This is a genomic window from Shimia sp. (assembly GCF_049116215.1).
Lineage (GTDB): Bacteria > Pseudomonadota > Alphaproteobacteria > Rhodobacterales > Rhodobacteraceae > Shimia.
The window spans coordinates 1-57,404 of the sequence record NZ_JAGDZB010000001.1 but is presented as its reverse complement, the minus strand read 5'-3'; the positions used below and the strand labels follow the sequence as shown (position 1 = coordinate 57,404).

Genomic DNA, 57,404 nt, shown 5'->3' with positions numbered 1-57,404 from the left:
ACCCGTGGCTTGGTTTGGCGCAATCTGGATGATGCGCGCACGGGCATGTTGCCGTTTGTGTTTGAAGATGGCTTTGGCTTTGAGGCCTGGGTGCAATATGCGCTCGATGTGCCGATGTATTTTGTCTATCGCGACGGGAAATACGTCAATGCGCTGGGCATGTCGTTCCGCGACTTCCTCAAAGGTGAGTTGCCTGCGCTGCCCGGTGAAAAGCCGACGCTGAGCGACTGGGCGGATCATTTGACCACCGCCTTCCCTGAGGCACGGATCAAGAAGTTTATGGAGATGCGCGGCGCGGATGGTGGTCCGTGGCGGCGTCTCTGTGCGTTGCCGGCGTTCTGGGTGGGGCTGATGTATGATCAATCCTCGCTGGATGCGGCCTGGGATCTGGTAAAAGGTTGGGATGCGGAAACGCGGGAAGCTCTGCGTGTGGCGGCCAGTGAAAACGGGCTTCAGGCGCAGGTAGGCACCATCAATATGCATGATCTGGCACGCGAAGTGCTGGCGATCTCCGAAGCAGGATTGGTGGCGCGTGGCATGGCTGGTGCTGGTGGATTGGTGCCCAATGAGACCCATTTCCTGAATGCACTGAAAGAGAGCGTGGAGAGCGGCCAAGTGCCAGCGGATGAATTGCTGGCGCGCTACCACGGCGACTGGAACGGCGATCTGAGCCAGATCTACAGCGAATTCAGCTACTGATATTGGCGAAAGGGACGCCGCGGGCTTAGAGCAGGTGGCGTTCCGTGTGGCAGCCCTCAGGGAAGTACTTAAGGCTGTCCTCTGGCAAGTTGAGCACTGCCAATGCCTCTGGGTATCCGGGAAGAACGTGCAAACGAATTGGGATCTCTTTTGCAGCGATCATGCCTTCGTACATGAGGATTGCCGGTTCTGACACTTTGGTGCTGCCCACCAGACAAATGTCCGTTCCGATGTCCACGCCGCCATGAGTGGATTTGGAACGGCTGGTGAACTCATGAACTTCATCATAGCCAATCTCAAATGACGTCACCTGAAAAAAGTCGCTGACTTCAGCCATGCCGGGCTTGTATTCAGGCCGTTGATAGCAGGCTTGGGTCTCTTCAAAGAGTTCCTTTGGCGTGACCTGTCCTGAATATATTATGTGGACGAGGTTGAGCTCAGGAATGATCGTTAGGCTGACGGGCATCGCTTTCCTTTTGATTAGTTTGCGATGCATCTTTTCTCAGAGCAACCCTATGTTGCAGTGTTTGGCTAAGATTTTGCAACCAGTGCCTCCACCGCAGCGGCGGTGCGTCGGGTGTTGTCGTAAATGCCCAGCGCCAGATAAAGCATGCCCCCCATGATCAAGACGTAGATCCCGCCAAATACCCATACCGCGAGACCTGCCAACAGGCCGCCTTGAGGATTGAACATGGCGCCAAAGCCGCTCAGCACAACACCAACCACCATGAGGAGGAGGATGACGGTGACAATTTTTTCCAGAGAGTTGATAAAGAAATCGCGCATAAAACTGTTCCTTGTTTGATGAATGGGAACAGCATGAGTGGATCATTTGCATCTGGCAACAGGCAGTGACAGTTTAAAGCAAATGGCTTTCCTGTCGACAGAAGGCAGGAAGGTGTTGAAGGCCATCTTCTGGGAGGTTCAATAGGGCCAGAACTTCGGGGTAGCCCGGCGCAATGTCGACATGGAAAGGGGCGTTGCTGGCGGCGGAGAGGTTTTCATACATCGCCATGGCTGCGGCGGTGGCCTGGGTCTCGCCAACCAGAACGATTTGAATGGGCTCTGTCACATCGCGGTAAGTTTCCAAGGTTTGTTTGGCGTAGGCCATCATCTCGTCAAAACCGATGTCCACTTCGGTGACTTGAGACAGATCGTTCACCGCGGGCATGCCCATGACAAAGGCGGGGTTCTGGTGGCGTTTGGTTTGTTCGTCAAAAAGATCCCGGATGGTCACCCGGCCGGTATAGACATTATGCACAATGTTGAGCTCTGGAATGACGGAAACGCTGATCGGCAATTCAAAATCCTTTTCAGCAGTTTGCGGTGCATTGGATACTATTTCAAGTGACCCCCAAAACGAGATCGCCAGCAGCCAATTTGCGTGGCGACCGGACACGACCAGACAGTATTAAATGGACTGTTGCGCAAGCAAATGGGCTTCGACTTGACAGTCCTCAGGGAAGTGACGGAGGCTTTCAGAGGGCAGGTCCAAGAGCGCCAAAACTTCAGGATATCCAGCCACTTGCTTAAGCACATAGGGCGCCGAAATTGCACTGGCCAATCCGACATAGAGATCGATGCCAGCCTGCATTTGGTGCGGCGTGCCAACCACCAGCAGTGGGATTTCACGCGCAATTTCGGTTTGCCGTTCTCTGGATTTTGCAATGAAATTGCGCATCTCGCCAAACCCGATGTCATATCCCGAGACACGTGAGACGTCGGCAACTTCGGCCATGTCCACGCGGTAGAGCGGGTGCGCGTAGCTGTTGATCAGTAGATCGTTGACCGTGATGTTTCCCGAATAAATGTAGTGGACGAGCCCAAGCTGGGGAATGACTTCAAATCTGACCGGCATCAAAAATTTCCTTTGGCGCCAACGTAAAATTCTGTGTGGCCGCACCAGACATGATTGAAAAATTAAAGGGCAGTCGTCAACCTTGCCGTGTTATGAGGACCGGCGGGAGAGTAAGTGGGCCTCGGCTTGGCAATCTTCGGGGAAGAGTTTGATGGTGCCTCGGGGAAGATCCAGAATGGCCAGGATGTCAGGGAACCCCTGTAAGATTTCCACACTCGCCAAGCCGTCTTCCACATCTGAGAGGGAGCGGAACATTTCCGCAAGCCAAGTGCTTTGTTCATTGCTACACACGATGAAGATAAACACCGCTTCGCCCCGTTCTTTGTGGCGTTTTTGGATGTTGGCGGTGAAGGCTTTCATTTCGTCAAAACCCACGTCAAAATCGTCCAAGTTGCGCATGTCCAAAATCATGTGCATGCCCGGATAAAAGTCCGGATTGCCATGTAACGTTTGGGACGAGGCGGCAAATTCGTCCAAGGTGACGCTCCCGGTGAAACGGCTGTAGACAAGCGGTGCGGGGCTTAGAATTTGGACTTCAATTGGCATGGTCTCTCCAAGATGAGGGCAACACCTCAATGGGTCAAGTATCTCGTGCGCTTTGGTTTTCCTTTGCGAGATGTCTGGACGGATTGGCAAAAGACGGGAGAGGTCTGCGCTGTGCAGCGGGTTAAGAGCTGAGGCGGTTCAGCAGGTGAGACTCGGTTTGGCAATCCTCTGGAAACAGGGACAGGGTTTCTGCTGGGAGATCAAGAAGAGCAAGCACTTCGGGAAAGCCGTGCAGGATTTCAACGCTGGCCATGCCGGGTTCCAGATCTGCCAAGGCGCGGAACATTTCGGCCAACCAACGGCCTTGCTCACTGCTGCAGACAATAAAGATATGCACCGGCTCGCCACGATCACGATGACGGTTTTGAGTGAGGGCCGCAAACTCTTTCATCTGATCAAAACCGATATCAAAATCGGTGACATCCAACATGTCGACCACAGTGTGAGTGCCGGGAACAAAGGCTGGATCTGCGTGAAGCGCCAAGGAAGACGCGGTAAGTTCGCCCATGGTGACGTGACCCGAAAACCGACGGTAGGCCAGGGGCGCAGGCGTCAAAATTTGGTTTACGATTGGCATGGCAAATCCTTTGCGTCACGCCGTTGCTGTCTTACCCTAGGTTTACATTCGGTCATTGGAATGTAAATGCGTTTTGTGACATTGCGCCGCGCAATCTACGTGGGGTAATCTCGGCAGTCCTGATGGCCTCGCTGTGGTCAGGGATGTAGCAAATGCGCCTCGCTGCGGCAGGCCTCAGGCAACAGATCTATACTGTCTGGAGGCAAATCAAGCACCGCCAGGGCCTCAGGATATCCGTGAAGCACAAATAGACTTTCGGTGTTGCCAATCATGTCTGAGAGTTCGCGGTACATCATGACAACTGCGTCACTGCGTTTTTCGTTGGCCAGAAAACAATGCTTGGGCATAAAACCGCGTTTTTGGTAGTTCGCTTGAGCTTCTTTGGCAAACTCCATCATCTCAGCAAAGCCAATGTCGACAGACTCCGCGCCCATCAGATCATCGATCTCTGCCATTGTGTTGTTGTAATCTGGATGGGCGTATGCCTGCAGCACCGCTGAGCGAAGCTCGGCCATGGTCACCTTGCCAGAGTAGATCCGTAGAACAAGAGATAGATCGGGAAGTACACTGGTGGTGATTGGCATACAGCTCTCCCAGAAAGTCATACATGCGTGGTGTCGCATGCCTTCGGGATAGAGTGAGAATCTTGCGCAAAGGCGTCAAGGCTGTTTTCTTACCAAAGTCCCCATCTGGGCTTCCCATCAACAGCGTCAATACCTCTGGATTGTGGTGGCGTCAGTGCACCTCCATTAGGGTTGTGCCATCTGTGAGCGCGTTGATGCGCGAGACGATGGTGGCGGCGTCCAACCCGTGGTGGCGAAAGAGGTCGCCGATGGTGCCAGTCTGGCCAAAGTGCTCCACGCCAAGCGGCAGGGTTTGGTGGCCTTGCACTGCGCCGAGCCAGCTGAGCGTAGCCGGGTGGCCGTCGATCACCGTCAGCAGGCGGCAATGGGGCGGCAGCTCGGACAAAAGCCGCTCGATGTGGCTTTGGGCTGACATTTGCCCCCGGGCACGGGCGCGTTGGGCGGCGGTCCAGCCGGCGTTGAGGCGGTCTGCAGAAGTCACCGCCAGAACGCCAATGTCACGCCGATCGTTGGCGATTTGGCCGGCTGCCTTGATCGCTTCGGGAGCCACGGCACCTTGATAGGCGATCACCACTTCGCAGTTTGGGCCGGGTTTGCGCAGCCAGTAGGCGCCGTCGATGGCGCCTTGTTTGAAGGCGTCATCAACGCGTTTGCCGGGTTGCTCGATTGGATTTGTGGTCAGGCGCAAATAGACCGAGCCGCCGGTTTCGTCGCGCAGCCAGGTGCGCTCGTCCGGGTCGCCTTCGCCGTCGCGTTGCAGGTAGTCAAAGGCCCACTCCATGATCACAGCCAACTCATCGGCAAAGGCGGGTTCAAAGGAGGCGAGGCCGTCTTGCGACATGCCGATCAGCGGGGAGGCGATGGATTGGTGCGCGCCGCCTTCGGGGGCAAGCGTCACGCCGGAGGGGGTGCCAACCAACAGAAAGCGGGCGTCCTGATAGCAAGCATAGTTGAGCGCATCGAGGCCGCGGGACACAAAAGGGTCGTAGACGGTGCCAATGGGGATCAGGCGTTTGCCAAAGAGCGAATGGGATAGGCCTGCGGCCCCGAGCAGAAGCATCAGGTTCATCTCAGCAATGCCAAGTTCGATGTGCTGGCCTTCGGGGGTGAACTCCCATTTGGCGGTTGAGGGGATGCGGTGCTCGATGAAAGCGTCGGCTTGGGCTTTGCGGGCAAAGAGTTTGCGCCGGTTGACCCAGGGGCCGAGGTTTGTGGTGCCGGTCACGTCGGGAGAGGTGGTCACGATGCGTGACGCCAACGCGCTGTCGCCTTTGGAGAGATCATCGAGGACCTTGCCAAAGGCCATTTGTGTGGAGGTCTCGCGGTCGCTGGCCAGATCGATCTCAGGCACGGTCAGTTTGGCGTCAGTGAAACGGCGCGGGCCTTGGGCGAAGAAGGGCACTTTGGAGAGGAAATCACGCAGGGCAGCGGGATCGTCCACAGTGGCCATGGGGTCCCACTCGTTGCCTTCCGCAACGCCCATATGTTTCTGCCAAGTGGCTATTTGCGTCTTATTCATCAGACCGCCGTGGTTGTCTTTGTGGCCTGCAATCGGCGTGCCCCAGCCTTTGATGGTGTAGGCGAGGAAGCAGGTTGGGCGGTCGTGGTCGATGGCGGCAAAAGTCTCGGCCATGGTTTCCACGCAGTTGCCGCCGAGGTTTTCCATCAGTTCGGCGAGTTCGTCGTCGCTGCGCCGCTCCAGCAGTGCTGTGACGTCGCCTTGGTCGCCAAGGTCGTCCATCAGGTGTTTGCGCCAGACCGCGCCGCCCATGAAGGTCAGGGCGGAGTAGTCTTGGTTGGGGCAGCTGTCGATCCAGTCGCGCAGCTTGTCTCCACCCGGCTCTGCAAAGGCCGCGCGTTGCAGCGCGCCGTATTTCACGCGGACCACATCCCAGCCAAACGCGTCAAAGATTTTTTCGACGCGCTCAAACAGGCCTTCGCGAACGATGCCGTCTAAGGATTGGCGGTTGTAGTCGATGATCCACCAGGTGTTGCGCAGGTCGTTTTTCCAGCCCTCTTGGAGGGCTTCATAGACGTTGCCTTCGTCCAGTTCCGCGTCGCCAACCAGCGCCACCATGCGGCCTTGCGGCGCGTCTGCGCCCCAGTCTTTGGCGGTGATGTAGCCTTGGATCAGCGAGGCGAACGAGGTGATTGCGACACCAAGGCCAACCGAGCCGGTAGAGAAGTCCACATCGTCGATGTCTTTGGTGCGGCTGGGGTAGCTTTGCACGCCGCCAAAGCCGCGGAAGTTTTCCATTTTCTCGCGTGTCTGATTGCCCATCAGATACTGCATCGCGTGAAAGATTGGCGAGGCGTGGGGTTTCACAGCAACGCGGTCTTCGGGCTTTAGAGTGGCAAAGTAGAGCGCGGTCATGATCGAGACCATGGAGGCGGATGACGCCTGGTGGCCGCCGATCTTGATGCCGTCTTCTTTGGGGCGGATGTGATTTGCGTTGTGGATCATCCAATGGGACAGCCACAGCAGGCGTTGTTCGATGATCTTAAGGTGCTGGGTGTCGGTCATTGTCTGGCTCCGGTGGGCAATCGAGGAGAGTGGCCTTGGCGTAAGTGTAGCACGCCAAGGCCGTGGGGCTCATTCCGCGGCGATACGGGTGGGCAGGGCGTCGAGCGCTTGGGCGAGGTCGGCAAGGATGTCCTCAACCTCTTCGAGGCCCACAGACAGGCGCACGAGGCCTTCGGTGATGTTGTGCGCGGCGCGCTCCTCTGGCGTGTAGGTGGAGTGGGTCATGGAGGCCGGATGCTGGATCAGGCTTTCTGCGTCGCCCAAGGATACCGCCCGCTGGATGAGATTGAGGTTGTTCATCAGCGCGATGCCTGCGTCGTGGCCTTCGACCAGTTCAAAGGCAATCATCGCGCCGGGCTTGTCCATCTGACGCTCTGCCAGCTCATGTTGTGGGAAGCTTTTCAGGCCCGGGAAAGATACGGAGGCAATGGCCGGATGGCTTTCGAGCCACTCCGCAACCGTGTTGGCGGAAGCGACGTGCCGGTCCAGACGCAGGGCGAGGGTTTTCAGGCCGCGCAGGATCAGCATGGCGTTGAACGGCGCCATGACCGCGCCGGTCATGTCTTTCATGCCCACCAGACGGATGTCGGCAATTTGCTCGGCGGTGCCCACCACGAGTCCTGCTACGACATCGCCGTGCCCCCCGAGGTACTTGGTGGCGGAGTGCAGAACGATGTCGGCGCCCAATTCGATGGGGCGGGTCAGGTATGGCGTGGCGTAGGTGTTGTCGACCACTACAGTGGCGCCCACGCGGTGCGCAATTTTGGATGCGGCGGAGATGTCGACCAGACGCATATTGGGGTTGGCCGGCGTTTCGAAGTAGACAACCCGCGTTTTGTCGGAGACCGCTTTGTGTAGATTTTCGATGTCGGTCATGTCGACGTGGGTGATGGTCACGCCCCATTTGGCCAGACCGTGCTGCATGAAGGCAAAGGTGCAGCCGTAGAGTGTTTTGTCGACGATGAGCTCGTCACCGGGGGAGAGCAGGGTCCAGAGCGTGGCGGTGATGCCGCCCATACCGGAGGCCAAGGCAAGACCGGCTTCGGCGCCTTCCAGAGTGGCGATGCGTTGTTCCAGCAGATCGCAAGTTGGGTTGGAGATGCGGGAATAGATGTGGCCCACGCGGTCACCGGCAAACATCTCACCACCCGCCTGCGCGGTCTCAAAGGTGAAAGTGGAGGTCAGGTGCAAAGGTGGGGTCAGCGCGCCTTCGTTGTCTTGTGGATCGTAGGCGTGGTGGATGGCGCGGGTGGCGAAGCCTTGCGGCGCGTTGCGTTTGGTCATGGGAGAGTCCTCGCGTGAAACTGTTGGGGTCAGTTTGGGAGAGGTTGTCGGGCAGGTGATTGCGAAAAATAGCGCGAATGGATAGAATGTTGGCATAATCTGCCAAGGAGTCGCGAAATGGATGCCAAGGATCGTCAGATCATTCGGGCTTTGCAGGCCAATGGGCGCATGACCAATCAGGATTTGGCGGAGGCGGTGAATTTGTCCCCGAGCCCCTGTCTAAGACGGTTGCGTAATTTGGAGACGTCTGGGGCAATCACTGGCTACGGTGCAGAGGTGGACGCGAAGGCTTACGGGTTGCCGGTGACGGTGTTTGTGCGGGTGAAGCTGGAGCGGCACAACGAAGAGGATGTGCAACGGTTTGAGCGCGCGGTAATGTTGATCGAAGAGGTGCTGGAGTGCCACGTCCTGACCGGCGCAACCGATTATCAGCTGCGCGTGGTGGTGGCGGATCTGGAGGCTTATGAAGAGTTCATCCGCCTGCGCATCCATCCGATTGGCGGGATTGCCAGCATCGACACAACTTTTGCCTATGGAACGGTGAAAAAGACCGGTGTGTTTCCGGCTTTATAGATCACCATTGAGCGCGGTTATCACGCCACGCAGCTCCGCCAGACCTTTGGTGCGGCCAATAAGCGGATAGCCGGGCAGGGTGTCGCTGTGCAGATCATGTAAGATGTGCTGGCCGTGGTCCGGTCGCATCGGGATTTCCCAGTCAGAGCGGCCTTCGGCTTTGCGACGGGCTTCTTCCTTGAGCAAGGCGCGGATGGCGATCACCATGTCGGTGTTGCCTTCGAGATGCATGGACTCGTGGAAGCTGAGTTTGTCGCCATCTGAGGGGCCTTGGCGCAGGGTGTTGCGCAGATGGGCAAAATGGATGCGGGGGCCAAGGCGGGTGATGAAGTCCGCAACGTCGAAGGTCGGGTTTACGCCAAGAGAGCCTGTACAAAGCGTGGCGCCATTGGCGGGGCTGTCGATGGCGGAAAGGATGGTTTCATAGTCTTCCGTAGAAGACATGACACGCGGCAGGCCCAAAAGAGGGAACGGCGGGTCATCCGGGTGGCAACACAGGCGCATGCCGTGTTCTTCCGCCACGGGCACCACTTCGGACAGGAAGTCGATCAAGTTGGCACGCAGCTGGGCGGTGTCGATATGTTTATACAGGTCCAGAAGGGCAAGGACGTCGTTGAGGGTCCAGCTGTCGTTTGCGCCAGGTAGGCCGGAGACAATGGTGTTGACCAGGCGCGCTTGAGCGGTGTCATCCATGGCGTTGAAGCGGGCGGAGGCGGCTTGGCGAATGGCGGGGCTGTGATCATCTTCAGCTGACGGGCGGGCCAGTAAGAAGAGGTCAAACACCGCAAAGTCCACCACGTCAAAAGCCATCGCGGTGCCGCCGTGGGACATGCGCGCCGCAAGATTGGTGCGGGTCCAGTCGAGCACTGGCATGAAGTTGTAACAGACGGTCTGGATGCCGCAGCCCGCAAGATTGTGCAGGCTCTCTTTGTAAGCTGTGATATGTGCGCGGTAGCCGGTGCCTTTGGTTTTGATGACTTCGGAGACCGGCAGGCTTTCGACCACGTCCCAGTTCAGCCCTGTGGGTTGTGGGGTGGGTTTGGCGATTTCGGCCTGCCGTTGTCGAATGTCGCTTTTGGTCCAGGGGGTGCCCGGTGGAATGTGATGCAGGGAGGTGACCACGCCTTGAACGCCCACCTGTGGCAGGTCGTAAATGTCGATGGGGTCAGCTGGACCAAACCAGCGCCAAGTTTGCTTCACAAGCGGCTCCTTTGTCAGCTCGCGCAGAGCGCGGCCATCGATGTGGTGTGAAGGTGCAACCTAGAGGCGGTTCCGGCAAGGAAAAATTTCACGCAATTGCAAATGCTTGCCCCCAGGTGATGTATTATTGTTGCCGCAGGGTCAGCTTCGCGGAAGCAGAGCCCCGGCGCGCCGTAAAAAGGGGCGGCGGCAGGTCCAGTTTAAGATGGTTGCGCGGTGGCTTGAAGGCTCTCGCCGCTGTTCGTGCTGGGAATTTAGACGGCATTTTATGTTTGTTTTCAGGAGTATGGCGGGCGTGGCAGTTTTGGGTTTTGGTGTCGGGAATACGTGGATCAACAATCTGTGGTTGTGTGGCGGTGGCCCGCGCTTGTGAAGTGTGTGTGTTTTCATGGGCTTGTCAAAGATGTGAGAGGGGTGCGGCTTTTTGATGGATATCATGCGCACGGAATGGATGTGTTGCGGGCTGATGATTTTGACCCGTTGGCTGCGGCAAGGCGGAGAAGTGATGAAGCGCAAGGCGCACGCGTTAGCGGAACATCAATCTCTCTGTGTGCCATTGGCAAGGAATGACTTGGACCTGCCTGAGGCGTGTGACGTGCCTTGTGTGGTCCGCGTGGAGCGCCTGTTGAGGGGTTCTGCCAGCACAGAGAGACGTTAGACCTATGAGCCAGCCACTGACTTCCCTATCCGGGCACACCACTCCAATCCTGACCCTGCCGGATGCGGCGCAGGACATTTACGATGGTGTACGTGACATGCCGATCATTTCGCCACATGGCCATTGTGATCCAAGCTGGTTTGCCGAGAACCAAGCCTTTGCTGATCCTGTGGAGCTGCTGATCATTCCGGATCACTATATTTTCCGGATGTTGTACAGTCAGGGGGTGCCATTAGAAGATCTTGGTATCGGCGTGCCACCCGAAAAGCGGGATGCGCGGGCGATCTTTCGCATTTTTGCCAGTCATTGGCACAAGTTCCGCGGCACGCCGAGTGACGCATGGTTCGCCACCACCATGGCGCGGACCTTTGGCATCACAGCGACCTTAAACAGCGAAAACGCAGATGTGTTTTATGACAAGATTGACGCGGAGCTGAAAGCAGCCCGGTTGCGTCCCCAATCGCTTCTGTCGGAGTTCAATATTGAGGTTCTGGCGACAACTGACAATGCGCTTTCGAACCTGGATCACCATAAAACGGCGCGGAAGCAAAAACTCAGCGGCAAGATCATTCCGACCTTCCAGCCTGACAGCATTCTGGATCCGAAACATCCCGATTTCAAAAAAGACATCGTGAAGCTGGCCGAGGTGACCGGAGAAGATACGGAGAGCTTTACCGGCTATCTGGAAGCGCTGCGCGATCGGCGCGCCTACTTTATGGCTTATGGGGCCACGGCAACCGATCATGCGGTTGCGGAGTTGATGACCTGCCACCTCACCGAAAAGCGGGCGGCGGCGTTGTATGCCAAGGCGCGCAGCGGCACGATGACCCCCAAGGAGGCGCAGGTGTTCTACGGGCATATGCTGACCGAAATGGCACAAATGTCTGCGGAAGACGGCTTGGTCATGCAGATACATGCCGGCAGCAAGCGCAACACCAACAAGACGGTGTATGACAAATTTGGCGCTCATAAAGGGGCGGATATGCCTGTGCGTGTGGATTGGGTGGATGGCATGAATGCGCTGCTCAATCGTGTGGGCAATGAGCGGGACATGAACATCTTGCTGTTTACCCTGGATGAGAGCGCCTATGCGCGCGAGCTGGCACCGATGGCAGGCCATTGGCCAGCCCTGCGGCTGGGGCCTCCGTGGTGGTTCCATGACAGTGCCAATGGAATTGCGCGTTATCTGGATCAGGTGGTGGAGACCGCGGGATATTGGAACCTGGCGGGTTTCAATGACGACACCCAGGCCTTGTTGTCCATTCCGGCGCGGCACGACATGTGGCGGCGTGGTGTGAGCCTGCACCTTGCTGGTCAACGCGGACGTGGGATCCTGGGGCGCAATGATGTGGACGAGATTGCCTGCCTGTTGTGTCGGGACCTCGCGATTGATGCCTATAAGTTGGGGAAAGTTGTTTAGGGCGGTTGTTTGATCGAAAAACAATACCAATTTGCGCGACGCAAAAGCCCCGTAACCGGTCCGGTTGCGGGGCTTTTCGTTGGTCTTACGTAAAAAAATAATGGCGAAAGTGCCACGATCTCAGCCTTGAGCGCGGGAATTGTTGCTTTTTTTACGAGATTGAAACATGCGCGTGAGGAGGGCGGCGGAAAGTTGCCGGTGTGTCGGCCAGCATGTGTTTGCGTCGAAAATAGCGAATAATTAGAAGGAAAAACGAGCGCTTAGCCAGGTTTGGTAGCGGGGGGGGATTTGTTGAAGCGCTCGGTAATCCGAGGCAGCTTTGAGGCGGGGGGATCGCCTGAGCGACGGGGTTTGCAGACAAATACGTCGACAAAAACAAGGCCAAGAGGGCTGGCTGTATTTGATGATGAAATCGATGACTTTGCTTTTATTTTATTGACTTTCTCTTTGTTTTTAGGCTTTTATTTCCGCATCGCCTAGGGGCGTTAAAACTAATTTTTGGGCAAATATTCACCATGTTTAATCTCGTTTGCGCTCAGCTGGAGCTCGGCAGCAAAGTTCAGTTTTTCAGTTGGCCCAAGGATTCATAGGGCGTCCGCACTAAAAATAGGCGTGACGGCGTTAGAAGATCGGTAACCACTTTCGTAAATATAGTTCCCTCAAGAGCGCCCAGTACGGGTGCTTTCCTTGGCATTGTTGCAGAGCGTGCCTGTGGGATTGGTGGAATGCCCCTGTATTCGGGGAAACTCCATCTGTATTAAGAGCGGAAGCTTTGGTGCGAATAACAGGAAGTTGAAGACCAGAATGGTTTTGAAGGCGAAGCTAGAAAAAATGCGGTGGGGCCGGGCGATTGTCGCGGCCGTTGCCGTTTTGGCTATTGCGGGCTGTTCTACCTTGCCGGGCCAAGGCACCAGCAAGGCGATGATCACCATGACAGACGAGGTGGCGAACAATGAAAACGTCACCCGTAACTTTGCGCTAGTGCCCGTCACGCCGGATGTGATTGGCAAAATTGGTGTGCCTATGAAGGCGGGATTTGCAGGCAGTCTCAGTTCACGCAGCACATCCAGCGCTGGAACAAAGATTCGCGTGGGTGACCGGTTGACGGTGCGGATTTGGGAAAGCTCTCCGGAAGGGTTGTTTTCCACCGTTGAGCAGAAGTCGTCTGCGATCCCGGTGATCGTGAGCAATGATGGCAACATCAATATTCCCTATGTTGGCAATTTGCCGGTGGCTGGGCTGACGGTGGATCAGGTGCGTACGCATGTTGCGGATGGTCTGCGCGGCAAGGCAGTTGATCCTGAGGTGTCGGTCATTCTGGAAAAAGGCGGTGCGCAAAGCGTGACCGTGGTCGGCGATGCGCGCTCCCCGGGACGGTTTGACATTCCTGCCAGCGGCCTGCGCCTGTTGGATGCCGTGGCCATGGCGAGCGGTGCGACAAAGCCGACCCATGACATGGAAGTGAGTCTTGTGCGCGGCAGTTCGGTTGCGCGCGCGCGTTTGGATGAGGTGATCTCTACAGCCAGCGCCAACGTGTGGTTGCAGCCCCGTGACACAGTGCAGTTGCTGCACAAGCCTCGGACGTTCTCGGCATTTGGTGCGGTAGCAAAACCGTCGCAGTACCCGTTTGGGACCGAAGCAGTCACATTGGCTGAAGCGATCAGTAAAGTGGGTGGTCTGGATGACAAAACCGCCGATGACAGCGGCGTGTTTCTGTTCCGGTTTGAAAACCAGGCACGGGTTCAGAGCACCGGTGTGACGCTGCCAGACCGTAAGTTCACCGATGGCATTCCGACAATCTACTGGGTCGATCTGAACTCCCCGGAGGCGATCTTTATGACCCAAGCGTTTAACATGCGAGATAAAGACGTGCTGTTTGTCGCAAACGCACCGTCTACCGATCTTGCCAAATTTGTTGCCATTGTCGCGGCAACACTAGCGATAGCGAGCTGACCGAATGAGTTTACATAGACTAACCCGCCCCCATCCCGAACCGCAGGTGTCTTTCCTGTTGTTGTCCGGTGGTATCGGGTCGCGTTCAAACCACCATGAGCCAAAGCAATTTTATAAGCTGGCGGGCCATCCGATGATCGCGCATTCGATCATTGCTGCGGTGCGTACGCCCAATGTTGCAGAGATCGTGGTGAATGCACCGGAAGGGTTTGAGGAACGGACCCGTGAGATCATGGAAGCCTATTGTGCGGGCCTGCCGTACAAGATTGTTCCAGCCGGGGCGACGCGCCAGGAAAGCTGTGAGGCTTTGGTGGCTGCGGCGGAGAAGGACGTTGTTGTCCTGCATGAAGCGGCCCGCCCCTTTATCAGCGTTGATATGCTGGCCGATCTGATTGAGAACGACGCGGAAAACGCCGGCTACTGTTTTGCGATTTCCTTTTCGATGTGCCGCATCGACACCGAGACCCGTTTGGTCAAACGCGGCGTGTCTCGTGAGAAGGTATTCGACATTCAGCTGCCGCAGAAATTTGCGCGGGCGACACTGCTTGCCGCGCATGAGAAGGCTCGCAAGAAGGGCAAGAACTACAACGAAGATTCGGTAATGGTGGTCAAAATGACCAAGCAGCCGGTTCTCTCTCTGGAGGGTTCCAGCCGCAACCGGAAAGTAACAACACCTGAAGATTTCATTATCGCAGAAGGCATGATGAAGGATTTCCACAGCAAAGGAAAAGTGACTCCCCATGACTAAAACTGTTTTAATTAGCGGTGCCTCCAAAGGCATCGGACTTGCGACGGCTCGCCGTTTCGCGCGTGGTATGGATGATGTGAATTGCATTGTCATGGTGGCACGGAAGTCTGATGCGTTTGACAGCGCTGTGGCTGAAGTCCGCGCGATTTCCGGCAACCGCCAGATTTTCCAGGTCGAAGCGGATCTGTCCGATCCTGAAGCGGTCAAAGACGTGTTTGATCGGTTGGATGCCGAAAACGTCGCGGTGAACTTCATCGTGAACAACGCCGGTTTCACCAAGCCAGCTTCGATCAACGAAACCAACATGGCTGACTTTAGCTGACTATGCGTGTGAACGTATACGCCCCGTTCCGCTTTGTGCAGGAAGCTCTGCTGCGCAACCACCCGCTTGAGAAAATCGTTAACATCGCGTCTACTGCGGGCATCAACGGCCGCTCCGGTTGGCTGTCGTATTCGACCTCCAAAGCGGCTGTGATCAACATGTCTGAAGTGATGCGTGACGAGCTGGCGCCTTATGGTGTGGACGTTGTCTGCCTGTCGCCAGGCCGGTGTGCGACCGATTTGCGCAAAACCCTTGCGCCTGATGAAGATCCGACAACGATCATGCAGCCAGAACAGGTTGCGGATGTGATCGCCATGATGTCTTCGCCAACCGGCAAAATGCTGTTGAGCGAAAACCTGGTGGTACGCACCTAATCCGATGTTGGAAGTGCGGGACACGAGTAGTTTGGTGACGCGAAAAGAGCCTACAGGCGATCAACATGGTGATCGCACCGAGGCTGCGCCTCAGGATCGCAGTGCGCCCGTCGCGCTGCGGGATGTGGAGGCTGTGCCGGATCAGGCTGTCTATTTGGACAGCCCGGTGCTTTCTGCCGTCAACCAGATACGTCCCTTTTTTGAAAGCGGTGCTTACGGCAAGTCCGACACGCCGCTCTTGCTGCGCCATCGCGCTCTGATCCGGATGCAACGGCTGTTCAGCCGTCTGCCAGCCGATCTGGATGTGCGACCAGTCAAAGGGGCAAATGGAGCACGATTCCCACTGCGTCCGGGTGGGGTCCTGTTTTACCCGTTTAACTCGCAATCCAACTTGCAAACAGTGGCCAACCGGTCGTTCCGACACGTTCTTACGCTACATGGGGAGAGCAATAAGGGCGCGTCGGTACGACCGGCGTCACGCATGTATGACTATGTATCCATCGCCGGTCCGCTGGCGCGGGATCGCTATCTGGACGCGGGAATTTTTACCGCGGCAGATGTGGATCAGGGCCGTCTGGTGATGATGGGTGACACGTTTGTTCAATCCATGCCCTGGATCAAACCGGCGCGGATCACAGACACCGCGCCCGTGATTTTTTATTCGCCGACCTGGGAAGGCTACGGCAGTGAAGTGGACAATTACAGTTCGGTCTCCGGCCTGCGTGGGTTTATGGCTGTTCTGAAAGCGGCGCGGGCGCTAGACCTGCACCGCGTTGTGGTCAAACCACACCCTTATTTGGGCATGTTGCGCCCGGCGATGGTTCGGGAATTCATTTCCGGGATCCGCTTGCTACGCCGCTCTGGATTGCAAGTATCGGTGGCTTTGCGACACGCCAGCTTGCAACTGCGTTTTGGTTGTCACACCCAGCTGAGCCGTCTCACCACCATTGAGGAAGACGACAGTTCGCCGGTGGCTGTGGCTCTGGCGCTGTGTGATATTTCCGGCATGGAGGCCATTTTCCTTAAGCAGCGCATCCGCCATATGGTGTTGGCGCGGGAAAGTGATGTGCCCAGAGGGCTTGAGACAATCTATGATCACAAGTCGATCATGTCACACCAGGATCCGGAAACAGCGGTGATGGACTATCTCGATGGCGCAGAGGACACAGATGCGGCCCACCGGAAAATGGTGTTTGGCTGGCAAAATCCAGAGTTGGAGGGGATGTCGGCCAGTTCCGCACGTCGCTGGATTATTGAGTATGTGCGCCGGGATCCGTTCTGGTCTCAGACAAAATCAGTGTGAGCGACACGCAGCCGTTCAAACGGTAGAGTGTCATGAATGTTTGGTAATCTTGTTACGGCCGTTTCTCACATTATCTCAAACAAAGCGTGACGTAACCGTTGCGCGCGCACCTCTCACTGCTCCGCTGTGGTATGGTGTGAAAGATAAAAAGCCGGTGCCAAAAGGCGCTTGAAAGGTAAGTTATGGCAGAAGTCAAAGCGTTAAAGGCGGTCGAAGAGGCAGACGGTCCAAGCGGTGTGATGCAGGCACCGCCGAAGTCTTCGCCGTTGAAGAACAAACGGTGGGGATTGATCCTGTCTTTCCTGTTTTTGTTTGTGACCCCTGTTGCGCTCGGCGGGGCCTATTTTGGCGCAATCGCTTCTGATCGTTATGCGGCTGGGGCCAATTTTGTGATCCGTGGCCTGGAGGGCGGCGGCGCACCGGACTTTGTGACGTCGTTTACCGGGCTTTCCCCAAGCGGCAGTACCACCTCTGACAGCTATGTTGTGCGCAATTTCCTGGAGAGCGCAGATTTGCTCCGCCAATTGGATGCGGACCTCGATCTGCGCGGCCATTACTCACAAGAGTTCATTGATCCCATTGCACGCTTCAACCCTGAGGGCACCTTTGAAGAGTTGGTGGAGTATTGGCAGTGGCGGATCAATACGACCTATGACAGCACGACCGGAATTGTGACCTTTGAAGTTCAGGCCTTTGATGCCGTGATGGCAGAGCGTCTGGCGCAGCTGGCTTTGGCTGCTGCGGACCGGCTGGTCAATGAGCTGTCAGAAACGGCACGTCGCGACTCGGTGCAATTTGCGGCGAGAGAAGTTGAGCGTGCGGAAGAACGCGTACGCAATGTGCGGTTGCAATTGGTGGAATTCCGTGCCGAACGCGGTGCTGTGGATCCGATGGTCAACGCGCAGCTGGATGCGGAGTTGATGGCGTCTCTGGAAACCAAACTTGTCGATATTCAGGCGCGGATCAATGCGCTGTCAGGCTCTGTAGACGCCGACTCGCCTATGTTGATGCAGCTCAACCGTCAGGCCTCTGCGCTGGAAGACCAAATTCGCCAACGTCGGGCGTTGATCGGTCATTCCGGCGGGCCGGACAGTCTTGAAAACACAGCGGAAGCATTGGCCGCCTATGAGGGCCTCTTGATCGAGCAGAACTTTGCCCAGCAGAGTTATGCGTCCGCGATGGTATCGTTGGAGACCGCACGCATAGATGCGGACCGGCAGCAACGCTATCTTGGCGTTTTTGCGCGCCCCTTTGTGCCTAACGAGCCGGCCTACCCAGTGCGTGTGCGCGATTTTTTCCTGGTGGTGATTGCAGCCTTTGCCCTTTGGGCGATTTCCACGCTGATCGCCTATACGATCCGGGATCACATGCGCTGAGGTCTGGCTGATGTTCTATGCCATTTGGCTGCAAATTCGGGTCATCGCGGCGTTGACCTTGCGGGAAACGCGCATGACCTTCGGTACCTCTCACTCGGGGTATTTTTGGGCTGTGTTCCAACCGATATTTTCAGTGTCATTCCTGATGACGCTGTTTTATCTAATCGGCCGGCAATCCCCGTTTGGGCCGTCTCTGGCGTTGTTTTTTGCCACGGCGGTTTTGACGTTGGAGCTTTATAACAAGCTCTCGGTGTCGTTGATGCGGGCGTTTACCTCCAACAAATCGTTGTTGTCCTACCCTATGATCAAGGAACCGGACACGCTGTTTGCGCGGCTGTCTTTGATTGCCTGTACCTTCATTGTCATCAATGTGGTTTTTTACAGCGGGCTGATTGTTGTGGGATTGGGGCAGTTTCCGGCCAACCCAGAGAAGCTGGTGTATGCGTTTTTGACCACATGTTTGTTTGGCTTCGGCATCGGGTCAATCAACGCGATCCTGTACCAGAAAAACCAAGCATGGCAGCATATCGAAAAGATTTTTGCCCGCCCGTTGTTCTTCCTGTCCGGGGTGTTTTACATCCCGTCCAGCATGCCGCCTGAAGCGGTTGCCGTGCTGAAGTGGAATCCGATCCTGCACATTGTGGAATGGACGCGGGAGGGGTTTTACTCAAACTATCGCAGTGATGTGCTCGATATTACGTATCCTTTGGGCTTGGGCGCGACGCTTGTGATTGTTGCGTTGTTTGCCGAACGTATCACCCGCAAGCAGAGGGTCTGAGCATGATCGCTTTTGAAAATCTGACAAAGATCTACAATGTCAAAAACGTCCGGAAAGTCATTCTGGATGATGCGTCTTACCGGTTCGCCGATCGCAAGAACGTGGCGCTCATGGGGCACAATGGGGCTGGCAAATCGACCATGATGCGCATGATTGCCGGGATCGAACTGCCGACCTCGGGCCGGGTGCGGCGGACCGAAAAGGTGAGCTGGCCGATGGGGTTTGCGCGCGGCTTTAACGGGATGATGACCGGTGTGGAAAATGTGCGGTTTGTGTCTCGGGTTTATGGCTGTCACACGGAGACAATTTTGGAGCAGGTGCAGGAGTTTGCCGAGCTCGGAAAATCGTTGAACCTGCCGATTCAAACCTATTCGAGCGGGATGAAAGCCCGATTGGCTTTTGGTCTCTCTTTGGCGATCAGTTTTGAGTGTTATCTGATTGATGAAATCACGGCTGTTGGCGACCGGCGTTTTAAGAAAAAGAGCGAAAAGGCGCTAAAAGATAAAATCAAAGATGCGCGGGTGGTGATGATTTCGCACTCGGAAAAGACCATCAAAGATTACTGTGATTGCGGCGTGTTTGCCTATGGCAGCAAGCTGTATCACTACGATGATGTGAATGAGTTGCTGAAAGACTATAGGAAGTTTTGTTGATGATCCGCTTGGGTGCTGTTTTAGGCCTGCTGATTGCGGCCTTTGGGTTTGGGGGCGCTGCGGTAAAAGCGGAGCAAAGCTGTGGCGATGCGCAGGGCAATCTGCGGGTGATGACGTTTAACATCCGCACCGCGCTTGGCACCAAGAATCCCGGCGCCAACCCGCTGCATGAGTTGTTGGGGGACCATGACGTTGGCCCGATTGTGGCGGCGATTGCGGCTGCAGATCCGGATGTGGTGGCGTTGCAGGAGGTCCTGGGCTGGGGACAGACCAGTCGGATTGCGCGTGCTCTGGGAATGGAGAGCACGTTTGCCTTTCATCCGAGCCCGATGCCGTGGTGGGGCAATGCCGTGCTGAGCAAATGCCCGATGGCAGAGACAAAACGTGTGGTGACCAGCCGGGGCAAGGGCAATGGCAAGGCCATGCCTGTCGCGCAGATTGAGGTTGGCGGCCGTGCGCTGTTTGCGACCTCAATCCACCGAGATCGCGAAGACAACACCGGTATTCAACTGCAGCGCATGATGGCGCCGTTTGCAAAAACCAGTTCGCCCGTTCTGTTGATGGGGGATTTCAACTTCAAACCCAGTGACAAACGGCATGGCGTTGTGTCTTCTGCCTATGAGGACAGCGCATTGGTGGCACAATCGGGCGCGGAGTATGTGCTGGAACGCGGGACCTATCCGGTGATTGCAGGCACAGAGAAGCACCGTCGGATTGACTATGTCTTCTTGTCCAAAGGGGACTTTCTCGTCTCCAATGTGCAGGTGATTGAAGGTGTGCATGCGGAAGCCTCTGATCATCTGGGCTATGTCGCGGATGTGGTTCTGACCTCAGAGACAGACTAAGCGCGCCCGGATTTTGTTGTGGGCGCGGCGGTTGGTCCGCGTTACGCGGAGAAATTTGATCAAATTTCAGGGAAGCCCTTGCAGGACGTCACGCCACGTGATTGCATCTGGCGTCAGCATCGATGGTTTTTGGCACTACGCCATTGCCATCGATGGTGGGAGAGATGCAGCATTCTCATAAGGCGGGGCGCTTAGGTGACTGAGATTTGGGGACACATGCCAGACGGCGGCGCGGTTCATCGCGTGACGCTGACGGGCGGCGGGTTGACCGCACATGTGCTGACAGTTGGCGCGGTGTTGCAGGATCTGCGCTTGGAGGGGCATGACGCGCCTTTGGTGTTGGGGTTCCCAGAGTTTGCGCCCTACGTGACGGAGTCGCCGTATTTCGGTGCCACGGTTGGGCGGTTTGCTAACCGTATTCGCGACGGGCATCTGGAGCTGGACGGGCAGAGCTATCAACTGGATACCAACGATGGTGGTCGGCATACGTTGCATGGCGGGGCTGAAGGGCTGGGTGGTCATCTGTGGGAGATTGAGGCGGTCACCGAGGATCATGTGACGCTTAGGGCGGTGCTGCCAGACGGGCATATGGGGTTTCCCGGGACATTGACGTGTTTGGTGACATTTGCGCTTTTGGAGGGCGGTACGCTGGACATTCAGATGCTGGCCGAAACGGATCGGACTACGCTTTGTAGTCTGGCGCATCACAGTTATTTTGTGCTCGACGATGCGGAGACTGTTTCAGGGCATCTTTTGCAGGTCGCGGCTGAGCGCTACACACCTGTAGATAATACTCTGATCCCGACCGGTGAAGTGGCATCGGTGGCGGGGACGCGTTTTGATTTTTGTGAGGCTGCGCCGGTGGGGCAGGCGTCTCCGTTGGATCACAATTTCTGCCTGTCCGACGCGCGACAATCTCTGCGACCCGTGGCAACCCTGCAAAGCACGATTTCTGGCGTGCAGATGACGTGTTCGACCACGGAGCCGGGTTTACAGGTTTATGATGGCGCAGGGGTCAATACGGCGACGGCTGGGCTAACGGGCCAGCCAATGGGCGCAAGCGCGGGCATTGCGCTGGAGCCGCAGGTTTGGCCGGATGCGCATCATCACAAGAATTTTCCGCAGGCCGTGTTGCGGCCGGGCGAGCGTTATCACCAACACACACAATTTGTCTTTTCGAGAGGTCAGACATGAGCAACTTCAACGGACTGCTGCTGGAATCCAACTTGATTGGCGGCCAGTGGGTCGGGGCCGACAATGGCGCGACAACGGAAATCACCAACCCGGCCACAGGCGCGGTATTGGGCACGGTGCCAGAGGCGGGCGGTGCCGAGACACAGCGCGCGATTGCGGCGGCGAGCGAAGCCTTTAAAACTTGGTCCAAGACCAACCTGATGGAGCGCGTGACCCTGCTGCACAAGCTGCATGATGCGTTGATGGACAATCAGGAAGATCTGGCGCAGTTGTTGACCGCTGAGCAAGGCAAGCCGCTGTTTGAAGCGCGCGGTGAGATTGGCATTGGCGCGGCCTATGTGCGCTGGTTTGCTGAGGAAATCCGCCGCTCTAAAGGCGAGATCATTCCGTCTCCGACCAATGACAAACGTCTGATGGTGACCCACCATCCAGTGGGTGTGGTTGGCATGGTCACACCGTGGAATTTCCCTAGTTCGATGTTGGCGCGTAAAATTGCGCCCGCGTTGGCCGCTGGCTGTACCATTGTGGCCAAGCCAGCGCCGCAGACGCCCTATAGTGGTCTGGTCTGGGGCAAGCTGTGTCAGGATGTGGGCTTCCCGGATGGGGTGGTGAACATTGTCACCGGTGATGCGCCCTCGATTGGTGGCGCGATCATGGAGAACCATGACGTGCGCAAGGTGACCTTCACCGGCTCCACCAATGTCGGCAAGCTGCTGATCCGTCAGTCGGCGGATCAGGTGAAGAAGGTTTCTATGGAACTGGGCGGCAATGCGCCGTTTATTGTGTTTGACGACGCCGATCTGGACGCGGCTGTCGATGGCGCGATGATCGCGAAGTTCCGCAACATGGGGCAGACCTGTGTTTGCACCAACCGCTTCTACGTGCAGGCCGGTATCCATGACGCCTTTGTTGCCAAGCTAAAAGAGGCGGTCGCGGCTATGAAAGTCGGCGATGGCATAGAGGATGGCGTGGTGCAAGGCCCGCTGATTGACGAGAACGCTGTGAAAAAGGTCGAGGGCATGGTGGCGGATGCCAAGGCCAAGGGCGGCACCGTGGAGCTGGGCGGCAACCGCCATGCGCTGGGTCAGACCTTCTTTGAGCCCACCGTGATCACTGGCGCGACGTCCGAGATGTCTTTCTCGACCGACGAAATCTTTGGCCCATTGGCGGCGGTTTACAAGTTTGAGGACGAAGAGGATGCTGTGGCGGCGGCCAATGCCACGGACTACGGCCTTGCGGCCTATGCCTACACCAAAGACCTCGCGCGGGCGTTCCGCATGAATGAGAACCTGGAGTATGGCATGGTTGGCATCAATTCCGGTTTGATCACCACCGTGGAAGCGCCGTTTGGCGGCGTGAAAGAAAGCGGTATGGGCAAAGAGGGCGGCAGCCAGGGTTTGGAAGACTACATGATCACCAAATACACCTGTCTGGCCGGGCTGTAAGTCTGAGCTAAATCACTATTGAGACTGTTGGGCCTGAGCGGTGTGGATCGCTAAGGCCTTTTCTATGCAAACTGGCCCCATCCGTTGGCACATTCTGGCTGTACTGACGCGCAAGTGTATGCCCAAAGTCGCGATAGGTGATGCGCTCACGAGAGGGCATCTGGCCAGGGATGGGAGGACAGATGGCGACAGAGATGGATCATCAGATCGTTAGGGATCTGAAGGCGGCGGGGATTGATTACATCACCTCGGTGCCGTGCAAGCAGCTGGCAGGGGTGATCGAGGTGTTGGAGGAGACATCTGAGATCATGCACATGCCGTCCAATAAAGAAGACGAGGGCATGGGGCTCTGTGCCGGGGCCTATATGGGAGGCATGAAGCCAGCAATTGTGATGCAGAACACTGCGCTGGGGGTGGTGGTGAACACGTTGGCGACGTTGATCCAGTTCTACCAGATCCCACTGCCGATGTTGATTTCCTATCGCGGTGAAGTGGGGGAGCCGGTGGCCTGTCAGGTGGAGATGGCGCTGCACACCAAGGCAATCCTGAACCAGCTGCACATCCCGACCTACCATTTTCACAAACCGGAAGACGCCGCAGAACTGCCCGGCATTCTGGAGTATGCGCAGATGGCGTCCAAACCGGTGGCCATCCTGTGTGATGCATCTTTCTGGAGGGCTTCAGCATGATCCGCAACGATGTGTTCAAAACGCTTATTCCGGTGATCAGCGAGCATCTGGTGGTGTGCAACATTGGTGCGCCAAGCCAGGAACTGCATGCGCTGGATGACCGCGCGTCAAATTTCTACATGCTGGGGACTATGGGGCTGGCGTCCTCGATTGGCCTAGGTTTGGCGGCCGCACAAGATAAGCCGGTAATTGCGATTGACGGGGATGGCTCTGTGTTGACCAACCTTGGCACGTTGGCGACCATTGGCAACAACCCGCAGGGCAGCTTCACGCTGCTGATCATCGACAATGGGTCTTATGGCTCAACCGGGGATCAGCCAACTTATGCTGGCATGAAAACCGATCTGGCGGCGGTGGCGAAAGCGTGTGGCGCCGAGACTGTGCTGACCGTTTCTGCGGAAGACACGGCGGAGGCGGTGAAAGCGGCGATTGCCAGCGATGAGATGACAATCATTGTCAGCAAGTGCGAAAGCGGCAATGTGAAGGTGCCGGTGATCAAGACCAATCCCATTGTGATCCGGGAACGCTTTATGGAAGAAGTCCGGCGCTAAGCCTTTTTAACCGCTGAACAAATATTCAGTTTGGGCGCCTAAATTGGCGCCCTTTCTCGTTTTTTCACGTAGCGCGCGCGGGTTATGCTCAAAAAACTGGCAGGTTTTACCTTGATATTCGCGGCGTTGGCGTCAATCATCCCCGCACCAACTTTATCAGGGGAGTGAAATTGATGAAGTTCAAAACAATGATGCTGGCCACCGCCGCTATTGCAGCGATGCCAATGCTGGCACAAGCCGAAACCGTCCGTTGGGCCCGCGCAGGTGATGCGCTGACTCTGGATCCGCATGCACAGAACGAGGGACCAACCTCCGCGCTTGCGCACCAGATCATGGAGCCTCTGGTGATGCGTGACATGACCGGTGCCATGGTGCCGGCGCTGGCCACCGAATGGGGCCCGTCCGCAGACAACCCAAATGTTTGGGTGTTCAAGCTGCGTGAAGGTGTGACCTTCCACGATGGCGCTGCGTTCAACTCTGAGGACGTAAAGTTCTCGCTCGACCGCGCGATGACCGAAGACTCCGACTACAAAGAGCTTCTGGCATCCGTGAAAGAAGTGCGCGCCACCGGCGAGTATGAGATTGAGATTGAGACCAACGGTCCAAACCCGATAATGGCCAACAACCTGACCAACATGTTCATCATGGACAAGGATTGGGCAGAGGCCAACAACGCGGTCAAAGTGCAGGACTATGAAGGTGGCGAGAACACCTTTGCGGCCAAAAATGCCAATGGTACCGGTCCATACAAGCTGGTGTCCCGCGAGCCGGACGTGAAAACCGTGCTGTCTGCCTATGATGGCTATTGGGGAAAAAATGAGTTCCCAATGCAGGTCACCGAAGTGATCTACACACCAATTCAGAACGCAGCGACCCGTGTTGCGGCGCTGCTGTCCGGTGAAGTGGACTTCATTCAGGACGTGCCTGTGCAAGACCTTGGCCGTGTGAGCGGCACCGATGGTCTGGACGTGCGTACCGCACCTCAGAACCGCGTGATCTTCTTTGGTATGAACCAAGCGGCCGAAGACATTGCCAACGACGACGTGGACGGCATCAACCCGATGTCTGATGTGCGTGTCCGTAAAGCGATGTCCATGGCGATTGACCGCGCGGCGATCCAGAAAGTTGTGATGCGTGGCCAGTCTGCGCCTGCGGGCATGATCTCTCCTCCGTTTGTAAACGGCTGGAACGAGGCCATGGACAGCTCTTCCATGACTGACATCGAAAAGGCCAAAGGCCTGATGGCGGAAGCGGGTTTTGCGGATGGTTTTGGCATCACGCTGAACTGCCCGAACGACCGTTACATCAACGACGAGAAGATCTGTCAGGCGGCTGTTGGCATGCTGGCGAAAATCGGCGTGAAGGTGAACCTGGACGCCAAGCCTAAGGCACAGCACTTCCCACTGCTGAGCAATCTGGAAACAGATTTCTACATGCTGGGTTGGGGTGTTCCGACTTATGACTCCGAGTACATCTTCAACTTCCTCGCCCACACCAAAGGTGAGAAGTATGGTTCCTGGAACGCCACCCGCTTTGGTGATGCCGACCTGGATGCGAAGATCGAAGCGCTGGCCGGCGAAACCGATCTGGAGAAGCGTAACGGCATGATCAATGAGATCTGGACCGTTGTTCAGGACGAGCAGCTGTACATCCCGATCCACCACCAGGTGCTGAACTGGGGCATGGCCTCCAAGGTTGACACCATCGTGGCACCAGATGACACCGCCAAGTTCAAGTACTTCAAGCTGAACTAAGTTTGACAGTCTGACAAAAAGAAGCCCCCGCAGTTTTTGACTGCGGGGGCTTTTTCGTTTGTCGGGTTAGGTCTGTGACCAAAGCGCCTTGGCGGCCTCAGCAATGCTGTCGCGTGACGGCATGGTGGCGGCGTAAGCTGGGCCGGTGGCGATAAAGCTGTCGTGTGCCGCGATGCGGGCGTGGGGCAGGGTGGTCTGTTCCTGTAGCAGCGCCATCAGCGCCTCAGACTGGCTGCCGGTTGTGCGGCATTCATCCACGATCAGGACTTTTTCAGCGCCTTTCAGGGCAGATAGAATGCCTTCGGTAGGCAAGGGTGCCAGCCAGCGCATGTCGATGACGCGGGTGTCGATGCCTTGCGTCTTAAGGTCGGCGGCGGCCTGTGTGCTGAGATAACGCCCGTTGCCGTAGGTCAGGATCGCGAGTGGGCCGTCGCCGTCTACACCAACTTCGCCAAGGGCGATGGATCGATCCGGCGACGGATAGGTGGCCATCCAGCCGCTGTCTTTTTCCTCGATCAGGTCGCGCATTGGGTAGAGCGCGATGGGTTCCACCATGACCACCACGCGCTGTTCTTCGCGTGCCAGACGCACACATTCGCGCATCATTTTCGCAGCATCGTCGCCACGGGAGGGGCAGGCGATGATCACGCCGGGGATGTCGCGCAGCACGGCCAGCGAGTTGTCGTTGTGGAAGTGGCCACCAAAGCCTTTCTGATAGCCCAGCCCCGCGATGCGCAGCACCATCGGGTTGGTAAACTGACCATTAGAGAAGAAGGGCAGGGTGGCGGCTTCGCCACGCAGCTGGTCCTCGGCGTTGTGCAGATAAGCTAGGAACTGGATTTCCGGCATGGGCACAAAGCCGTTGTGCCCCATGCCGATGGCGAGACCAAGGATCGATTGCTCATCCAGCAGCGTGTCGATCATGCGATCGGCCCCAAAGCGGTCTTTGAGTTTTTGGGTGACGCCATAAACGCCGCCCTTGGTGCCGATGTCTTCGCCCATCATCACAATCTCGCCGTGTTCCAGCATCAGATCGGTGAGCGCCCAGTTGAGCAGGCGCGACATCGGTTGCGGGTTGTCCATCTGTTTGAGGTCGGAGCCAAAGGCTTTGGCGCGGGCTTCGTCACTTGGGCCATTGGTTGGCGGGCACGTGCGGGCGGGGGGGATGAGCGAGGCCATGACCTCGTCGGCGCTCTTCAGGCGTGGTTTCTTGACGGCTTTTGCTGCCAGCTCGGCACAGCGGTCTTCGCAGTCTTGATAGACCGTCAGCGCCTGATCCGGCGTCATCACGCCAGCCTGATCCAACAGGCGCACCGAATGCAGCAGAGGATCGTCTGCTTCCCAGCCCTCAAAAGTGGCTTTGGGCAGGTAAGCTTGTTGCATGTCCGAGCCGGCATGGCCGTAGAGGCGAACAACGGAGATGTGCAGGAAGGCTGGTTTGCGTTGGGTGCGCACGTAGTGCGCCGCCTCTTGGGCCACTTTGTAAGCGTCGTAGATGTTGAGGCCGTCCGCGGAGAAGTATTTCAATCCCGGTCGGTTTTCATAACTGGCTTTGATCCAGCCGCCGGGGGTGCGGGTTGAGATGCCAATACCGTTGTCCTCACAGACAAACAGCAGCGGCATCGGTGCAGATTGGTAGGCGGTCCAACAGGCGGTGTTGATCGCGCCTTGCGCGGTGGAGTGGTTGGCGGAGGCATCGCCAAAGGAGCACATAATGATGCTGTCATCCGCGAGGCATTTGTGTTCTGGCGCACGACGTTTTCCGAGGCCCAAAGAGTAGGCAGCTCCGACAGCTTTGGGCAGGTGGGAGGCGATGGTGGAGGTCTGCGGGGGAATGTTCAGCGCTTTGGAGCCTAGCACCTTGTGGCGGCCACCGGACATCGGATCCTCTTTGGCGGTGCAGAAGCTGAGCAACATGTCCCAGGCGGCATCTACGCCTTCGACCTGCAAAGACCGCATGGTTTGGAAGGCGCCATCGCGGTAGTGCAGGAACGCCATGTCATCGGGGCGCAGGGCGGCAGCAACCGCGGCCATGCCTTCGTGGCCGGAGGAACCAATAGTGTAGTATCCGTTGCCTTCGGACTGCATTTTGCGCGAGCGGCGGTCGAGGTTGCGGCTGAGGCATTGGGCGGCAAAAACCTCTTTGGCCAACTTTGCCGGAAGGGCGTCATTGGGGGCGGTGCCTGCCGGAAACTTTCCCGAAGCAATGCGCGCGCGAAATGCGTCATCAACCACGTTTGCTCTGTCCATCTTTGCCTCCCATGATGGTGCTGCAATTGCGTAGCACTTGTTCTGAGAGAACAGCAATCCAAGCGACCCCGCGTCAATGTCGTTTTGGATCAAAAGATTCCATGGGGGTGAAAAGGCGGGCTTATTGCTGTCGCGAAACAACCCATTTCTGCCCCAATCTCAGCCGTGCTCCGGCCCCATTTACCTTTCATTAACCAAGTCAACGACTTGCGGGAAGTGACCCGCGGGCACCGCGACAGCGGAAGACGTGTGAGGAGTGGGCTATGAGGCATGAGTTGCGCCTTGGAGATTTTGAACCGGTACAGCCGCAGGCGGACCATAACGGCCAACCGGATGTTGCGCCGGATGTGCGCGTGGAGAACAGGCGCTTGATGCGTGAAGCCAAGCGCCGGATGGCCAAGCTCTCTGCCAACGCCAAGCCACGTGAAGAGGCCTCCCCGCTGTCTCAAGCGAAGCGTGACCCTGCGCCGTCGTTGAGGTCCGAAAAGGACGTACGTCACGCCATACTGGACGAGGAAGCAAAACAGCGCTGGCCAAGGCCGCGGCTGCTTGCGTTGATTGTGGTGATCACACTGGCGGCCGTGGTGCCCTCTGTCACAATGCGTCTGTTGATCTGGATGGTGGTTCTGCTGTTGTTGACGGCAGTGTTGCTGGGCCCCGAACGGGCGCGGGATGCGGTTTATGCGACTCTGCACCATCTGTCGCGCATGTGGGGGCGGGAGATTGGCATCATGCGCCGTCTGCTGGATCAGATCCCGCACTAACGAAAGTTAGCTGCGCTGCGGCGCCATTGTTTTTCCATAATTTGACCTTTGGAATGCCTTGCTGCCCTGCAAGGCTACTGAGTTACATCGCGCGTTGCGATGGGGGTGTTTGGGTAAAAATCGGGTTGAGATATGCAAGAGACTGCCACCGCGCCGGAGCGGCTTAAACCGCCGCAGTACGGCCAAGACATCATAGAACCGGGTGAGCCTTTCACCGACGCGACGCTGGACACCATCCGCGCCTTGCTGGCCGAATCTGATCCGGTGCCGCAGCCAAAGCCGCTCGAAGAGACGGTGCTGTTTGCCGGTCGGCGTGGCAAGCGCGATAAGAATCGCGACACAACGCAGCCTGAGGTTCACAGCCATGATCCTGTTGTGGCGCCACAAGAGCCATCGCGCTTTCCGGAGTTGGCGGCGCCCGAGGAGGACCCATTTGAGATCGAGCGGTCCTGGCGCACGATTGAGGTCACCGAGGGCAGCGCAGGTCGCAGCCTGCGGCGGTTCCTGATGTCACCCCGATTGGTGGCTGTGGTCTTTTTGGCCGGCGTTGTGGCCTGGCAACCCTGGTTTATTCCGATGCTCGCCTTGATGATTGTCTCATCGTTGTTGCTGGTTGGGGCGTTGATTGGTCAGGATCGCATGGCCCGTATTGTGCTTTACATGCTGAAGCGGTTTGTCTGGGCGGATCCCTCTTTTGGGCGGGTGTTACAGAAGCTCTTGCCGCAGCGTTGGCATCCGGTGCTGTATCGTCCGACAACCAAAGGCGCTGCCTTTGATGGGCCGATTGATCCGGGGTTTGCAGCCCGTTTGAAACGCATCAAATCCTGATCTCAATGCAGACAGTTGTGATTGCTTTGGTCTTGGGCCTTGAATTTGGCGCAAGGCCCAAGTATGTCGACCTCTGATCAAGGCAGAGAAGAAGCGTCATGGCGAAAACCAATCCGATCACATTCATTCAGCAGGTCCGCGCGGAAGTATCCAAAGTGGTCTGGCCGACCCGTCGCGAGGTTGTGCTGACAACCGTGATGGTGTTCATCCTGGCGGCACTGACAGCTGCGTTCTTCTCGCTGGTGGATATTCTGATCCGCTCCGGCTTGCAGGGCATTCTGGCGCTGTTTGGCTAAGCTGCACGCGGCGGTTGTCTCTTGAAATCAAGGGGCAACGGCGCTACGCACTGCTTTAGAAGATACGGGGCGTGTGGCGATTCGAGTTGCACGCCGATTTTTTGTTTCTGACGGTCTGTTTTAAGACTGTGACGATAAACGACACTCCGGCACGACGCCGACAATGACGGGAAAACGAACACATGGCGAAACGGTGGTATTCGGTTAGCGTCCTTTCGAACTTCGAAAAGAAGGTCGCCGAGACTATTCGCACATCGGTCGAAGAGCAGGGGCTTGAGGACCAGATTGACGAAGTGCTGGTGCCAACCGAAGAAGTGATTGAGGTGCGTCGCGGCAAAAAAGTGACCTCTGAGCGCCGCTTTATGCCTGGCTACGTGCTGGTGCACATGGAAATGAGCGACCACGGTTATCACCTGATCAACTCGATCAACCGCGTCACTGGCTTCTTGGGCCCACAAGGCCGTCCAATGCCGATGCGTGATGCGGAAGTTCAGGGCATCCTGGGTCGTGTTGAAGAAGGCGAAGCGGCAACGCCAAAGCTGCTGATCAGCTTCGAGATTGGCGAGAAAGTCAAAGTCAACGAAGGTCCGTTCGAAGATTTCGACGGTATGGTCGAGGAAGTCGACGACGAGAACCAGCGTTTGAAAGTGACCGTGTCGATCTTTGGTCGCGAAACTCCGGTCGAGCTGGAGTTCACGCAGGTGACCAAGCAGATGTAAGTCTGCGACATCACATCAAGATTAAGAGCGCCGTCCCGTTGGGGCGGCGTTTTCTTTTGGCGCATGTTAGTGGGCGTGCCGGATGCGGTTGGCCAGATCGGTGACCATTTCTTTGATCACTTCCGCATCCTCTTCGCGTAGCGCGTAGAAACACAGCCCTGCGAGGTCAGCGCTCAATTGGCGGGCCAGTTTTGTGGCATCCTTGTTTGTCGGCAAGGTCCCTGTATCAATGGCTTCTTGAAAAACAGACGCAAAAGTGGCGTCGTTCTGGGTGAGCAGCTCTGAGAGCTTGTCTTCGATGGCTTGATTGCCTTGGCTGGTCTCCAGGGTGGCTTTCACAAGGTAACACACTGGCAGCGGGGCATCAGCATCTGACAGCGGGTGGGCTATGGCAATGAAGTCCGCGAGCCCGTCCAGCGGGGAAGCCGCTTTCGCCTGAAGCTCTGCCCGCAGGATGTTCAGACGTTTTGCATACCGTTCCAGGCTCAGGCAGTAGAGTTTCGCCTTACTGCCAAAGGCGGCGTAGAGCGAACCGGGATGCATGCCGGTGGCGCGCTCCAGGTCCTTGAGCGACGTGGAGGCGTAGCCCTTGGTCCAGAACAGGTCCAGCGCCTGATCCAGCGCAATGTCTTTATTGTGGCTCACATTCATAGGTCTCTATGTAACGGCGGAGGTTGGTAAAGCCAAGGTCACGGTTGAGTGATCACTCAAAATGGCACTTGAGTGATCACTCAAGTTGCCCATATGACAGTCACGTTGATGAATTAAAAAGGACACGACGATGACCAAGTTTCCCCGCCACACCGCAGAGACCGCACCAGAAGCCGCCAAGGAGCGTTTGAGTGCTTCTGAGAAAGCGTATGGCTTTTTGCCGGGGCTCTATCAGGTGATGGCCGACGCGCCGCAGCTGCTGGAGACCTACCAGCGCACCCACGAGGCATTTGTCAGCACCAGTTTTGACAACACCGAGCTAACGGTGGTGTGGCAGTCGATCAATGTGGAGCATGAATGCCATTACTGTGTGCCGGCCCACACGGGCATCGCGCACTCGATGGGCATTGCTCAGGATGTGATCGACGCGCTGCGGGATGAGACCCCCTTGGCCGATCCAAAGCTGGAAGCGCTGCGGACCTTTACACTGGCGCTGACGCGTGGGCGTGGCAATGCGACACCAGCGGAGTTTGAGGCGTTTTACGCTGCGGGTTATGGATCGCAGCAGGTGTTGGAGATCATTCTGGGTCTGTCTCAGAAAGTACTGAGCAACTACACCAACCACGTTGCACAGACCGCTGTGGATCCGGCGTTCCAGCAGTTTGCATGGAGCCGGACTGATAAGGCGGCCTAAGCGACCCAAACGATGTAAGGCCTTCGCAGGAGGCTGCGGGGGCTTTTGTTTTTTAATCACCGCTTGCATCTTCTGGTTGAGGTGGGGATTGTTCGGGGTGAATAAACGAAGGAGAGGCACAGATGATAATCCGACAGGCCAGGACAGAGGATGCGGCCGAAGTGAGTGCGTTTCTTCAGGCATTGGTGGTATTGGGAAAACGCCGACTGCCAGCGGGTGAGGACTTTGTGCGCGATGTGTATATCCGGCACGCGGACAATATTGCCTGTTCGGTGGCCGAGGATACAGACGGCAGCTTGCTGGGCATCCAGATCTTGCTGCGGGCCACGGAAGGCAACTCTTACGGCGTTGAGCCAGGATGGGGCGTAATCGGCACCCATGTGAACCCCAAAGCCGCGCGGCGAGGGGTAGGGCGGAAATTGTTTGCCACTACTCGGGCTGCGGCCGAGACAGCGGGGCTGCAGAAGATCGAAGCCACGATTGGCGCCAAAAGCCCGGATGCGCTGGCCTATTATGACACGTTGGGGTTTGAGACCTTTGCGCATGACGACGAGAAGGTGCGGAAGTGTTTTGAGGTTTAGTGACCTACGCTGCGATCTGAGGACAAATACAAACTGGCCCCCTTGCCAACCCATTAAAACAAGCCTAAACGGCCCTCTATCGTCTTCGGGCGAGATTCTCTCGTGGGAGGTTTTGGCATCGCGATGCCCGATCGGACCACGCAACACAAACCGGGCGGAACGCGTTTCGCTCACGTTGAAAGGAACACCAAATGGCTAAGAAGCTTGCTGGTACAATGAAGCTGCAGGTTCCTGCAGGTCAAGCCAACCCATCCCCACCCGTAGGTCCTGCGCTGGGTCAGCGCGGCATCAACATCATGGAATTCTGTAAGGCGTTTAACGCCAAGACACAGGAACTGGAAGCCGGTGCGCCGTGCCCAACCGTGATCACCTACTATCAGGACAAGTCCTTCACCATGGACATCAAGACGCCACCTGCGTCTTACTACCTGAAGAAGGCTGCCAAACTGAAGTCCGGTGCAAACCTGCCTGGTCGTGAAGTTGTGGGCTCCGTCACCGCTGCTCAGGTGAAAGAAATCGCCGAAGCAAAAATGAAAGACCTGAACGCAAACGACATCGAGGCTGCTATGCAGATTATCCTTGGTTCCGCGCGCTCCATGGGCATCGAGGTGAAGTAATGGCTAAGCTTGGTAAACGTACTGCCGCAGCGCGCGAAGCGTTCGCTGGCAAATCCAACCTGACCGTTGAAGAAGCTGTTGCACTGGTAAAGGGCAACGCTGGCGCGAAGTTTGACGAAACCGTCGAGATCGCTGTTGTTTTGGGTGTTGACCCACGTCACGCTGACCAAATGGTGCGCGGCGTTGTTGGTCTGCCAAACGGCACCGGCAAAAACGTGCGCGTGGCAGTCTTTGCCCGTGGTCCAAAAGCTGAAGAAGCTCAGGCCGCTGGCGCGGACATCGTTGGCGCAGAAGATCTGATGGAAACCGTTCAGGGCGGCACCATCGACTTTGATCGCTGCATCGCGACACCAGACATGATGCCTGTTGTGGGCCGTCTGGGTAAAGTGCTTGGTCCACGCAACCTGATGCCAAACCCAAAAGTTGGCACCGTGACTATGGATGTGAAAGCAGCCGTAGAAGCAGCCAAAGGTGGCGAAGTGCAGTTTAAAGTCGAAAAAGCTGGTGTGGTTCACGCCGGTGTTGGCAAAGCCTCTTTCGACGAAGGCAAACTGGTTGAGAACGTGCGCGCCTTCATGGACGCGGTTCTGAAAGCCAAGCCTGCTGGCGCAAAAGGTGCCTACGTGAAGAAGATCGCTCTGAGCTCCACCATGGGCCCAGGTGTGACCATCAACGTAGACAGCGCGTCTGCACAGTAAGATCAACCGATCTTCAGAGATTTGAGGGCGTCCCACAGGGGCGCCCTTTTTGGTTCACAGGTTTACGATTCGCGTTCTTAAACTGCTTACGTAATAATCAAAGCGTCGCGTGATGCAGCGACGCGATATGTGAATTAATTTGTTCTATTAAAAAATTCTAGGGAGAGTTGCGGGATTTTGCCACTCATCTTCAGGGTGTGTTTTGTAGCAAAATCCGTGGCTTATTGGACTTCTTCGGGGTTTGTTAAATCCTTTGGCGCAGGCGTTGACCATACGTTAGGACAGCCAATAGGACCACTAATGCCACGCCTCAACTCTATCCCGCTTTCTAGGAAGCTGCCGATTTTCATTGTCGGTTTTAGCATCTTGCTCGCGGCTGGACTGATTTCAGCCAGCCTGTTTGCCCTGCAAAAATACGCTTTTTCGGCCGTTGAGAATCAGATGTTCTCAACCATCGCAGACCGACGATTTGCGGTGCGGCAAATGTTGAAAGGTGTTGAGGCGGATCTGGAGTCCCTGTCGGTGTCTCAGGCGACGGCAAATGCCTTGGTCGATTTCGAAGCATCTTGGGGAGCGTTGGGGGGAACCGCGCAATCCGATTTGACGAAAGCCTACATCGACAGCAACCCAAATGCGGTAGGCTCAAAACATTTGTTGGATCGGGCGCGTGGGGATGCGGCCTATCACGCGGATCATGCGTTGTATCACCCCGGCCTGCGCACGTTGATCGAGACCAAGGGTTATTATGATGCCTTCCTGATCAACCCGGCAGGCGACATCGTCTACTCGGTGTTCAAGGAAATGGACTACGCCACCAACCTGATGTCCGGTGCCTACAAAGACAGCGGCCTGGCGGATGTGTTCAAATCGGCGTTGAAAGGCGCTGAGCGGAGCATGCACTTTGATGACATGACGCCATATGCACCAAGCAACGGCGCCGCAGCAGCGTTTATTGCCTCGCCGGTCCACGGTGCAGACAAAACGCTTTTGGGGGTTGTTGCTTTGCAGATTCCTGTCGAAATGATGGGGCAAATTGCCAACAGTAGCTTGGGTCTTGGTGAGACAACCCAGATTTTCATTGTCGGTGAAGATGGGCTTGCGCGCACGTCCTCGCGCTTTGAGGGTGACTTTGCGGTGCTCGATCCGCTGACAATGACTCACCACATCGAAGAGGCGCTTGCCGGGCACAGCGTTTACGAGATTGATATGGGTTTGCATGGCCAGCAGGTGGTCTCTTACGCCAAGCCGCTTGAGTTGGAGTATGCCAACTGGGCGATTATTGCCGAGCAGGACGTCAGTGAAACTATGGGGCCGGTGTGGGCGCAGGCGCGCATTCTGATCGCCGTGAGTGTGCTTCTGACCACACTGCTCTCTGTCTTGGGCTGGATGTTTGCCCGCTCTATAATCCGTCCATTGAACAACATTTGTGGTGATATGGAACAGATCTCAGGTGGAGACTTTGACACCGAGGTTGTCACGGCAGAGCGGGGTGACGAGATTGGTGAACTTGGCAAGACGCTTGTGGCGATGCGTGGTGACCTGAAGAAGGCCAAAGATGCTGAGGCACAGCGTGCAATCGCTGCGCAGGAGCAGGAAATTGTTGTTAAAAAGCTGAGTGCTGGTCTTGGTCAACTGTCGGAAGGAAACTTCGCGCAGACCATCGATGAGCCGTTTGCAGAAGACCATGACTCGTTGCGCTTGGACTTCAACAAAACCGTGCATCAACTCAACACGACAGTGTCGCAAGTGGTGGAATCTGCGGACAGCATCAAGAGCGGCGCAGCGGAGATCAGCCAGTCGTCGTTGGATCTGTCCCAGCGGACAGAAAACCAGGCGGCGACATTGGAAGAGACCGCTGCGGCTCTGAAAGAGATGACCAACAACGTGCAAACAGCGGCTGAAGGCACGCGCAACGTGGAAGAGGTTGTTGCTGAAGCGCGCAGTGAGGCCGAGATCAGCGGCGAAGTTGTGCGCGATGCGGTGACGGCGATGACAGAAATTGAGGAAGGCTCGCGCCATATTTCTCAGATCATCGGTGTGATCGACGACATTGCCTTCCAGACCAACCTGTTGGCGTTGAACGCCGGCGTGGAAGCGGCACGGGCCGGGGATGCAGGTCGCGGTTTTGCGGTGGTGGCCTCTGAGGTGCGGGCGCTCGCGCTTAAGTCCTCGGACGCAGCCAGCGAGATCAAAGCCCTGATCAGCGACAGCGCGCAGCAAGTTGAAAGCGGTGTGGACCTGGTGGGCAAAGCTGGTGAGGCGTTGACCAGCATTGCAGATCGCGTCAACAACATCTCGCAAATGGTCTCTGAGATTGCCCGTAGCGCGACCGATCAATCCGCCGGCTTGGCAGAGATCAACGCAAGTGTTGTGCAGCTCGATCAGGTGACGCAGGCCAATGCCGCCATGGTGGAAGAGTCCACTGCGGCCGGGCAGATGCTGGCCAAAGACGCGTCCGAGCTGATGGGGATGGTGTCGAGCTTCAAAACCGACGCGTCGGTCAACTCCGAGGCTCCGGTTGCGGCCCCTGCGCCAAGTGCGCCCAAACCAGCGCCAGCGCCGATGGCCAAAGCGTCGGCGCCAAAGCTAGTCCCAAAGTCGGCCCCAGAGCCAGCGCGTAAGGCTGCTCCAACGGCCGTAGATGGAAATGCGGCGGTTGATATGGAGCTGTGGCAGGACTTCTAATGCCCCAACTTCGGGCGCGCGCTTGTTGGCATGCGGGTGTCGCGCCCCAACCTCTGCACCAGGTGCCGCCGGACGGGTTTTCCTCCGGCGGCGTCTTATTTCGCCAGAAATGGCAAAAAACACGCGAAAAACTGACGCAACGGCATGAATGTGATCAAAAATCAATTGCCAGCCGCGTGCTTTCGTCTATCCACATCGCAACGAACAAAACATTGGCAGGCACATGGTAATTCACTCCGTTCCGCAACCTGATCAGCCTGTTGAGCGTTCCGCGCGCGAATGGGTCAAAGTCCTGGCACAGTACCGGGAGCCAAATGAGGCGCGCAGCGTCTTGGAGGTGCTGGTCACCGTGGTGCCGTTTGTGGCGCTCTGGGCCTTGGCGTGGTGGAGTATGTCGGTCAGCTTGTGGCTGACACTTGGCATTTCTATGCTGAACGCGCTGTTTCTGGTGCGCCTGTTCACCATCCAGCATGACTGTGGACATGGTGCGTTTTTCAAAAGCCGCGAAGTCAGTGATTGGTTGGGCCGCGTCCTAGGCGTGATCACCCTGACGCCATACGATGTCTGGCGCCGCACCCATTCGATCCACCACAGCGCCGCTGGTAATCTTGAAAAGCGTGGCATTGGCGATGTCTACACCATGACGGTGGCGGAGTATCAGGCAGCGCATCCTTTGCGGCGTTTGCAATACCGTATGGTGCGCAATCCGCTGACCATGTTTGGCCTTGGCCCGTTCTACCTGTTCTTCCTGCAAAACCGTCTGCCATTGGGCCTGATGGACAGCCGCAAATATTGGGTCAGCGCCATGGCGACCAATCTGGCTTTGGTGGCGGTATTGGCGGCGATCTACTATTTTGGCGGCTTGGCGCCGCTGTTGTTGATCTTCCTGCCGACCACGCTGATTGCAGGCACCGCCGGTGTGTGGCTGTTTTACGTGCAGCACCAATTTGAGCACACCCAGTATGACGAAGCGCAGGATTGGGACCTGCATGAGGCTGCGTTGAAAGGCAGCTCCTACTATCGGCTGCCCGCGGTGTTGCAGTGGTTCAGCGCCAATATTGGCATCCACCATGTGCACCATCTATACAGCCGTATCCCGTTTTATCGTTTGCCTGACGTGCTGCGCGACTATGCTGAGCTTGCGGATAACAACCAGCTGACCATTCGGGAAAGCCTGGCCAGTGCGCGGCTGCACTTGTGGGATGAAAAGACACGACGCTTGTTGTCTTTCCGTGAAGCCAAAGCAATCTATGGATAAAAGAAACGCCACCGTCAGGTGGCGTTTTTTTGTGTGCGGTTCGACCTGTCGTGCGACGCGATGAGCCGCTTAGGACTCTACGGTGACACTGAAGCCAAATGTCATGGCCTCGCCGGCAGGCAGAGACACACTGTTGGGCCGTTGAGAAATTTGCGGTCCATCCCCGACAAGTGACGCGGTTCCGTGCCATGGCTCCACACACAGGAATGGCGCATCGACCGGCTTCCAAAGCGCCAGATCAGGCAGGTTGTGGAAGGTGAAAGACAGCCCCGGGCCGTTCTCAGGGCCGTAACGCAGCGCTTCGGTGCCATTTGGGAACACCAGCGCGCCGTCGGTGAACAGCGCTTCTTCAATGCCCAGAGTGCCGTCGATAAAGGGACCTTCAACCCGCGTGGACTCCAGAAGCCCGTCAGGATGAAGGGGTTGTCGGGCGGGATTGTTGCTGGTTGCCAACTGGACAACATTGGGCTGGGTCTCGGCGCCGGGCAGGGGCCAGAGAAAGGCCGGGTGAAAGCCAAAGCCAAACGGCATCTCGGTGTCGGAAAGGTTCTCAACCCGGGCGGTGACGGTCAGGGTTGCCTCCGCCAAGGCATGGGTGAGGTGCAATGCGAAGTCGAAGGGGTACTGCGCGCGCGTTTCAGGGTCGGCGCGCAAGACGTGTCGGCACTGCGTTGGGCTGTGCTCCTCCAGTGTAAATACGCGTCGCCGGGCAATGCCATGCTGCGCCATGTCCGCACTGTGCGCACCAACAGCAATCCTGTCGTCCACAGCACGTCCGACAATGGGAAACAACACCGGTGCGCGACCCGTCCAGTACGCCGGGTCACCGCCCCACAACAGATCCACGCCGGATTGTGTGCGCAGAAATTGCATTTCGGCACCCATTTCAGCGACGGACAAGCTGAGGTGGTCGTTGGAGAGAATGCAGTCAGACGTCATATCAAAGCCTTTGCGAAGAGTGCCCTGTGGAATTGGCCACACTCTAGCGGTCGATGCCGGGAAGGGAACCGCTTCTTTGTTGGTCGGGGATTTCTATGCTTGCAAAGTGGTCGTGTGAGCGGTAAATGGCCTCTGCCCATTCCAAAACGGAGTCGCCTGTCGATTCTTTCTAGGGGTGGCCTGTCCAAGACGAAGGGTTCGGGTTCGCCTGAATAATTCCTTTCTGAGATGGGGTAAGAGACAAGAATTCTTAGAAGGCTTACGAGCCTTCGGCGATCTTGGTTCCCAACCCAATGTATGGACCTAAACGCGTGCCGCTTCTGTGGTGCGCAAAACTGAGCCGGGGAGCAATCCCCAATTTTGGAGTAAAACTGTGGATAGAGCACAAAAAGAGAAGTTGGTCGACGAGCTCGGCCAGATCTTTGAAAGCTCTGGCGTTGTAGTGGTTGCCCACTACGCGGGTCTCACGGTTGCTGACATGCAGGACCTTCGCGCACGTGCCCGTGCAGCGGGTGGTGCTGTTCGTGTCGCCAAGAACAGGCTCGCCAAGATCGCCCTGGACGGCAAACCATGCGAAAGCATCGGTGGCCTTCTGTCGGGTATGACCGTTCTGACCTATTCTGAGGACCCTGTGGCAGCTGCCAAAGTGGCCGAAGACTTCGCCAAAGATCACGCAAAATTCGAGATCCTTGGTGGTGCAATGGGCGAGAACGCTCTGGACCGTGCTGGTGTTACAGCAGTGTCGAAAATGCCTTCGCGCGACGAGCTTATTGCTCAGATCGCAAGCATGCTCGGCGCCCCTGCTTCCAACATCGCCGGCGCCATTGGCGCACCTGCTTCGAACATCGCATCCATCCTGTCTACCGTCGAGGAAAAGGCAGAGGCTGCGTAAGCAACTTATTGAGAGCCGCGTCGTGACATTGTCACAACGTTGGAACACATACCTAAGAACGGAAAGAGTCTAAAATGGCTGATCTGAAAGCACTCGCAGAAAGCATCGTGGGTCTGACCCTGCTGGAAGCACAAGAACTGAAAACCATCCTCAAAGACGAGTATGGCATCGAGCCTGCCGCTGGCGGCGCAGTTGTAATGGCAGGCGGCGGCGACGCCGGTGGCGCAGCTGAAGAAGAAAAAACTGAATTTGACGTTGTTCTGGTTAACGCCGGCGCATCCAAAATCAACGTGATCAAAGAAGTTCGCGGCATCACCGGTCTGGGCCTGAAAGAAGCCAAGACTCTGGTTGAAGCTGGCGGCAAGATCAAAGAAGGCGTGTCCAAGGACGAAGCCGAAGACGTTAAGGGCAAGCTGGAAGCAGCTGGCGCGGAAGTCGAAGTTAAGTAATTCGGTATCTCACCGAGTTATTGCAGGCGTCCCTTCGGGGGCGCCTGTTTTTGTTTTGGGGTACCGTTTTCTATGCGGTGGTGAATCGTCTTTGCGGGCTAAAGCCGCCGTTGCTCTATGGACCAAAGGTGGGTCAAATTGGATAGCATGGACAGATTCGATAACCTCGTAGATGACCTTCTCCGCTTTGGTTGGGAAAGAACCGCAATCCATGAACCACAATTTGGTGGAGGAATGCGCAGTCGAATTTGGAGGTTCACATCCGGGTGGTCGCCGGTTGGCTTCGAAGTGTTTGTTAGCTTTCTGATTGATCCTCAAAATCATGGTCTAGAGAATGAAAATGAGATTTGGGGCATCGAAATTTCGAGCGAAACTACAAATCACTACGTTGATGAAAACATTGTCAGTGTCGGTCGCCATTGGACGAAACAGCGTGCTGAGATTGTAGAGATAATCAACTCACTTAGAGTTCAAGCAGACTGAGATATTTTCGTACCGGCAGTAGTTTTGGGTGAAAGAAAAGTGCCTTTTTGCCGATTTCCGGAAACTCAATTGGGGCTCATCGCAGCTTTTCGCGGTTTTTGGGTGGTCGCAAATGTCCGGGGCGTGATTGACTATAGGCGCTTCCCGCCAAGTTTCTGATTACTTACAAAGCGGCAGCTTCAACGGTGGCTGCTTGGGCAGCGAGGCGCGCCATTCGTTGATGATCGGCTGCAGGGTCTGCTTGGGCCAGAACTTAGGAATGCCGATCGTTTTCAAACAGGCGGCATGCCAGTAGTGGCCGGATTGCTGCGGGGATTTTCCGCGTTGGATTGCTTTGGCCACGGCGTTGATGTCTTTTGAGGACGGGTAGATGTAGAGTGTTGTTGGCTTGCCGTCGGCAATTTTCAGGATCTCGTCGGTGGCGGGTTTGGACCAGGTGGTGCAGCCATTGCTACGACCGGAAGTATAATCCACCAATTTGCCAAAGGGCACATAGCCATCTGCATCGGCGTGGGTGCTTTGGGGCCGTTCCATCCGGCATTGCCAGCGCAGGAACATGGCGCGGTGGCCGCCGATGGCACGTTCGCGGGCGTTGCTGGTTTCGCCTTCACCGTCAAACAGCAGGAAGGTGCGCAGGAAGGGTTTCTTACCAGAGCTGCTTTGGTAGTAGCCTTTGAAGGATGTGCGGGACTCGGCGGTGATATAGGGACCACCTGCGGTGAGTTTGGAGCCTTCTGCATTGCTGAAATTGCGGGCGCATTGCCGACCGTTGGAGAAATTGGCTTTGGCCAGTTTGCGGCCATTGCCGTAGCCTGAGGAGACCGCCTTGAAAGTCTTTGATTTCTCACAAATCACGTAGAAGCGGGGCAGGGCGCTGCCGTCATCCCCTGTGCTGGGACGGGTGGCGTCCATGGCAAAGTAGCAGGGGTTTTTGACCGTGCCGCTGCGGCGTTTTTCCAAATAGAGCGCCCGGGCGCGGTCCAGGACCACGGGGGCGATTTTGCCAACGCCTGTTCCCACGTGGTTTTGCAGCCATTTTGGAATGTCTTGGGAGGCCTTGGATGCCCAAGTTGGCGCTGCAATATTAGTGCAAATCAGGGTTGCCAGACAAATGGCGCGCAGGGGTGAGGTCAAAAACAATGCGCAAGCTCCCAACAGTGACGGATAAACGAACTGTGTTCAGCCTGCCCAAAAAGGGCGCGCGGGTCTAGGGGGCAGAGGGTGTTTGCGAAGGGCGTCCTCGTTTGAGGACGCCCATGTTGCTTCAGGCAATGATCGGTGCTTGGGTATTGGTGTCCTCAACCCGAATACGCGCCAGTTTTTTGAAGCTTTCGGCGTGTTCTTGGCGCTCTCGCATGGGCAGTACCTCATCCAAGCGATCAAAGTCTCCGGCGCAGCGGTCTTCGGCCATTTGCATGATGGCATCCGGGCCACCATTGCCGCGGTTGGCTAGGGTGATGGCATTGGCCATTGGGCGCACCTGATCTTCGTAGGTTTTGGCGGCAGTGTGCCCCTCACCATGGGCTTTGATCGCCGCGCCCAACAGGCGGGCGTCGATAATGGCTTGGCTCGCGCCGCTGGAGCCCACGGGGTAGGTGGCATGCGCCGCGTCGCCAATCAACGTGGCGGCACCGTCGGTCCAGCTATCCACTGGTTCGCGATCCACCATCGGATACTCAAACACCTCATTGGCGTTGGCAATCAGTTCAGGAATGTCGATCCAGCCAAAATCCCAATCTGCAAAGTCAGCGGCAAAGCGGGAGGTGTCGACCTTACGGTTCCAGTCGCTTTTCTCGATATGCTCATTGGGGTCCACCTTGGCTTCGGCAATCCAGTTGATCAGCGCTTCGCCGGTTTCTGGATCGGGGGCAGAGATTGGGTAGGTGACAAACCGCTGGGTGTCGTGTCCGGCCAGGATCATGGAGGTGCCGCTTAGGAAAGCCGGCGCGGTTGTGGTGCCACGCCACATGATGGCCCCGCCCCAGACCGGGGCGCCTTCGTCAGGATACATCTGCGCGCGGATGGCGGAATGCACACCGTCGGCCGCGACAAGCATTGTGCCGGACAGGGATTTGATGGTTTCGCCTTGCTGGTAGATGACGGCCACACCTTTGTCGGTGTTGGTGAATTGGGTCACGCGGCAGCCAAAGGTGATGCTATCCTCTCCGCAACGCGCCAGCAGTGCTTTGAGCAGGCCCATCTGCAATTCACCACGATGCACCGAATACTGTGGCCAGTTATAGCCGGCATGTCGCCCGCGCGGCTCGGTCCAGATTTCCACGCCGGTCTTGGTGTAAAACCCATAGTCGCGGGTCTTCACGCTCACCTCTTCCAACATCTCTTCCAAGCCAAGCGCAAACAATTCGCGCACGCAGGGCGGCTGTAGGTTGATGCCCACGCCCAAAGGCTTCGGGTCATTTACACTTTCAAGGATGTGAAAAGGAACGCCAATCTCATGAAGGGTGAGGCCCATGGTTAGTCCGGCAATACCTCCGCCGGCAATGATAACGGTCATCTGAAATGTCAGTCTCTTGTTGTTGGATGTTTTGTTGTGGAGTATTGTGAAAATTCTTCGGCGGCGCAAACAGAACTGTGCCCGACCAAGGCACAGGCTTCAGAAGGAAGCCTTGGCTGATTTGGCGATTGTCAAGCCCCAAGGGGTTGCAAAGACACGCTTGATTCAATATTCGGTAATCTCTTGCGGTTTCGAGCGATTCGGGGCCGCTTTTGTCCTTTGCGGATTTATTGGATAAGGCGGCGCTGATCTGGGGCTCTCACCCCACACTTTCAAAAGACGACACAAACAAGACAAGACCTTGAAATACAGGTGAAAACCCCGGCTTGGAAAGCCTCTTGGGGTCTGCAATGCACGCAGCAAGAGGTTTTCCAAGGCAGGATTTTGATCGAGAGACCCCGGTGGGACGGGGTCGAGAATGGATCTGATCCACGCCGTCACTGACGCGACGTGCCGGGGCCCGACGGTATGTTGTTGATGATGAATCGAAAGGTGACATTGACCATGGCTCAAAGCTTCCTTGGCCAGAAACGTCTACGTAAATACTACGGTAAAATCCGTGAAGTTCTGGAGATGCCGAACCTGATTGAGGTTCAGAAATCTTCTTATGATCTGTTCCTGAAATCCGGCGATCTTGAGATCCCCACCGATGGTGAGGGTATCAAAGGCGTGTTCCAATCGGTCTTCCCGATCAAGGATTTCAACGAAACCTCCGTGCTGGAATTCGTCAACTACGAGCTGGAAAAGCCGAAGTACGACGTTGAGGAATGTCAGCAGCGTGACATGACTTACAGCGCGCCGCTGAAAGTCACCCTGCGTCTGATCGTGTTTGATGTGGACGAAGACACTGGCGCCAAGTCGGTCAAAGACATCAAAGAGCAGGACGTCTTCATGGGCGACATGCCTCTGATGACCCAGAACGGTACCTTTGTGGTGAACGGTACCGAGCGCGTGATCGTGTCTCAGATGCACCGCTCCCCTGGTGTGTTCTTTGACCACGACAAAGGCAAAACCCACTCTTCAGGTAAACTGCTGTTCGCTTGCCGTATCATCCCATACCGCGGCTCCTGGCTGGACTTCGAGTTTGACGCCAAAGACATCGTTTACGCCCGCATCGACCGCCGTCGTAAGCTGCCTGTGACCACCCTGCTGTATGCGCTGGGTCTGGACCAGGAAGGCATCATGGATGCCTACTACGACACCGTGAACTACAAACTGGACAAGAGCAAAGGTTGGGTCACCAAGTTCTTCCCAGAGCGCGTGCGCGGCACCCGTCCAACACAGGACCTGATCGACGCCGCCACCGGCGAAGTGATTGCCGAAGCTGGCAAGAAAGTCACGCCACGTGCAGTTAAGAAGATCATCGACGAAGGCAAGATCACCGATCTGCTGGTGCCATTTGAGCACATCGTGGGCAAATTCGTGGCCGAAGACCTCATCAACGAGGAAACCGGTGCGATCTACGTGGAAGCCGGTGACGAGCTGACGCTGGAATACGACAAAGACGGCGACCTGATTGGTGGCACCGTAAAAGATCTGGTGGATGCAGGTTTCACCGACATTCCGGTTCTGGACATCGACAACGTCAATGTTGGTCCGTACATGCGCAACACCATGGCGGCAGACAAAAACATGAGCCGCGACACCGCGCTTATGGACATCTACCGCGTGATGCGTCCGGGCGAGCCGCCCACAGTTGATGCCGCTTCTGCGCTGTTTGACACCCTGTTCTTTGACAGCGAGCGTTATGACCTTTCCGCGGTTGGCCGCGTGAAGATGAATATGCGTTTGGCTCTGGATGCGCCGGACACCCTGCGCACCTTGCGCAAAGAAGACATCGTGTCCTGCATCAAAGCGCTGGTTGAGCTGCGTGACGGCAAAGGCGACATCGACGACATCGACCACCTCGGCAACCGTCGTGTGCGCTCCGTTGGCGAACTGATGGAAAACCAGTACCGCGTGGGTCTGCTGCGTATGGAACGTGCGATCAAAGAGCGTATGAGCTCTGTTGAGATCGACACCGTCATGCCGCAGGATCTGATCAACGCCAAGCCAGCCGCGGCTGCGGTGCGTGAATTCTTCGGCTCCTCGCAGCTGTCGCAGTTCATGGACCAAACCAACCCGCTGTCTGAAGTGACGCACAAGCGTCGTCTGTCTGCGCTTGGGCCAGGCGGTCTGACACGTGAACGTGCGGGCTTTGAGGTGCGCGACGTGCACGCGACCCACTACGGTCGCATGTGCCCGATTGAAACGCCGGAAGGTCCAAACATTGGTCTGATCAACTCGCTGGCAACTTTTGCCCGCGTGAACAAATACGGCTTCATCGAAACACCGTATCGCAAGGTTGAGAACGGCGTGGTCACCGATGAGGTGAACTACATGTCGGCAACCGAAGAGCAGCGTCACACCGTGGCGCAGGCTAACGCGTCTCTGGACGACAACGGCAAGTTCGTGAATGAATTCGTGAACACCCGTCAGTCCGGCGAATACACGCTGGCGGCTTCGGAAAATGTCGACCTGATCGACGTGAGCCCGAAACAGCTGGTGTCTGTTGCGGCCTCCCTGATCCCGTTCCTCGAAAACGACGATGCGAACCGGGCCCTGATGGGTTCGAACATGCAACGTCAGGCGGTGCCACTGCTGCGTGCGGAAGCACCATTGGTGGGTACCGGTATCGAAGAGAAAGTGGCGATCGACTCCGGCGCGGCCATTCAGGCCAAACGTGCTGGTATCATCGACCAAGTGGATGCACAGCGTATCGTGATCCGTGCCACCTCCGATCTGGAGCTGGGCGACGCGGGTGTGGACATCTACCGTCTGCGCAAATTCCAGCGGTCCAACCAGAACACCTGCATCAACCAGCGTCCGCTGGTGAAAGTGGGCGACACGGTTGGCAAAGGTGAAGTGATTGCTGACGGTCCATCCACCGATATCGGTGAATTGGCTCTGGGTAAAAACGTGGTTGTCGCGTTTATGCCTTGGAACGGCTACAACTACGAAGACTCCATTCTGATCTCCGAGCGCATCGCGCGTGACGACGTGTTTACTTCGGTTCACATCGAAGAATTCGAAGTTGCCGCACGTGACACCAAGCTTGGCCCAGAGGAGATCACCCGCGACATTCCAAACGTCGGTGAAGAAGCGCTGCGCAACCTCGACGAGGCGGGCATCGTATACATCGGTGCGGACGTGGAGCCGGGCGACATTCTGGTTGGTAAGATCACACCAAAAGGCGAAAGCCCAATGACGCCGGAAGAAAAGCTTCTGCGCGCCATCTTTGGTGAGAAAGCCTCTGACGTGCGTGACACCTCGCTGCGCGTGAAGCCGGGTGACTTTGGTACGGTTGTGGAAGTCCGCGTCTTTAACCGCCACGGTGTGGAAAAAGACGAACGTGCGCTGCAGATCGAGCGAGAAGAGATCGAACGTCTGGCGCGTGACCGCGACGACGAACTGGCGATCCTGGACCGCAACATCTACGCCCGCCTCAAAGGCATGGTGCTTGGCAAAGTGGCTGTGAAAGGCCCGAAAGGCGTGAAAGCCAACTCTGAGATCACCGAAGAGTTACTGGCATCCATGAGCCGTGGTCAGTGGTGGCAGCTGGCATTGGCGGAAGAAGCTGATGCGCAGGTTGTTGAGGCCCTGAACGAGCAGTACGAGATACAGAAACGTGCGCTTGAGCACCGTTTTGAGGACAAAGTTGAGAAAGTCCGTCGTGGCGATGATCTGCCACCGGGTGTGATGAAGATGGTCAAAGTCTTCATCGCTGTGAAGCGTAAGCTGCAGCCGGGTGATAAAATGGCCGGTCGTCACGGGAACAAAGGTGTTATTTCCAAGGTTGTGCCTATGGAAGACATGCCGTTCCTCGCCGACGGTACGCCAGTTGACTTCTGTCTGAACCCGCTGGGTGTTCCATCTCGTATGAACGTTGGTCAGATTCTCGAAACCCACATGGGTTGGGCCGCACGCGGCCTGGGTGTGAACGTGGACGAAGCGCTGCAGGAATACCGTCGCTCCGGCGATCTGACCCCTGTGCGTGAAGCCATGCACCTGGCCTATGGCGATGATGTCTACGAAGAAGGCATCGCCGGCATGGACGAAGGTCAGCTTCTGGAAGCAGCCGGTAACGTGACCAACGGTGTGCCAATCGCGACCCCAGTGTTTGACGGCGCCAAAGAAGGCGACGTGAACAACGCTCTGGTGCGTGCTGGCTTCTCCGAAAGCGGTCAGTCGCAGTTGTTTGATGGCCGTACAGGTGAGCAGTTTGCCCGCCCTGTAACTGTGGGCATCAAGTATCTGCTGAAACTGCACCACCTGGTTGATGACAAAATCCACGCGCGTTCCACTGGTCCGTACTCCTTGGTCACACAGCAGCCGCTGGGTGGTAAGGCACAGTTCGGTGGTCAGCGCTTTGGTGAGATGGAAGTCTGGGCTCTGGAAGCTTACGGCGCCGCCTACACGCTGCAGGAAATGCTGACCGTGAAGTCGGATGACGTGGCTGGCCGGACCAAGGTCTATGAAAGCATCGTCAAGGGCGAGGACAACTTCGAAGCGGGCGTCCCAGAATCGTTCAACGTTCTGGTGAAAGAAGTTCGGGGTCTCGGCCTGAATATGGAACTCCTGGATACGGAGGAAGGTGAGTGAGGGCGTCAGCCCTCATCCCCACCACTCTCCTCCCAACCAAATTTGAGGTATCAAAATGAACCAGGAACTGACGAACAACCCGTTTAACCCACTGGCACCGCAGAAGACTTTCGATGAGATCAAAGTCTCGCTGGCGTCGCCTGAGCGGATCCTGTCGTGGTCCTACGGCGAGATCAAAAAGCCAGAAACCATCAACTACCGTACGTTCAAGCCTGAGCGTGACGGTCTGTTCTGTGCGCGTATCTTTGGCCCAATCAAAGACTACGAATGTCTCTGCGGCAAATATAAGCGCATGAAGTATCGCGGCGTTGTCTGCGAAAAATGTGGTGTTGAAGTTACGCTTCAGAAAGTGCGCCGTGAGCGCATGGGCCACATCGAGCTGGCCGCGCCAGTGGCCCACATCTGGTTCCTGAAATCGTTGCCAAGCCGCATCGGCCTGATGCTGGACATGACACTGCGTGATCTGGAACGTGTGCTGTACTTTGAAAACTACGTTGTCATCGAGCCGGGTCTAACCGACCTGCAGTACGGCCAGATGATGACCGAAGAAGAGTACATGGATGCGCAAGACGCATACGGCATGGATGCTTTCACCGCCAACATCGGTGCGGAAGCGATCCGTGAGATGCTGTCGATGATCGATCTGGAATCTGAAGCTGACCAGCTGCGCGCCGATCTGGCCGAAGCCACTGGCGAGCTGAAGCCTAAGAAGATCATCAAGCGTTTGAAAGTGGTTGAGAGCTTCATCGAGTCCGGCAACCGTCCGGAATGGATGATCCTGACCGTGATCCCTGTGATCCCACCAGAGCTGCGCCCACTGGTGCCGCTGGATGGTGGCCGCTTTGCGACGTCTGACCTCAACGACCTCTACCGTCGTGTGATCAACCGGAACAACCGTCTGAAGCGTCTGATCGAACTGCGTGCGCCTGATATCATCGTGCGCAACGAAAAGCGGATGCTGCAGGAATCTGTGGATGCGCTGTTTGACAACGGCCGTCGTGGCCGCGTGATCACCGGCGCCAACAAGCGTCCGCTGAAATCGCTCAGCGACATGCTGAAAGGTAAGCAGGGTCGTTTCCGTCAAAACCTTTTGGGTAAGCGCGTCGACTTCTCTGGCCGTTCGGTAATTGTGACCGGTCCGGAATTAAAACTGCATCAATGTGGTCTTCCCAAGAAGATGGCGTTGGAGCTATTCAAGCCGTTCATCTACTCCCGTCTGGAAGCCAAAGGTCTGTCCTCCACTGTGAAGCAGGCCAAGAAACTGGTGGAAAAAGAGCGTCCCGAAGTTTGGGATATCCTGGACGAAGTGATCCGCGAACACCCTGTGATGCTGAACCGTGCGCCAACGCTGCACCGTTTGGGCATTCAGGCGTTTGAGCCGGTGCTGATCGAAGGTAAAGCCATCCAGCTTCACCCGCTTGTATGTTCTGCGTTTAACGCTGACTTCGACGGTGACCAAATGGCTGTGCATGTGCCTCTGAGCCTCGAAGCTCAGCTGGAAGCACGTGTTCTGATGATGTCCACCAACAACGTTCTGTCCCCGGCAAACGGTGCACCAATCATCGTTCCGTCGCAGGATATGATCTTGGGCCTATACTACACCACCATCATGCGTGAAGGCATGAAGGGTGAAGGTATGGTGTTCTCCTCGATCGAGGAAGTTCAGTACGCGCTGGATAGCGGCACCGTGCACCTGCACACCAAAATCACCGCCCGTATTCCTCAGTTTGACGAAAACGGGCTGGAAGTCTTTGAGCGGTTTGAAACCACTCCAGGACGTGTGCGTTTGGGCGCGCTGCTGCCTAAGAACGCCAAGGCGCCGTTTGAGCTGGTGAACAAGCTGTTGCGGAAAAAAGACGTGCAGAACGTGATTGACACCGTCTATCGCTACTGTGGTCAGAAAGAGTCCGTGATCTTCTGTGACCAGATCATGACCATGGGCTTCCGCGAAGCGTTCAAGGCGGGCATCTCGTTTGGTAAAGACGACATGGTGATCCCGGACAACAAGTGGACCATCGTCGACGGCACCCGTGATCAGGTGAAAGACTTTGAACAGCAGTACATGGACGGCCTGATCACTCAGGGCGAAAAGTACAACAAAGTTGTGGATGCCTGGTCCAAGTGTAACGACAAAGTCACCGATGCGATGATGGGCACGATCTCCTCCTCGCAGCGTGATGAAGATGGCTCGGAAGCGGAACCAAACTCGGTCTACATGATGGCGCACTCCGGTGCGCGTGGCTCGGTTACGCAGATGAAGCAGCTGGGCGGGATGCGCGGCCTGATGGCCAAGCCAAACGGCGACATCATCGAGACACCGATTATCTCGAACTTTAAAGAAGGTCTGACCGTTCTGGAGTACTTCAACTCCACCCACGGTGCCCGTAAGGGTCTGTCAGATACCGCTTTGAAAACAGCGAACTCCGGTTACCTGACTCGTCGTCTGGTGGACGTAGCGCAGGACTGCATCGTGCGTGCGCATGACTGTGGTACTGATGCGGCGATCACCGCTGAGGCGGCTGTCAACGACGGTGAGGTTGTGGCGTCTCTGGCAGAACGTGTGCTGGGCCGTGTAGCGGCTGAGGACGTGATGAAGCCAGGCACAGACGAAGTTCTGGTCGCCCATGGTCAGTTGATCGATGAACGCATGGCGGACACGATTGACGAAGCTGGTGTGGCAACCATGCGCATCCGCAGCCCGCTGACCTGTGACGCGGAAGAGGGTGTCTGCGCCATGTGCTATGGTCGTGACCTTGCACGCGGCACCATGGTGAACACCGGCGAAGCTGTCGGCATCATCGCGGCACAGTCGATCGGTGAACCTGGTACACAGCTGACGATGCGGACCTTCCACATCGGTGGTGTTGCGCAGGGTGGTCAACAGTCTTTCCTGGAAGCAAGCCAGGAAGGTAAGATCGTCTTTGAAAATGCCAACACTCTGGAAAACGCCAATGGCGAGATCCTAGTGATGGGCCGCAACATGAAGCTGATCATTCAGGGCGAAGACGGCGAAGAGCGTGCCAGCCACAAGGTTGGTTACGGTTCCAAGCTGTTTGTCAAAGAAGGCCAAGCGGTCAACTTTGGTGACAAGCTGTTTGAATGGGATCCGTACACACTGCCTATCTTGGCGGAAAAAGACGGTAAGGCGAAGTTTGTTGATCTGACCGTGGGTATCTCTATCCGCGACGAGACCGATGACGCGACCGGCATGACCCAGAAAATCGTGACCGACTGGCGTTCTGCGCCAAAAGGCAACGAGCTGAAACCAGAAGTGATCCTGGTGGATGCAGATGGTGAGCCTGTGCGTAACGACGCTGGCAACCCGGTACATTACCCAATGTCTGTGGATGCGGTTCTGTCGATCGAAGATCAGCAGGACGTGAAAGCTGGTGACGTTGTTGCGCGTATCCCGCGTGAAGGCGCCAAGACCAAAGACATTACCGGTGGTCTGCCACGAGTTGCTGAACTGTTTGAAGCGCGTCGTCCAAAAGATCACGCGATCATCGCTGAAATCGATGGTTACGTGCGCTTTGGCCGCGACTACAAGAACAAGCGTCGCATCGCGATCGAGCCGTCTGATGAGACCATGGAAACCGTGGAATACATGGTGCCAAAGGGCAAACACATCCCGGTGCAGGAAGGCGACTTCGTGCAGAAGGGTGACTACATCATGGACGGTAACCCGGCACCGCACGACATCCTTGCCATTATGGGTGTTGAAGCGCTGGCGGATTACATGATCGACGAAGTGCAGGACGTGTACCGACTGCAAGGTGTGAAGATCAACGACAAGCACATCGAAGTGATTGTGCGCCAGATGTTGCAGAAGTGGGAGATCCAGGACTCTGGTGAAACCACGTTGCTCAAAGGCGAACACGTTGAGAAGATTGAGTTTGATACGGCCAATGAAAAGGCGCTGGCTGAAGGCCGTCGCCCTGCCAAAGGTGAGCCAATCTTGCTCGGTATCACCAAAGCGTCGCTTCAGACTCGCTCCTTCATCTCCGCGGCGTCGTTCCAGGAGACCACCCGTGTTCTCACCGAGGCCTCTGTCCAAGGTAAGAAAGACAAACTGGTTGGCCTCAAAGAGAACGTCATCGTGGGCCGCCTGATCCCAGCCGGTACCGGTGGTGCGACACAGAAAGTGCGTCGCATTGCGTCTGAGCGAGACAACGTGGTTGTGGAAGCCCGTCGTGAGGAGGCGGAAGCCGCCGCACGTCTGGCCGCACCGGTTGAAGATGTGACCGCAGAGGATGTGTTTGACAGCGGTCTGGTGGAAACACCGGAAAGCCGCGAGTTCGACTAAACCATCGATCTAACGCATTTCGAAAGGGCCTCCGGCAATACGCCGGGGGCCCTTTTGCTTTTGGCGCGGATATGTGGGGAATGAGACGCCGAGGTCTTGGCAAAGCACAGATGCGGTCCTAGGGTCGCTCGGTTGCATACGGGAAAGGGCGGCAGATGGCGGCGATGTCAGACAACACCAAAGGCGCAGTCCTAATGATGTGTTCCATGGCGGCGTTTACGTTCAACGACACGCTGGTGAAGGCGTTGGGCACAGATGTGCCGCTGTTTCAGATGTTGTTTCTGCGCGGGCTCGTGGCTTCTGGTCTGATCTGGCTATTGGCCAAATCGTTGGGCAAGCTGCGTTGGAACTTGTCTCGGTTTGATTGGGGACTGGTGACCGTGCGCACCGTGGCGGAGATCGGCGCGGCCTATTTTTTTATCACCGCGCTTTATCACATGCCTTTGGCCAATGTGACGGCGATCCTGCAAATCCTGCCGCTGACCGTAACCCTGGGCGGCGCTCTGTTTTTTGGGGAGGCCGTTGGATGGAGGCGGGCCTCCGCGATTGCCGCCGGTTTCTGTGGTATGTTGCTGATTGTGCGACCTGGGCCAGAGGGCTTTGACCAATACGCACTCTACGCCATGGTGGCCGTGGCCTTTGTGACTCTGCGGGATCTGTCGACACGCAAGATGTCCGCCAATGTGCCGTCCTTGACCGTGACGCTGGTGGCCTCTCTGGGCGTCATGGTTTTTGCCGGCGTGGCCAGTTTGGGCGGCGAGTGGGTCAGCCTTGATGGTCGCCAATGGGCGCTTCTCAGTGGCGCATCGCTGTTTATCCTTGGCGGATATCTGTTTTCCGTGCTGGTGATGCGCGTGGGCGAAGTCAGCTTCATCGCACCCTTCCGCTACAGCGGATTGCTTTGGGCGCTGGTGCTTGGTTTTGTGGTGTTTGGTGACTGGCCCGACCCAATCACTTTGACGGGTGCAGCGATTGTGGTCGGGGCAGGCGTGTTCACCTTATTGCGCGGGCGTAAACTGTCTCAGGAAAATGTCGCGCGCACCTGATCCACGTCGATGGCAAAGCGGGCTTTGAACTCGGCTTCTTGCTCCAGTGTAAGGGGCTCTACCGGCACCGGCTTGACCTTCTTTTGACGGCTGTCGTTGTAGCCATTGTGGGTGCGCACCCACATCGGCGTGTCCGTGAAAGAAACTGTGGGCATAAACTGGTTCATAATACCGTGGCGAAAATTCATGATCGTCAGGGAGCAGCCCCCGCGCACATACATGCCCAAAGAGGCCACATAGAGATTGCGTATGGTATCGGTCGCGGCGATGCCGTCCCCACTCATTTCCGCAATGATGCCCCGGTTCCAGTCAAATGCCACAGATCGATTTTCGAGCAAGCCAGGCACTGCGTTCACCGCCTCACGAAACCGTTCAAAGAAGTCGACGGAAATCGCATCATCATCGTCGTGGCGGAATTGCAAACAGGGCGCTTTGGGATCTTTGCGCGCGCCGTGGATCAGCTCTTTCATCAAAGGGCGGTGCGGCTTGGGTTCATGCGCTACAATGGAAATTTGGGGAATTTCGGCGGTGATGTCATGCAGGCGCTCCACATGGTGTTTGGGCAGGGTGTCGCCAATCACAATGATCATCTCAAAGTTTTGGTCGGTCTGCTCGCGCAAACAGGGCAGGGCGACGGTCTCCATCAGTTGAAACCGCTCCTCGAGCCGGTCCTCGGCATAGAGAAAGGCAATCCGGTCTTCGATGGTCTCGTGTTCCACTTGAAATCCACCCAAAGCCGGGTAGGAAAAGCGGCACAGGCCAATCATCTGCATGTCCCTGCTGTCGATCATGGTTTTGCCTCTCTTGTTTTGAAGGGCACATTGGCAGGGCCAGAGCGCCAGCGCAACAGCGCGGCTGTTGACAAGCACCGCGACTCCCCATATACGCGCGCCTATCCGGCAATGGGACAAGTGTATCCTGAGCCGTTTCACACCTGTAGTGGTCAAGTTCCGGTCTACTTTGAAGACCGCAACCGCTGAGACCTCACCGCGTCGTTTGCCTCGGAATGGAAACGATTGCGGTTTTTGCGCTTGTGTTCGCACAAGGCGTGAAAAATCAGATAACCGCGTTGGGCGTCAGCCCGGCGTATAAATGGAAGCAATAGGAAAGAGACCCTATGCCAACGATTCAGCAGCTGATCCGCAAACCGCGTCAGCCTAAAATCAAGCGCTCCAAGTCGCAGCACCTGGAGCAGTGCCCTCAGAAGCGCGGCGTATGCACACGTGTATACACCACCACGCCGAAGAAACCGAACTCCGCTATGCGTAAAGTTGCGAAGGTTCGCCTGACCAACGGTTACGAAGTGATCTCCTACATCCCGGGTGAAAGCCACAACCTTCAGGAACACTCCGTGGTTCTGATCCGTGGCGGTCGTGTAAAAGACCTTCCGGGTGTCCGTTACCACATCCTGCGTGGTGTTTTGGATACCCAAGGCGTCAAAGACCGTAAGCAACGTCGTTCGAAGTACGGCGCGAAGCGTCCTAAGTAAGAAGGAGAGGCTGATATGTCACGTCGTCACGCCGCTGAAAAACGCGAAATTCTGCCCGACGCCAAATTTGGCGATCTGGTGCTGAGCAAGTTCATGAACAACCTGATGATCGACGGTAAGAAGTCGGTCGCAGAAAAGATTGTCTACAACGCCCTCGATCGCGTTGAAGACAAAGTAAAGCGCGCCCCTGTGGAAGTGTTCCACGAAGCGCTGGACAACATCAAACCATCGGTTGAGGTTCGGTCCCGCCGTGTGGGTGGTGCCACCTACCAGGTACCGGTTGAAGTGCGTCCAGAGCGTCGTGAAGCATTGGCCATCCGCTGGCTGATCACCGCGTCGCGCAACCGCAACGAGAACACCATGGAAGAGCGCCTTGCCGGTGAACTTCTGGACGCTGTGAACTCTCGCGGTACCGCCGTTAAAAAGCGGGAAGACACGCACAAGATGGCCGAAGCTAACAAAGCCTTCAGCCACTATCGTTGGTAAATTCCAGAGGACATTAGACCAATGGCACGCGAATATACGCTTGAGCACTACCGTAACTTCGGGATCATGGCGCACATCGATGCAGGTAAAACCACCTGTTCCGAGCGCATCCTGTACTACACCGGCAAATCCCACAACATCGGTGAGGTGCACGATGGTGCAGCCACCATGGACTGGATGGAGCAGGAACAGGAACGTGGTATCACCATTACCTCCGCTGCGACGACCACCTTCTGGGAGCGCACCGAGGATGGCCAATCGGCCGATTCCGCAAAGCACCGTCTGAACATCATCGACACCCCAGGCCACGTTGACTTCACCATTGAAGTTGAGCGTTCTCTGGCGGTTCTCGATGGCGCTGTCTGTGTTCTGGACGCCAACGCTGGTGTTGAACCTCAGACCGAAACCGTGTGGCGTCAGGCTGACCGCTACAAGGTTCCACGTATGGTTTTTGTCAACAAGATGGACAAAATCGGCGCGGACTTCTTCAACTGTGTTCACATGATTGAAGACCGTACCGGTGCAACCGCTGTTCCAATCGCTTTCCCAATTGGCGCCGAAACCGAGCTGGAAGGCTTGGTTGATCTGGTGACCATGGAAGAGTGGCTGTGGCAGGGTGAAGACCTTGGCGCGTCTTGGGTTAAAGCTCCTATCCGTGATAGCTTGAAAGAGCTGGCTGACGAATGGCGCGGCAAAATGGTGGAAGCGGCTGTCGAACAAGACGACGACGCCATGGAAGCTTACCTGGAAGGCGAAGAGCCTGACGTACCAACTCTGCGCAAACTGCTGCGCAAAGGTACGCTGGAAATGGCCTTTGTGCCGGTTCTGGGCGGCTCTGCGTTTAAAAACAAAGGTGTTCAGCCTCTGCTCAACGCCGTAATCGACTATCTGCCGAGCCCGCTCGACGTTGTTGATTACATGGGCTTTGAACCGGGTGATGAAACCGAAGAGCGTAACATTGCCCGTCGTGCAGACGACGACATGGCGTTCTCCGGCTTGGCGTTCAAAATCATGAACGACCCGTTTGTTGGCTCCCTGACCTTTACCCGGATCTACTCCGGTGTGCTGAACAAGGGTGACACGCTCTTGAACTCCACAAAAGGCCGTAAAGAGCGCATCGGTCGTATGATGATGATGCACTCCAACAACCGTGAGGAAATCACCGAAGCGTTTGCAGGTGACATCATCGCGCTGGCAGGTCTGAAAGACACAACCACCGGTGACACGCTCTGCGCCACCAACGACCCGGTTGTTCTGGAAACCATGACCTTCCCGGATCCGGTGATCGAGATTGCTGTTGAGCCTAAGACCAAAGCTGACCAAGAGAAAATGTCTCAGGGTCTGCAGCGTCTGGCAGCCGAAGACCCATCCTTCCGTGTGGAAACTGACCTGGAATCCGGTCAGACCATCATGAAGGGTATGGGCGAACTGCACTTGGACATCCTGGTGGATCGTCTGAAGCGTGAGTTCAAGGTTGAGGCCAACATCGGTGCGCCACAGGTGGCGTATCGTGAGACCATCTCCAAAGCGATCGAGCACACCTACACCCACAAGAAACAGTCTGGTGGTTCCGGTCAGTACGCTGAAGTCAAAATGGAAATCATGCCGACTGAAGCTGGCGAAGGCTACTCCTTCGAAAGCCGCATTGTTGGTGGTGCTGTTCCTAAGGAATACATCCCGGGTGTTGAAAAGGGAATCAAGTCGGTCATGGACTCCGGTCCTCTGGCAGGCTTCCCTGTGATCGACTTCAAGGTTGCTCTGATCGACGGTAAGTTCCACGACGTGGACTCCAGTGTACTGGCCTTTGAAATCGCTGCTCGTATGGCAATGCGTGAAGGCATGAAACTGGCTGGCGCGAAGTTGCTTGAGCCCATCATGAAAGTGGAAGTGATCACACCGGAAGAGTACACCGGTGGCATCATTGGTGACCTTACCTCCCGTCGTGGGCAGGTGTCCGGTCAGGAACCACGTGGTAACGCTGTAGCAATCGACGCATTTGTGCCTCTGGCCAACATGTTCGGCTACATCAACAACCTGCGCTCTATGTCTTCGGGCCGCGCGCAGTTCTCCATGCAGTTCGACCACTACGATCCGGTTCCGCAGAACATCTCCGACGAGATCCAAGCGAAATACGCATAACAAAATTTGGGAAGCGGGCTGCCCGCTTCCCACCTCAACATTAAGGAGGCCATCATGGCTAAGGAAAAGTTTG

The 57,404-nt window shown here is 56.5% G+C and carries 52 protein-coding genes (1 of these 52 running past the window's edge); 36 read left to right on the top strand and 16 right to left on the bottom strand.

Translation table 11 applies throughout. The features are described 5' to 3' along the window. Positions 1–699: the 3' portion of a glutamate--cysteine ligase gene (locus tag JXR15_RS00260; protein WP_422051268.1), read on the top strand. The gene continues 672 nt to the left of window position 1, outside the view; only the last 699 of its 1,371 coding nucleotides appear in the window; the start codon falls outside the window, past its left edge; the stop codon is at positions 697–699. A 25-nt stretch (positions 700–724) separates the two neighbouring features. Here JXR15_RS00260 and JXR15_RS00255 read toward each other — a convergent pair whose 3' ends face one another. From JXR15_RS00255 to JXR15_RS00215, 9 genes are all read right to left on the bottom strand, one after another. Then, positions 725–1,165: a hypothetical protein gene (locus JXR15_RS00255; RefSeq protein ID WP_422051267.1), complete on the bottom strand. Its 441-nt coding sequence runs from the start codon at positions 1,163–1,165 to the stop codon at positions 725–727. 65 nt (positions 1,166–1,230) lie between these two features. Further along, the gene (locus JXR15_RS00250) at positions 1,231–1,485 is read right to left on the bottom strand and encodes a hypothetical protein (protein ID WP_422051266.1); all 255 of its coding nucleotides are present in this window, start codon (positions 1,483–1,485) and stop codon (positions 1,231–1,233) included. Between the two features lie 73 nt (positions 1,486–1,558). Next, positions 1,559–1,999 (bottom strand): hypothetical protein, encoded by a 441-nt coding sequence (locus JXR15_RS00245; protein WP_422051265.1) that lies wholly within the window; start codon positions 1,997–1,999, stop codon positions 1,559–1,561. Positions 2,000–2,110: 111 nt separating this feature from the next. Beyond that, positions 2,111–2,557, bottom strand: a complete 447-nt coding sequence (locus JXR15_RS00240; protein ID WP_422051264.1) for a hypothetical protein — start codon at positions 2,555–2,557, stop codon at positions 2,111–2,113. A gap of 90 nt (positions 2,558–2,647) precedes the next feature. Further along, positions 2,648–3,103 (bottom strand): hypothetical protein, encoded by a 456-nt coding sequence (locus JXR15_RS00235; protein ID WP_422051263.1) that lies wholly within the window; start codon positions 3,101–3,103, stop codon positions 2,648–2,650. A 121-nt stretch (positions 3,104–3,224) separates the two neighbouring features. Further along, positions 3,225–3,680 (bottom strand): hypothetical protein, encoded by a 456-nt coding sequence (locus JXR15_RS00230; protein WP_422051262.1) that lies wholly within the window; start codon positions 3,678–3,680, stop codon positions 3,225–3,227. A 137-nt stretch (positions 3,681–3,817) separates the two neighbouring features. Then, complete coding sequence (locus tag JXR15_RS00225; RefSeq protein WP_422051261.1) at positions 3,818–4,264, bottom strand: hypothetical protein; 447 nt, start codon at positions 4,262–4,264, stop codon at positions 3,818–3,820. A gap of 151 nt (positions 4,265–4,415) precedes the next feature. Further along, the gene (locus JXR15_RS00220) at positions 4,416–6,788 is read right to left on the bottom strand and encodes a 1-deoxy-D-xylulose-5-phosphate synthase N-terminal domain-containing protein (protein ID WP_422051260.1); all 2,373 of its coding nucleotides are present in this window, start codon (positions 6,786–6,788) and stop codon (positions 4,416–4,418) included. A gap of 69 nt (positions 6,789–6,857) precedes the next feature. Continuing rightward, positions 6,858–8,072: a methionine gamma-lyase gene (locus JXR15_RS00215; RefSeq protein WP_422051259.1), complete on the bottom strand. Its 1,215-nt coding sequence runs from the start codon at positions 8,070–8,072 to the stop codon at positions 6,858–6,860. Positions 8,073–8,189: 117 nt separating this feature from the next. Between JXR15_RS00215 and JXR15_RS00210 the strand changes: the two genes are divergently transcribed. Then, the gene (locus JXR15_RS00210; protein WP_422051258.1) at positions 8,190–8,645 is read left to right on the top strand and encodes an Lrp/AsnC family transcriptional regulator; all 456 of its coding nucleotides are present in this window, start codon (positions 8,190–8,192) and stop codon (positions 8,643–8,645) included. Here the strand turns inward: JXR15_RS00210 and uxuA are convergent. After that, a complete protein-coding gene (gene uxuA, locus JXR15_RS00205) occupies positions 8,640–9,845 on the bottom strand; it encodes a mannonate dehydratase (RefSeq protein ID WP_422051257.1) in 1,206 nt (401 codons plus the stop codon). The two genes, JXR15_RS00210 and uxuA, sit on opposite strands and share 6 nt — an antisense overlap. Positions 9,846–10,507: 662 nt before the next feature. Between uxuA and uxaC the strand changes: the two genes are divergently transcribed. The 15 genes from uxaC to JXR15_RS00130 all read left to right on the top strand — a co-directional run bounded on the left by uxaC (position 10,508) and on the right by JXR15_RS00130 (position 25,908). After that, the gene (gene uxaC, locus JXR15_RS00200; RefSeq protein WP_422051256.1) at positions 10,508–11,923 is read left to right on the top strand and encodes a glucuronate isomerase; all 1,416 of its coding nucleotides are present in this window, start codon (positions 10,508–10,510) and stop codon (positions 11,921–11,923) included. 804 nt (positions 11,924–12,727) lie between these two features. After that, positions 12,728–13,876, top strand: coding sequence for a polysaccharide biosynthesis/export family protein (locus JXR15_RS00195; RefSeq protein WP_422051255.1), 1,149 nt, complete (start codon positions 12,728–12,730; stop codon positions 13,874–13,876). Positions 13,877–13,880: 4 nt separating this feature from the next. After that, complete coding sequence (locus JXR15_RS00190; RefSeq protein WP_422051254.1) at positions 13,881–14,624, top strand: IspD/TarI family cytidylyltransferase; 744 nt, start codon at positions 13,881–13,883, stop codon at positions 14,622–14,624. Continuing rightward, entirely contained in the window at positions 14,617–14,946 is a 330-nt protein-coding gene (locus JXR15_RS00185) for an SDR family NAD(P)-dependent oxidoreductase (protein ID WP_422051253.1), read from the top strand. The genes JXR15_RS00190 and JXR15_RS00185 overlap by 8 nt, the downstream gene beginning before the upstream one ends. 2 nt (positions 14,947–14,948) lie before the next feature. Then, positions 14,949–15,320 carry an SDR family NAD(P)-dependent oxidoreductase gene (locus tag JXR15_RS00180; protein ID WP_422051252.1) on the top strand — a complete coding sequence of 124 codons (372 nt, stop codon included), beginning with the start codon at positions 14,949–14,951 and terminating at the stop codon, positions 15,318–15,320. A 34-nt stretch (positions 15,321–15,354) separates the two neighbouring features. After that, positions 15,355–16,623, top strand: a complete 1,269-nt coding sequence (locus JXR15_RS00175) for a hypothetical protein (RefSeq protein WP_422051251.1) — start codon at positions 15,355–15,357, stop codon at positions 16,621–16,623. A gap of 182 nt (positions 16,624–16,805) precedes the next feature. Next, positions 16,806–17,999, top strand: a complete 1,194-nt coding sequence (locus JXR15_RS00170; RefSeq protein WP_422051250.1) for a capsule biosynthesis protein — start codon at positions 16,806–16,808, stop codon at positions 17,997–17,999. A gap of 10 nt (positions 18,000–18,009) precedes the next feature. Next, a complete protein-coding gene (locus JXR15_RS00165; RefSeq protein WP_422051249.1) occupies positions 18,010–18,777 on the top strand; it encodes an ABC transporter permease in 768 nt (255 codons plus the stop codon). 2 nt (positions 18,778–18,779) lie between these two features. After that, the gene (locus JXR15_RS00160; RefSeq protein WP_422051248.1) at positions 18,780–19,430 is read left to right on the top strand and encodes an ABC transporter ATP-binding protein; all 651 of its coding nucleotides are present in this window, start codon (positions 18,780–18,782) and stop codon (positions 19,428–19,430) included. Beyond that, on the top strand, positions 19,430–20,275 hold the full coding sequence (locus JXR15_RS00155; RefSeq protein ID WP_422051247.1) for an endonuclease/exonuclease/phosphatase family protein: 846 nt from the start codon (positions 19,430–19,432) through the stop codon (positions 20,273–20,275). Before JXR15_RS00160 ends, JXR15_RS00155 begins: the two co-directional genes overlap by 1 nt. 195 nt (positions 20,276–20,470) lie before the next feature. Beyond that, positions 20,471–21,469, top strand: coding sequence for an aldose epimerase family protein (locus tag JXR15_RS00150; RefSeq protein WP_422051246.1), 999 nt, complete (start codon positions 20,471–20,473; stop codon positions 21,467–21,469). Continuing rightward, on the top strand, positions 21,466–22,914 hold the full coding sequence (locus JXR15_RS00145) for an NAD-dependent succinate-semialdehyde dehydrogenase (protein ID WP_422051245.1): 1,449 nt from the start codon (positions 21,466–21,468) through the stop codon (positions 22,912–22,914). Before JXR15_RS00150 ends, JXR15_RS00145 begins: the two co-directional genes overlap by 4 nt. A gap of 182 nt (positions 22,915–23,096) precedes the next feature. After that, a complete protein-coding gene (gene comD, locus JXR15_RS00140; protein ID WP_422051244.1) occupies positions 23,097–23,603 on the top strand; it encodes a sulfopyruvate decarboxylase subunit alpha in 507 nt (168 codons plus the stop codon). Further along, the gene (gene comE / locus JXR15_RS00135) at positions 23,600–24,154 is read left to right on the top strand and encodes a sulfopyruvate decarboxylase subunit beta (RefSeq protein ID WP_422051243.1); all 555 of its coding nucleotides are present in this window, start codon (positions 23,600–23,602) and stop codon (positions 24,152–24,154) included. Before comD ends, comE begins: the two co-directional genes overlap by 4 nt. Positions 24,155–24,327: 173 nt before the next feature. Continuing rightward, complete coding sequence (locus JXR15_RS00130) at positions 24,328–25,908, top strand: ABC transporter substrate-binding protein (protein WP_422051242.1); 1,581 nt, start codon at positions 24,328–24,330, stop codon at positions 25,906–25,908. Positions 25,909–25,974: 66 nt separating this feature from the next. Here JXR15_RS00130 and JXR15_RS00125 read toward each other — a convergent pair whose 3' ends face one another. Next, complete coding sequence (locus JXR15_RS00125; protein ID WP_422051241.1) at positions 25,975–28,158, bottom strand: thiamine pyrophosphate-dependent enzyme; 2,184 nt, start codon at positions 28,156–28,158, stop codon at positions 25,975–25,977. Positions 28,159–28,421: 263 nt separating this feature from the next. Here JXR15_RS00125 and JXR15_RS00120 point away from each other — a divergent pair, with 263 nt between their 5' ends. The 4 genes from JXR15_RS00120 to nusG all read left to right on the top strand — a co-directional run bounded on the left by JXR15_RS00120 (position 28,422) and on the right by nusG (position 30,765). After that, positions 28,422–28,922 carry a hypothetical protein gene (locus tag JXR15_RS00120; RefSeq protein ID WP_422051240.1) on the top strand — a complete coding sequence of 167 codons (501 nt, stop codon included), beginning with the start codon at positions 28,422–28,424 and terminating at the stop codon, positions 28,920–28,922. Between the two features lie 132 nt (positions 28,923–29,054). Then, positions 29,055–29,750: a hypothetical protein gene (locus tag JXR15_RS00115; RefSeq protein WP_422051239.1), complete on the top strand. Its 696-nt coding sequence runs from the start codon at positions 29,055–29,057 to the stop codon at positions 29,748–29,750. A gap of 98 nt (positions 29,751–29,848) precedes the next feature. Then, entirely contained in the window at positions 29,849–30,046 is a 198-nt protein-coding gene (gene secE, locus JXR15_RS00110; RefSeq protein ID WP_299424323.1) for a preprotein translocase subunit SecE, read from the top strand. A gap of 182 nt (positions 30,047–30,228) precedes the next feature. Further along, positions 30,229–30,765 (top strand): transcription termination/antitermination protein NusG, encoded by a 537-nt coding sequence (gene nusG / locus JXR15_RS00105; RefSeq protein WP_164644669.1) that lies wholly within the window; start codon positions 30,229–30,231, stop codon positions 30,763–30,765. A gap of 66 nt (positions 30,766–30,831) precedes the next feature. On the opposite strand, the gene JXR15_RS00100 is transcribed toward nusG, so the two are convergent. Then, entirely contained in the window at positions 30,832–31,410 is a 579-nt protein-coding gene (locus JXR15_RS00100) for a TetR/AcrR family transcriptional regulator (RefSeq protein ID WP_422051238.1), read from the bottom strand. A 136-nt stretch (positions 31,411–31,546) separates the two neighbouring features. On the opposite strand from JXR15_RS00100, the gene JXR15_RS00095 reads away from it, so the two are divergent. The 6 genes from JXR15_RS00095 (at position 31,547) to JXR15_RS00070 (ending at position 37,949) form a co-directional block, all read left to right on the top strand. Continuing rightward, positions 31,547–32,110: a carboxymuconolactone decarboxylase family protein gene (locus JXR15_RS00095; protein ID WP_422051237.1), complete on the top strand. Its 564-nt coding sequence runs from the start codon at positions 31,547–31,549 to the stop codon at positions 32,108–32,110. A 122-nt stretch (positions 32,111–32,232) separates the two neighbouring features. Then, a complete protein-coding gene (locus JXR15_RS00090) occupies positions 32,233–32,691 on the top strand; it encodes a GNAT family N-acetyltransferase (RefSeq protein WP_422051236.1) in 459 nt (152 codons plus the stop codon). A 191-nt stretch (positions 32,692–32,882) separates the two neighbouring features. Further along, positions 32,883–33,308 carry a 50S ribosomal protein L11 gene (gene rplK, locus JXR15_RS00085; RefSeq protein WP_164644674.1) on the top strand — a complete coding sequence of 142 codons (426 nt, stop codon included), beginning with the start codon at positions 32,883–32,885 and terminating at the stop codon, positions 33,306–33,308. Beyond that, entirely contained in the window at positions 33,308–34,006 is a 699-nt protein-coding gene (rplA, locus tag JXR15_RS00080) for a 50S ribosomal protein L1 (protein ID WP_299424332.1), read from the top strand. Before rplK ends, rplA begins: the two co-directional genes overlap by 1 nt. A gap of 300 nt (positions 34,007–34,306) precedes the next feature. Next, the gene (locus tag JXR15_RS00075) at positions 34,307–36,691 is read left to right on the top strand and encodes a methyl-accepting chemotaxis protein (protein ID WP_422051235.1); all 2,385 of its coding nucleotides are present in this window, start codon (positions 34,307–34,309) and stop codon (positions 36,689–36,691) included. 223 nt (positions 36,692–36,914) lie between these two features. Next, positions 36,915–37,949, top strand: coding sequence for a fatty acid desaturase (locus JXR15_RS00070; protein ID WP_422051234.1), 1,035 nt, complete (start codon positions 36,915–36,917; stop codon positions 37,947–37,949). A gap of 69 nt (positions 37,950–38,018) precedes the next feature. On the opposite strand, the gene JXR15_RS00065 is transcribed toward JXR15_RS00070, so the two are convergent. After that, the gene (locus JXR15_RS00065; protein ID WP_422051233.1) at positions 38,019–38,888 is read right to left on the bottom strand and encodes an aldose 1-epimerase family protein; all 870 of its coding nucleotides are present in this window, start codon (positions 38,886–38,888) and stop codon (positions 38,019–38,021) included. A gap of 373 nt (positions 38,889–39,261) precedes the next feature. Between JXR15_RS00065 and rplJ the strand changes: the two genes are divergently transcribed. The 3 genes from rplJ (at position 39,262) to JXR15_RS00050 (ending at position 40,712) form a co-directional block, all read left to right on the top strand. Further along, entirely contained in the window at positions 39,262–39,780 is a 519-nt protein-coding gene (gene rplJ, locus JXR15_RS00060; protein ID WP_422051232.1) for a 50S ribosomal protein L10, read from the top strand. A gap of 74 nt (positions 39,781–39,854) precedes the next feature. After that, complete coding sequence (rplL, locus tag JXR15_RS00055; protein WP_422051231.1) at positions 39,855–40,229, top strand: 50S ribosomal protein L7/L12; 375 nt, start codon at positions 39,855–39,857, stop codon at positions 40,227–40,229. 138 nt (positions 40,230–40,367) lie between these two features. Then, the gene (locus JXR15_RS00050) at positions 40,368–40,712 is read left to right on the top strand and encodes a hypothetical protein (protein ID WP_422051230.1); all 345 of its coding nucleotides are present in this window, start codon (positions 40,368–40,370) and stop codon (positions 40,710–40,712) included. A gap of 159 nt (positions 40,713–40,871) precedes the next feature. Here JXR15_RS00050 and JXR15_RS00045 read toward each other — a convergent pair whose 3' ends face one another. Continuing rightward, positions 40,872–41,852, bottom strand: a complete 981-nt coding sequence (locus JXR15_RS00045; protein WP_422051229.1) for a hypothetical protein — start codon at positions 41,850–41,852, stop codon at positions 40,872–40,874. Between the two features lie 124 nt (positions 41,853–41,976). After that, a complete protein-coding gene (locus JXR15_RS00040; protein WP_422051228.1) occupies positions 41,977–43,227 on the bottom strand; it encodes a flavin-dependent oxidoreductase in 1,251 nt (416 codons plus the stop codon). 504 nt (positions 43,228–43,731) lie between these two features. Between JXR15_RS00040 and rpoB the strand changes: the two genes are divergently transcribed. The 3 genes from rpoB (at position 43,732) to JXR15_RS00025 (ending at position 53,217) form a co-directional block, all read left to right on the top strand. Next, complete coding sequence (gene rpoB / locus JXR15_RS00035) at positions 43,732–47,868, top strand: DNA-directed RNA polymerase subunit beta (RefSeq protein WP_422051227.1); 4,137 nt, start codon at positions 43,732–43,734, stop codon at positions 47,866–47,868. A 55-nt stretch (positions 47,869–47,923) separates the two neighbouring features. Further along, positions 47,924–52,171 carry a DNA-directed RNA polymerase subunit beta' gene (gene rpoC, locus JXR15_RS00030; RefSeq protein WP_422051226.1) on the top strand — a complete coding sequence of 1,416 codons (4,248 nt, stop codon included), beginning with the start codon at positions 47,924–47,926 and terminating at the stop codon, positions 52,169–52,171. Between the two features lie 164 nt (positions 52,172–52,335). Then, the gene (locus JXR15_RS00025; RefSeq protein WP_422052219.1) at positions 52,336–53,217 is read left to right on the top strand and encodes a DMT family transporter; all 882 of its coding nucleotides are present in this window, start codon (positions 52,336–52,338) and stop codon (positions 53,215–53,217) included. Here the strand turns inward: JXR15_RS00025 and JXR15_RS00020 are convergent. Further along, positions 53,193–53,990: a putative rhamnosyl transferase gene (locus JXR15_RS00020; protein WP_422052218.1), complete on the bottom strand. Its 798-nt coding sequence runs from the start codon at positions 53,988–53,990 to the stop codon at positions 53,193–53,195. The two genes, JXR15_RS00025 and JXR15_RS00020, sit on opposite strands and share 25 nt — an antisense overlap. Positions 53,991–54,334: 344 nt before the next feature. Here JXR15_RS00020 and rpsL point away from each other — a divergent pair, with 344 nt between their 5' ends. From rpsL to fusA, 3 genes are read left to right on the top strand one after another with little or no spacing between them, the layout of a single operon-like run. Then, positions 54,335–54,706: a 30S ribosomal protein S12 gene (rpsL, locus tag JXR15_RS00015; protein WP_054000841.1), complete on the top strand. Its 372-nt coding sequence runs from the start codon at positions 54,335–54,337 to the stop codon at positions 54,704–54,706. 15 nt (positions 54,707–54,721) lie between these two features. Continuing rightward, positions 54,722–55,192, top strand: coding sequence for a 30S ribosomal protein S7 (gene rpsG, locus JXR15_RS00010; protein WP_299424348.1), 471 nt, complete (start codon positions 54,722–54,724; stop codon positions 55,190–55,192). A 21-nt stretch (positions 55,193–55,213) separates the two neighbouring features. Beyond that, positions 55,214–57,331, top strand: a complete 2,118-nt coding sequence (gene fusA / locus JXR15_RS00005; RefSeq protein WP_422051225.1) for an elongation factor G — start codon at positions 55,214–55,216, stop codon at positions 57,329–57,331. Positions 57,332–57,404 lie beyond the last annotated feature (73 nt).

Excerpts from the sequence above, each read along its gene's own strand:
- JXR15_RS00255 (WP_422051267.1), bottom strand. The coding sequence starts at position 1,165 with ATGCCCGTCAGCCTAACGATCATTCCTGAGCTCAACCTCGTCCACATA.
- JXR15_RS00250 (WP_422051266.1), bottom strand. The coding sequence starts at position 1,485 with ATGCGCGATTTCTTTATCAACTCTCTGGAAAAAATTGTCACCGTCATC.
- JXR15_RS00240 (WP_422051264.1), bottom strand. The coding sequence starts at position 2,557 with ATGCCGGTCAGATTTGAAGTCATTCCCCAGCTTGGGCTCGTCCACTAC.
- JXR15_RS00235 (WP_422051263.1), bottom strand. The coding sequence starts at position 3,103 with ATGCCAATTGAAGTCCAAATTCTAAGCCCCGCACCGCTTGTCTACAGC.
- JXR15_RS00230 (WP_422051262.1), bottom strand. The coding sequence starts at position 3,680 with ATGCCAATCGTAAACCAAATTTTGACGCCTGCGCCCCTGGCCTACCGT.
- JXR15_RS00225 (WP_422051261.1), bottom strand. The coding sequence starts at position 4,264 with ATGCCAATCACCACCAGTGTACTTCCCGATCTATCTCTTGTTCTACGG.
- JXR15_RS00220 (WP_422051260.1), bottom strand. The coding sequence starts at position 6,788 with ATGACCGACACCCAGCACCTTAAGATCATCGAACAACGCCTGCTGTGG.
- JXR15_RS00215 (WP_422051259.1), bottom strand. The coding sequence starts at position 8,072 with ATGACCAAACGCAACGCGCCGCAAGGCTTCGCCACCCGCGCCATCCAC.
- JXR15_RS00210 (WP_422051258.1), top strand. The coding sequence starts at position 8,190 with ATGGATGCCAAGGATCGTCAGATCATTCGGGCTTTGCAGGCCAATGGG.
- uxaC (WP_422051256.1), top strand. The coding sequence starts at position 10,508 with ATGAGCCAGCCACTGACTTCCCTATCCGGGCACACCACTCCAATCCTG.
- JXR15_RS00195 (WP_422051255.1), top strand. The coding sequence starts at position 12,728 with ATGGTTTTGAAGGCGAAGCTAGAAAAAATGCGGTGGGGCCGGGCGATT.
- JXR15_RS00190 (WP_422051254.1), top strand. The coding sequence starts at position 13,881 with ATGAGTTTACATAGACTAACCCGCCCCCATCCCGAACCGCAGGTGTCT.
- JXR15_RS00185 (WP_422051253.1), top strand. The coding sequence starts at position 14,617 with ATGACTAAAACTGTTTTAATTAGCGGTGCCTCCAAAGGCATCGGACTT.
- JXR15_RS00180 (WP_422051252.1), top strand. The coding sequence starts at position 14,949 with ATGCGTGTGAACGTATACGCCCCGTTCCGCTTTGTGCAGGAAGCTCTG.
- JXR15_RS00170 (WP_422051250.1), top strand. The coding sequence starts at position 16,806 with ATGGCAGAAGTCAAAGCGTTAAAGGCGGTCGAAGAGGCAGACGGTCCA.
- JXR15_RS00165 (WP_422051249.1), top strand. The coding sequence starts at position 18,010 with ATGTTCTATGCCATTTGGCTGCAAATTCGGGTCATCGCGGCGTTGACC.
- JXR15_RS00160 (WP_422051248.1), top strand. The coding sequence starts at position 18,780 with ATGATCGCTTTTGAAAATCTGACAAAGATCTACAATGTCAAAAACGTC.
- JXR15_RS00155 (WP_422051247.1), top strand. The coding sequence starts at position 19,430 with ATGATCCGCTTGGGTGCTGTTTTAGGCCTGCTGATTGCGGCCTTTGGG.
- JXR15_RS00145 (WP_422051245.1), top strand. The coding sequence starts at position 21,466 with ATGAGCAACTTCAACGGACTGCTGCTGGAATCCAACTTGATTGGCGGC.
- comD (WP_422051244.1), top strand. The coding sequence starts at position 23,097 with ATGGCGACAGAGATGGATCATCAGATCGTTAGGGATCTGAAGGCGGCG.
- comE (WP_422051243.1), top strand. The coding sequence starts at position 23,600 with ATGATCCGCAACGATGTGTTCAAAACGCTTATTCCGGTGATCAGCGAG.
- JXR15_RS00130 (WP_422051242.1), top strand. The coding sequence starts at position 24,328 with ATGAAGTTCAAAACAATGATGCTGGCCACCGCCGCTATTGCAGCGATG.
- JXR15_RS00125 (WP_422051241.1), bottom strand. The coding sequence starts at position 28,158 with ATGGACAGAGCAAACGTGGTTGATGACGCATTTCGCGCGCGCATTGCT.
- JXR15_RS00120 (WP_422051240.1), top strand. The coding sequence starts at position 28,422 with ATGAGGCATGAGTTGCGCCTTGGAGATTTTGAACCGGTACAGCCGCAG.
- JXR15_RS00115 (WP_422051239.1), top strand. The coding sequence starts at position 29,055 with ATGCAAGAGACTGCCACCGCGCCGGAGCGGCTTAAACCGCCGCAGTAC.
- secE (WP_299424323.1), top strand. The coding sequence starts at position 29,849 with ATGGCGAAAACCAATCCGATCACATTCATTCAGCAGGTCCGCGCGGAA.
- nusG (WP_164644669.1), top strand. The coding sequence starts at position 30,229 with ATGGCGAAACGGTGGTATTCGGTTAGCGTCCTTTCGAACTTCGAAAAG.
- JXR15_RS00095 (WP_422051237.1), top strand. The coding sequence starts at position 31,547 with ATGACCAAGTTTCCCCGCCACACCGCAGAGACCGCACCAGAAGCCGCC.
- JXR15_RS00090 (WP_422051236.1), top strand. The coding sequence starts at position 32,233 with ATGATAATCCGACAGGCCAGGACAGAGGATGCGGCCGAAGTGAGTGCG.
- rplK (WP_164644674.1), top strand. The coding sequence starts at position 32,883 with ATGGCTAAGAAGCTTGCTGGTACAATGAAGCTGCAGGTTCCTGCAGGT.
- rplA (WP_299424332.1), top strand. The coding sequence starts at position 33,308 with ATGGCTAAGCTTGGTAAACGTACTGCCGCAGCGCGCGAAGCGTTCGCT.
- JXR15_RS00075 (WP_422051235.1), top strand. The coding sequence starts at position 34,307 with ATGCCACGCCTCAACTCTATCCCGCTTTCTAGGAAGCTGCCGATTTTC.
- JXR15_RS00070 (WP_422051234.1), top strand. The coding sequence starts at position 36,915 with ATGGTAATTCACTCCGTTCCGCAACCTGATCAGCCTGTTGAGCGTTCC.
- JXR15_RS00065 (WP_422051233.1), bottom strand. The coding sequence starts at position 38,888 with ATGACGTCTGACTGCATTCTCTCCAACGACCACCTCAGCTTGTCCGTC.
- rplL (WP_422051231.1), top strand. The coding sequence starts at position 39,855 with ATGGCTGATCTGAAAGCACTCGCAGAAAGCATCGTGGGTCTGACCCTG.
- JXR15_RS00040 (WP_422051228.1), bottom strand. The coding sequence starts at position 43,227 with ATGACCGTTATCATTGCCGGCGGAGGTATTGCCGGACTAACCATGGGC.
- rpoB (WP_422051227.1), top strand. The coding sequence starts at position 43,732 with ATGGCTCAAAGCTTCCTTGGCCAGAAACGTCTACGTAAATACTACGGT.
- rpoC (WP_422051226.1), top strand. The coding sequence starts at position 47,924 with ATGAACCAGGAACTGACGAACAACCCGTTTAACCCACTGGCACCGCAG.
- JXR15_RS00025 (WP_422052219.1), top strand. The coding sequence starts at position 52,336 with ATGTCAGACAACACCAAAGGCGCAGTCCTAATGATGTGTTCCATGGCG.
- JXR15_RS00020 (WP_422052218.1), bottom strand. The coding sequence starts at position 53,990 with ATGCAGATGATTGGCCTGTGCCGCTTTTCCTACCCGGCTTTGGGTGGA.
- rpsL (WP_054000841.1), top strand. The coding sequence starts at position 54,335 with ATGCCAACGATTCAGCAGCTGATCCGCAAACCGCGTCAGCCTAAAATC.
- rpsG (WP_299424348.1), top strand. The coding sequence starts at position 54,722 with ATGTCACGTCGTCACGCCGCTGAAAAACGCGAAATTCTGCCCGACGCC.
- fusA (WP_422051225.1), top strand. The coding sequence starts at position 55,214 with ATGGCACGCGAATATACGCTTGAGCACTACCGTAACTTCGGGATCATG.